Raw genomic sequence first — 57,671 nt, 5'->3', positions numbered from 1 at the left:
TGCCATTAGAAAATGTTTTTATAGATAGTTGACCAGTTCCTTCCCAGTAAAATTGGTCACTTTTTGCATGTAAATCGAAACTGGTAGAATCATTTTTTATCATATTACAATCTTCATAATAGATTACTTATTTTTCTATGGTAATATTATACATACTGATGGTGAAAATGCAAAACTATGGTTGAATTGGTTTTATTCTAGCTCCAAATAAGGCATAAAATGTATTTTTGGTGTTATGATAGAGCTTCAGAGTTATAGTGCTAAAGATTTAAAAAAATAGGGTTTTCTACTGAAGAATATATAATGATAGCTGAGAAAGACAATAATGGGGATACCATACATAAAAGTTATGTTATAAATACAAGATTATATGTATTACCGTAAGATATAAATATAAAAGGGACGAAATTTATAGACAATATACCATAAGAAAATTCATGCTTTTGGATTCGCTGTAATCGTCCTGCTTTATTGAATGATTTCGATCGGATGATAAGAATAAGAAATCAAGATTATAAAGTAAGGTTATTTCTAATAGGTATAGAATATTTGTTCCTTTTAAATATTATTCTTTGCCTATATGAATTGCTCCATCAATACTTTAACCATCCCAGTACGATTATATTGTTTTTGAATGGTGTAATACGATGTATCAATATCCACTACTTCACCATTAATAAAGGTAATAGTGGATTGTTGTTCTTTATTTTCTACCTGTTTAATTGCATGAAAAAATATCCAAATACAATCAAATGATGTAGCGGACTGTGTTGGGAAAGAATAGATTTCTTTGGTTGGTGTTATAGGAACGGGGGTTTTCTGTTTAAACTTTAAATGATGTTGGACAGATGCTATACGACCGTGATAGCTAGATCCGTAGTGTAAGCAATTTTCTTTAATAATATCAATTGGTTTTTCTTCTCTAGTGACGGTTTGGTTATATTCAAGTATGGAAGATTCATAAACTAGATCATACATGGGGAAAATGGCCATTGTGTCTGGCGTAATTCGATAATTATTCCTCATCTACTTCACCAGTTCTTCTTTTATATGCTAAAAGTTCTCTTTCGTAATTTTCAAAAAGGGTATCCAGGGAACAATTTAATGCTTTCGCAATTTTTCCTATCGTAATGAATGAGGTTTGAGGGTATTTACCACGTTCAATTTTACCATAATGCCGTTCATCAATTCCGGCGATTCTACCTACATATTCTTGGGTCCATTTCGGATCCTCTGCTTTTAAATTCTCTCGAAATTGTCTGATACAATACCCAAGTATTTTACCTTCAATACTATCTTGATTTGCCACTGTTTAACCCCTCAACATCCCTTTTCATTTATTATCATGGAAATGATTTTTGGTTAACACGTCGAGTGGCACGTATTGAGGGTGTGATTTTTCTATTTTTCAAGAAAATCCTCGAAAGCTAAATAAAATGATTTTTTTACCTAAGATAGGAGAATTCAACAAAAACACGAAGATAAGCACCTAGCATAATTTCTTGTATTTGTCACACTCTCTTTAAATTACAGTTGGTCAAAGTAACTACAACAGTTATTTGAGTTTTTCCCCATTTTAAATATTTAGTAGATTCTTGTTAATTAGTGACAATGTATAAGAGATTCTTGTGTTTCTCGTGAGATTTTGGCAACTTCCGATATTCCATGTGTTTGGTGGGGGTGGTTACTTACCTTCTCGATGGAGCTGTTTTGGGGGTTTTTAAATCCGAGTTCTTTAAATATTGCGCTTAATATTACAATTCGTTATAAAACAAGCGCAGGATTAAAAGTATTTTTCAATCCTGCGCTTGTTGTTTTCTTTTTAAATATCCATATTCTTAAGTTCTCTTAGCAGAAAGTAAGTTTAAGTAATTACTTGAGTTGAAAAATAAAAACTATAAAATTATTTTTTATGCTTTGAGACGGGTGATTCTCTTTTTAACATTATCTCTATAAAATTTCCTAGTGATTGTACTTCTTCTTCCGTTAATTGCTTAACATTTTCTATTAAACGTTGTGTTTCTGCAGATAATTCTTTTTCCACTCCGAAAAATTCGCTTAAAGAAGTATCCAGTACCTCACAAATCGCTGCTAGTTTATCTATTGATGGGGTAGTTCTCCCATTTTCAATATCACTTAAGTAAGGTTGCGAAATAAACGCCTTTTTAGCAACTTCAGTTAGTTTCATCCCTTTTGCTAGACGTATATTTTTTATTCTTTTTCCAATATCCATATTACATCACCTAAAACTATTATAAATTGTTTAATTGTCTAAAAGTTTAAATTCTCAAAATAAAAAATCGTAAATAACTATAAATTATTTTAAAATTATAGTTATATATGATATAATAATTGCAGTTTATAGCTTTAAAAGATATTAGAAATTTTCCGTATCGAAAGAAGGTCTTAGATTAATTACATAAAAGAAATTTATATAATATTTGATGAAAACAATCAAGAAGAGTAAAACAAAGGCTATATCAAAAAACATAGAAGTTAAAGTATTCTATTAGATAATACCTTGGTTTAGTAAGGTAATCATTTAGAGGAAGTGAGATTTTGTATGCTCAATAATCGAAAAGAAATTTCGATAGCATAATTAAAGTATGACTTTCGTCTACATAAATCACTAAAACTGTTTGAAAGATGTTGATTTTTAGTGTTTTGCAGGTGGATGTGTTAGGCGATGGCATTTAATAAATGGCAATTATAATTAATATAGATCGATTCGAAGGTGAAGAAGAAATTTTGATTGGGATGAAGATTGAGTTTAATATGGAGAGCAAAACACACGTCAACAAGATTATGATGACCTACTGACTCTTTTTGTTGCCTCTTGAAAGTAAGCTTTAAGAAACTCCTCGAAATCTATCTCCTATATTCTTCCCTGAAAACTTACTTAAGAAGGATTATCGACATTACGTTATTGATTAAGGGGGATTTTAGCATGGGTAATAGTGAAGCAAATATTGACTCATTGTTAGAACGAATTGAAGTAATGCGTGACGAGTTAGTAGCTATAGGATTGCGAGATGGTTTAACTGCACCTACCACTTTAGAATACAGTAAATTATTAGATGAATATATAAAAATCTATCAAAGGGTAATGAAAGACAGACGAATCAAGAGGAAGTGGTAACCTTTGGCTGTAACTAATGCTTCTTCATTCATATCTTCGCTACTGATTCATTTATTTTTAAAAAAAGTCTCCATTTTATTTTTTACCCTACCGCTTAATATTATAATTCATCATATCCTCCTGCGCTTTTTAGTTTCATTAAATTTCTCATATTTGTTGCTGAAAATTTCTATTTAACCCTGATTCCGACCTTGTAATTAAACAAAATCAATTTACATATTCAAAAAATTAATTATTTTATTAAATATTTAAATAAATTATTTGACTTTTTTAAATTTATCATCATATAATAAATGTAAAGGAGGTGGAAAATGATGGGTAGAACAGTCATTACAACCTGTCCAGTCTGTGGGGAGGGGTTAAATGTAACGAAACTAACGTGTGGGCATTGCCATACAACTATGGAAAACACATTTGAGTTTCCAAAGTTACTTTCTTTAAAAAAAGAACAAATGGAGTTTATCGAGACGTTTATTTTATGTCGTGGAAGCATTAAAGAAGTGGAAAAAGTCCTCAATATTTCTTACCCAACCGTACGAAATAAGCTGGAAGAAATTATTGCTGAATTGGGTGACCCTTACCAGATGAAACAGGCAAAAGAAGATGAGAAGAAGGATGTTATTGACAGGTTAAGCAATGGTGAACTAAGTGCAGAGGAAGCCATTAAGCTATTAAAGAAAAAATAAAAAAACCTTCACTCAAAAAAGTGAAGGCAAGAAAAAATATTGATACGTTTATTTTAACAAAAAGAAAAATGCCTTGTCGAGAGATAAAAAAATTTGATAGCAACGAAAGGTGACATCCTTCTTTCAGATGAATTTTTGAGACCAAAACTAAAAATTAAATAAGGAGTGGACAAATTGGAAAACGAAATTATGAAAGTGTTAGAACTAGTCCAAGAAGGTAAGTTGAGTAATAGCGAGGCAACAGAAATTATATCAACGTTAAAGGAAGAAGCAGCATCATCTGTAGTAGATAACGACAGTTATATGTCTAAAAGCTTGAAAGTCATCGTGGATGCTGAGGGTGACAAAGTAAATGTTAATTTGCCATTAAAATTAGTAAAGTCATTACACGGTGCGATTGAAAACATCCCTGCTGTCCAAGAGCATTTAAACGGGGTCGATATCAATTTAATCCTCGATGCCATCTCCAATAATGTCGAGGGACCTATTGTTGATATTGACAGTGCAAAAGGCGAAAAAGTAAAAATAGTTATTGAGTAAAGCCATGAGAATAAAGGTCGTAACAAACGAGTTGAAGGTCCCAATACGTATCTTATTCCCAACTAGCCTTTTGAGGATATTCGTCTCAAAACGCGTTTTGAAAACGTTCCTAAAGCGTGTAAATAATGCAGAAGAGATTATTGATCAGCTGGATGATAGAACGATAAAAAAAGTATTAAAAACCTTCAAAGAATTTAAAGGAACAGAGCTTGTTTATATAAAAGCGAAAGATGGAACAGAAGTAAAAATTACCCTATAGAACTTGAAGAAAGCATAACAACAATGGATTACTTGTACAATGGTCACTCATATTGGGTAATTATTAAATGCAAGTCCTTATCACCAAAGTTGTTAGTAAGGGGCTTCTCAAGAATCTAAATACTTTAATACACGTTCATTAAGATGGTCATGAATGAATAGCTGGTTCATGACCATCGCCTATTGTAAAAGATGGCCACTTTCCCATTTATTTTCAAGTTCTTTCGTTCGTAAACACAAGATTTTTGAAGAGCGTTCTCGTTTGGGAATGCTCTTTTTTTCGTTACTTTTCTAAAGCTAAGAGTGTATACTTTCTGCCGCATTTGTTGCGTATGGTACTTCCATAATCAAACCGTTGTTCCACATGGGAGAAGTTCTATTTCCAAACATCCATCGCACCTAGGCATGGTTATTGAAAGCTATCAAATACACTATGACAAGCCATAATACCATACAAATCTAAGTAATGTACGCTCTACTCCTTCCTTGTTATTTGGGTGATATGGTATTCAGCTTTCTCCATCTCCTGTTTTCTATTTATGGATACTTAATCGTAAAGAAATTCCTCTTTATATCCCTCCATAAAATAAAAAAACCATATATGGAGCCCGTACAACTAAGCGTATAATAGGAATCAAACAAATTTCCGCTAAAGCGGAAAAAGATTAACTTAATAAATTGTAAGTGCTTACTTATACTAAAGACAGAAAGGAGCAAATGAAAATGACGCTACTAAGTAAAAGAGAGGTAGAGATTCTTCATTTGTTACAAAACAGTAAGGAGGTTCAGACGGGAAAAAGTCTCTCATTGCTGTTGGAGGTTACAACCAGAACGATTAGAAATGATATCAAAAGGTTGAATGAAGCCATGACAAAACATGGTGCAGAAATTGTATCACACAAAGGAAAGGGATATGAACTAAATGTAAAGCAGGAAGGAATTTTTCAACAATTCTGTTCATCCCACCTTCATGTCATGCAACATTCAACAGCGTTAAATAGTAAAAATGCGGAAGAAGAAGGTGGTATAGAGGAACAAATTATTAGGAAGATTTTAATGAATTGTTTGACAGATACATGTGTTTATCAAGAAGAGTTAGCAGAAGAATTGTTTATCAGCACTTCTACTTTGAAAAGTTATATTCCATTAGTAAAAGCAAAAATAGCGTCATATGGACTTGGGCTTGTAACAGACAGATTTAATGGAATTAGAGTGAAAGGAAAGGAGGATAAAATAAGATATTGCATTTCCCAGTATTTATTTAATCATCAAAGTATCGGAGTGTATAATGATCTATTTCCAGATAATGAAATTAAACGATTAAAAGATATTACGTTGCAAGTATTATTAAGAAATCAATTGAAATTAACAGATGTAGCGCTAGAAAATTTCATTATTCATATCGAAATAACGATAAGACGCTATTTAAAAAATAGATTGTCAGATTGTCACATGAATATTACGGAGAATTTAAAAACTACTAAGGAATACAAAGTAGCCAAGGAGATCATTCGTGAGATTAATGCCAAGTTACAGATCAATATTGAACCAGAGATCTTTTATATCACACAACACCTACTTGCAAGTAGCAGGCTGTATAGAAAAGATATGGAATATAAAGAATACCAGAAAATTAAAGTCATGGTAGAACTAGTGTTGGAGGAAATCAAAGAGAAAACATCCATTTCCTTTGATGAAGATCAGAAGTTAAAGGAAGGATTAATCATTCACCTTAGTGTCGCTCTAAAAAGAATGGAATACCAAATGAATAGTAGAAATGAGGAGCTTCACAGTATCAAAAATAATTATCCTTTAGCATTTCAACTTGCAGCCATCGCCAGTAGCAAACTTAATGAACTAACAAATTTACGTATACATGAAAATGAAATAGGGCTTTTGGCTATCCACTTTGGTGTGGCTTTAGAGAAGAAGGGGTTAAATAATCAAGACGTAAAAAAGATTTTGATAGTTTGCGGTTCAGGACTAGCAACAGCCTCATTAATCAGAGAAAAAATATTAAGTTATTATGGTAACCAAGTTAATGTGGTAGAAACGGTAAGCTTAATAGACTTTAATCAACATTTACTTGAACAGGTAGATATTGTAGTTTCAACAGTTCCGATTGAAGTAGAATCCGATAAAATTTTCACTGTTAGTCCTATCCTAAGCAAGCATGACTTATCGTTGATAAAACAAAAAATCATGGAAGATAGTGTTGAATTAAGCGATATGAATTTTAGCAATATATTTCATCGAGATCTATTCGTGAAAAATATAGATTTACAGTCGAAAGAAGAGGTTCTAGATTTTATCACGAATCTTATGTATTCGAAGCAGTATATCGATAAGTATACAAAGGACTCTATATATGAGAGGGAAAGGATGGCATCGACAGAACTTAGTAACTTACTTGCTATTCCGCATCCACTAGATAATAACATGCAAAGTATAGGTATTGCAGTTTGTATTTTGAAAAAGCCGATAATGTGGGATAAAGAGAAGGTTCAGGTAGTTATTGTTTTAAGTGTTCCAAAGAATAAACAAAAAACGTGGGAGATTATCTTTAAACAGCTTTACAGCTTTTTGATCGAAGAGTTTGGTATTGCGAAATTAATATCCACTTATAATTATGATGATTTCATAAGAAATTTAAGTAAGTACAAGGAGAAAAATTTATGACTGAAACTTATTTTACCAAGGATAATGTACAGTTTAATGTGGAGGTAAAAGATTGGGAGGATGCGATATACAAAAGTGTTGCATTATTAAGAAAGAATGGATATGTGACGGAAGATTATGCAACAGAAGTAATTAACAATGTAAAGGAATATGGTCCATATATCGTTATTTCTCCAGGTATTGCTATCCCACATACCAGGCCAGAAAATGGGGCATTAAAAGTTGGGATGAGCTTAGTAACGTTAAAAACGCCAGTATATTTTCAAGGAACGACGGCACCTGTCAAAATTATGATTAGCTTTTCAGCAACTGACAATGAACAGCATTTAGAAATAATTAAATTGATTGTGAAAATTATAGAAAAGGGTTTAATAGATAAGCTTTCCTCTATTACTTCACTGACGGATTTAAATAATTTGATAGGGGAGGATGTCTTATGAGAAAGGTCGCTCTTATTACAAGTGGCGGAGATGGAGCTGGTATTAACTCGGCAATTGATATGCTTATAAACAATAAACATATCCATTTATATGGTTTTCATGGAGGATACAATGGGATCACAACAAATACTCCTATTCATTTAACACCAAAGTATGGGGAAAATAAAGTGCTTGGCGGGATCCACTATATTCAAACAGGTAGAAGTGATCTGCCTTATACGCAAGAAGGTAGAGACAAATTGCGTCTAACGATGCAATCAGAAGGTTTTGACTGTTTAATCGTATGTGGTGGCAATGGGTCACAAAAGGCAGCACAATTACTTCATGAAGAAGGTCTTCCTACTATATTTGTACCGATGACTGTTGATAATGATGTAAATGGTAGTGAATACAGCGTTGGTTTTGATACTGCGTTAAATAAACTAATCGATCATTTATACGGATTACATGATACGGCTGCAAATATGCCTGGAAGGATATTTATGGTTGAAGTTTTAGGAGGCCAATCTGGCAATTTAGCATTAGAAAGTGTTATTGCTGGTGCTGCCGATTTAGCCATAGTTCCAGAATACATTACAGATCAGGAGAAGATTACTAAGGTTGTCCAAGAAAAATTAAAGCAAAAGCAATCATTAATTATCGTTTGCTCAGAAGCTGCCTATGAGGATAAAAAATATCAATCTGGTAGTCAAGGTGTATCTTTTGAAATTGCAAGAACCATTGAAGAAGGTACTGGAATAAGAGTAAGAAAGTCTATAGCAGGTTACTATATCAGAGCAGGTAGACCATCATTCAAAGATGCATCAATTGCCGCAAAAATAGGTGCGAAAGTTGCTCAATGCGTACTTGATGATAATTTTGGTGTGATGGTAGGGGTAAACAACGGTCAAATACAAGTATCATCATTTCAACAAATAAGGAAGCAGTCTAATAGCCTTCATCCTCAAACAGTTGAAATAGCTAAACAATATAACAAGATAATCTATTAAAGGAGGTGAGCACATGTTACAAATATTAGTCGTATGTGGAGCAGGCTTAGGTAGTAGTTTTGCTTGTCAAATGAGCGTCGAGAGTGTCCTTCAAGATTTAGGGGTACAGGCATCTGTAGATCATTCAGATATTGCATCTGCAGCAGGAACAAGAGCAGACATTATTATTTCAGGTAAAAACTTTGAATCACAGTTTAGAAGATATGATTTGCCAGCAGACCTGATTTTCTTAGATCGTTTAGTGGATAAAAATGAAATTGAAGAAAAATTAGTTCCTGTTTTAAAGGCAAAAGGGGCGCTATAAATAAAGGGGGTTATCATAATGGCAGTCATTGACTTTATTATCAATAGTATTTTGACACAGGCTTCGATAACCATAGCATTAATTGCGTTTGCAGGACTATTATTGCAACGAAAGCCTTTCGGTGAAGTAATGTCCGGTAGTTTTAAGACAATGCTAGGGTTTCTAGTTCTATCTGCGGGTTCATCAATCATTGTCGGTTCATTACTATATTTTGGTGATATATTCTCTGAAGGTTTTGGGATGGAGGGTATTGTACCATCTATTGAGGCAATTAATGGGCAAGCGATGAATGATCTAGGATTAGCTAATCAAATCGCGTTAACATTCCTGGCCATATTTGTTTTCAACATCATTTTAGCTAGATTCACCAAATGGAAATATATATTCTTAACAGGTCAAGCGCTATTATGGATGGCTACGATGACAACTGTGTTTGGTAGTGCTGCAGGCTTCTCTGGAATATGGCTAATTCTTATTGGTGGTTTAGTAGGTGGTATTTTTGCTGTGGCAATGCCTGCCATAGCACAGCCGATTGTAAAGAAAATAACCGGAACAAATGATATAGCATTAGGTCATTTTTGTACAGTTGGCTATATGTTTGCAGCGGGTGTATCAAAAGTGGTGGGTAAAAATTCAGGCTCAACAGAAAATATTAAGTTTCCAAAAGGGTTAGGGTTCTTATCTGATACGTACCTTTCTGTAGCCATTGTTATGGTCCCGTTATATGTTATTACAGCGATTTTTGCCGGAGCTGACTTTGGCTCATCGTTATCAGGAGATGTGAATTATATCGTCTATGCTTTCTTACAAGCTGTTCAATTTGTTGTTGGTGTTTACGTATTACTTTCAGGTGTTCGTTTGTTATTAGCAGAAATCGTGCCAGCCTTTAGAGGTATTGCCCTAAAGCTTGTACCAGATGCGAAGCCAGCATTAGATTGTCCTGTATTGTTTCCATATGCACCTAATGCTGTAACAGCAGGTTTTATCACAACAACAATAGGGACTGTAATTGCGATGTTTGTTCTTCCATGGTTTGGATTGGCAATGATTTTACCTGGTATGCTTACTAATTTCTTTGCAGGGGGAACAGCAGGTATTTTTATGAATGCTGTTGGTGGAAAGCGAGGAGTATTAATCGGTGGTATCGCTCATGGGTTTTTCATTACCTTACTTCCAGCACTGTTAGTACCTCATTTTAATAGTCTTGGATTTGTTAATACAACAGCGACTGATGTTGATACAGTAGCAGCTGGTCTGATATTTGAATGGTTGATCCATCCAATCATGAATTTATTTGCATAAAGGAGAGGTACTATGCCATTTTTTAAAAAGAAGAAGCGAGATAACGATCCAAAAACAGAACAGCAACAGCAAGTAAAAAAGGAACATCTTTCAGAACAAATAGAAGAGTATTTAATAAAGCTTGAGAATGGCGAAAATGAAGATCAAATTCATCTGTTAAATATGTTAGGTAGTTTATATTTTGAAATAGAAGACTATGATAACGCAATTAAGTATTACGAGAAAAGTATTGATCAGAACAAGGCTTTAGGAAAAGCTTTTACCGATTTAATTAAGCTATACAACATAAAAAGAAAACAAGCTTCGAAAGAGGGAGATCGTGAAAAAGTGCAAGAATACTTACAAAAATCTGATGACCTTATGAAACTGACAAAGGACACCATAAGGGGAAATATGTAGAGAGGGGTTTGATCATGTTAAAAAGCTTGGATCAATTATTTGAGGAAAATGAAGGAAAACGAGCAATAGGCTCTTTTAATGTTCACTGTTTGGAAATGCTGCCCGCTATGTTAGAAGGTGCAAAAGAGCTCAATGTACCGATTATTATTCAAACGTCACCTGGTACAGCTGAATATATAGGGCTTGATTTATTAGTCTCCAGTATTGAAACTTTATCTAATCGATTAGAGATAGATGTATGTCTCCACATGGATCATTGTAAGTCAATTGACTTTCTTAAAGAAGCAATAGATGCGGGATACACTTCTGTTATGTATGATGGTTCCAGTTTAGATATTGATGAGAATATAAAAAATACAAAAATAGTAACAGAATATGCTAGATCTAGAAACGTATCTGTAGAAGGTGAAGTTGGAACAATTGGTGGAGCGGAAGATGGAATAGTGGTATCGGAAGAAGAGGCAATCTACACACATCCTGAAGATGCATATAAATTTGTAAGAGAAACAGGTGTAGATGCAATAGCTGTAGCGATTGGGACAACACATGGTCAGTACAAGTCGAAAGCAAAGATTAATTTTGAGTTATTATCAGAGCTTTCTACTAATATGAAAAACGTAGGACTAGTCTTGCACGGGGGTACGGGCGTATCTGACGAAGACATGAGAAAATGTGTTGCAAAAGGAATGAAAAAAATAAACGTTGGAACAGAATTAAACAAATCCTATATTGAAGAAGTTAATCAGACATTCTCTTCAGCAACTCCGTTAACATCTTTAAGAAAGCTTCTATTACCTGCCAATAATAGAATAAAAGACATCGTGATAGAGAAATCAAAACTGTTCCAACTAATGTAAACTAAGCATACCATAAAATTCAAATTATTTACAAAAGGAAAGCAATCCATGCTGAATGAAAAAGGGTTGCTTTTTCTTTTTATACATAACCAAAGGTTACCCTTCTTTATGCTTTGCCTACCTGATTCCAATGCCTCTTCTTGAAAACTGACAATTTCTCCGTTTTTTGCACTACAAATATATCAAAATAAGGGAAAGAGAAGTCACTTGATTCAGATTGCGATAAGAAGTGCGAAAGAGCAAAAATCTGTCAGTGTTTTAGGGTATAAAGATCATTATCCTAAAACAAGCTAGTTGATGAATATTCAAAAACTTTTTCGGAGTAACTACCACAATACCTTTAATTTATACAATAAAATCTATAACTTACCTAGTTTTTACGTCAGAGGATATTTGCTAGAATTTAATTAACAGAAGAGAAAGCGCTATCTATAAAACAACACGTTATGAATTTGGAGGTATCAGAATGGGACAAACAAATAAATTGGCACATCGAATGGCGAGTAAAACGATTAAACTCGTTGATGCACAAGGGAATCCTGTTACAGGGAAGGAAGTGGAGCTGAAACAAACCAATCACCAATTTTTATTTGGTTGTGGGATTTTTGATGCTATCGATGTAGCAAATAAAAATGTACCAGCAGACAGGCTCGCATTTCAAGAAGAAAAACTAGAAAAATTTTTAGATCTATTTAACGCTGGTACATTACCTTTCTATTGGGGAAGGTTCGAACCTGAAAAAGGTAAACCACAAACAAAAGAATTACAGGCAGCAGCTCAGTGGTTAAAAGAGAGAAATGTAACGGTGAAGGGCCATCCGCTTTGTTGGCATACCGTGACAGCTCCGTGGCTTCTCGACATGAGCAATGAAGAAATTTTGCAAGCACAGTTTGCTAGGATTGAACGAGAGGTAACAGATTTCAAAGGGCTTATCGATATGTGGGACGTCATTAATGAAGTGGTCATTATGCCGATTTTTGACAAGTATGATAATGGTATTACGAGGATAAGTAAAGATCTTGGTCGTGTTGGTATTATAAAAGAAATGTTTGCGAAGACACGCGAATTTAATCCTGATGCAACATTATTATTAAATGACTTCAATACATCGATAAACTATGAAATATTAATTGATGGCTGCTTAAACGCAGGTATCCAAATTGATGCGATTGGTATTCAGTCCCATCAACATCAAGGATATTGGGGACGGGAAAAATTAGAAGAAGTATTAGAGCGATTCTCTCAATTTGGTCTTCCTATTCACTTTACAGAAAATACATTAACTTCTGGACATCTGATGCCACCTGAAATAGAGGATTTGAATGATTATCAGATTCCAGAATGGCCCTCTACACCAGAATTCGAAGAACGTCAGGCAAAAGAAGTGGAAGAAATGTATTCAATTTTGTTTGAACACCCTCTTGTAGAAGCGATTACGACATGGTCCTTCAGTGATGATGGTGCATGGCTTGGGGCTCCAGCAGGATTTGTTAGGAAGGATAACAGTTCGAAGCCATCTTATGAGGTATTAAAGAAATTAATTAAAGGTGATTGGTATACCAATAAACAATCTAAAACAGATGACAACGGTATCGTATCATTGGAAGGATTCCTTGGAGATTATGACCTTTTATGTGATGGTAAAAAGGTAAGCTTTACATTAGATAAGAGTGAAGGAACAATAAAGTTGGTAGTGTAAATCGGGGGCAGATTTCTTGTCCCTTTTTTTGTGTAAAGAAACACAGAAATCTAGTGAAAATAAGAAAAGCTGCAATTCTATATTCAATACGTTTCTAGAATTTGCCGTTAAATAATTATTTCTCCTTAATGTTTAAAGGTTATCATTCCACGCATCGAAGCTCTTCATGTTTAGTGCAGGCTCAAAACGGAAAAAGATTAATATAGCTTTATAATTCAAGGAGGAATTTTAGTGAAGTCGTTAGAGCAAGCACTTAAACATAAAGTAGGTCTTGGAACCGCACCATTAGGGAATATGTTCAGGGATGTTCCCGAAGAGGAAGCACAGGAGGCAATACAAACCGCCTGGGATCAAGGAATTCGTTATTTTGATACTGCACCTTTTTATGGAGCAGGCTTAGCGGAAATTCGTTTAGGCGAGGTGTTATCGAAGTATGATCGAGATGATTATTTAATAGGAACGAAAGTTGGACGTTATATCACTGATGAACAAGAAGACAAAGACGGCATATTCGAGGCTGGCCGTCAAAATAAAGTCATTACAGACTATACAGAGGAAGCCACTATGAAATCAATTGAACAAAGTTTAGATCGATTAAAAACGGATCGCTTGGATATGGTATTTGTTCATGATGTTTCGCCTGATTTTCATGGAGATGAATGGATTACAAAATTTGATGAGGCTAGAAATGGAGCCTTCCGTGTCTTAAGTCGCCTTCGTGAAGAAGGAGTGATTAAATCATGGGGACTTGGTGTAAATACAACCGAACCTATCGAACTAGTGATGGAATTGGAGGAGGCACAGCCTGATGTATGCTTATCTGCTACCCAATACACTCTTTTACAGCATGAGCATGCCTTACAGCGTATGATGCCGAAAGCAGTGGACAAAGGTATAGATATCATTGTGGGAGGCCCATTTAATTCTGGTGTGTTGCTTGGAGGAGATCATTTTAATTATGAAAAAGCGGATGAACATATATTGAATAAAGTAAAACAACTTGAAGAAATAGCGGAAAACCATAACGTAAGCTTGAAAGCGGCAGCCTTACAATTTTCAACTGCACATCCAGCTGTGAAAGCTGTCATCCCAGGATCTACTCGCCCAGAACATATTGCAGAAGATGTAGAGATGATTAAAAAGGATATACCACAATCCTTCTGGACTGAATTAGTGGACAAAGGATTTATTTCGCCGCATGCACCATTGCCGACAAAATGATTACAGGTAAAATAAAAAGATAGTCATTGCTCTTTTTTTAAAGAACTAAATTGTATCTGATTCTAATAGTTAGGAGCACCTTCTTTCTTCGGAGACTAACCCTATATCGATAGAGATGAGGAAGGTAATGGGAGAAAATTATAAAAGTTGGAGGATACCCTTGTTTGATAAGGGTATCTTTTTTTTGCACTAAAGGAAATCATTAAAGAGTGGTCTGAGAAGTAAATGAGTAGTCCTTCATACGTAGAACATAGCGATAAAAATGAACATAGATAATCGGTACAATTATTGATTGAACTCTATTAAATACATAAATTCACTGATACATATCAAAATAAGTACTATCTAGATGGACGACTTATTTTGAGCATTGTCAATTCACGCCCTTAGCCCCAGATCATTTCTCGAGATATTGATTAAAAATGGCAGCTATAATTATTTTTTTATGATTAAAAGTGAAAAAATATGAAAAAATATGTTGATTTTTGAAAAATAGCGTGCTAGAATTCTTTTTGAAAGCATTATCAGTTTTATTAATGGGGGATGGGACAAATGAAACTAGCATCAAGGTTAAACTCGATACTCCCTTCAGTAAATGGCGATATATTGGAGGCGTTAGAGAAATTAGCTAATGTAGAAGGTATCACGAGTGTCGATTTGAATTATCCAGAACATTTCGAGCAGTATAGTGTGACAGAAATTGAAAAAAAGTTAAAAGAATTGAATTTAGAAGTTAATGGACTAGCATTAAGATTTCGAAATCATTTTATCAATGGAGAGTTAGGGAATAATGATAGCTCCATTGCAGACGATGCGAAAACATTATGCTTTGAGGCTGCCGACGCATGTAGAGCATTAAATGGTGAAGTCATTACTGTATGGTTGGGATTTGATGGCTTTGATTATCCGTTTCAAATCAATTATGAAAAAACTTGGAACCAAGTGCGGGAATATTTGCAACAATTAGCAGATTATGCACCTAATCTAAAGATAAGTATCGAGTATAAGCCATATCAAGAAAGATCTTTTGCATTAATTGACAGTATTGGCACAACAATGCTAATGGTCAATGAAGTGGATCGTGATAATATTGGGGTAACAGTCGATTATTGTCACATGCTAATGAAAAGAGAGAACCCAGCATATGGGTTAAACATTGCCCAAGCTCGAGGGAAATTATTTGGTGTTCATCTTAATGATGGATACGGTACACACGATGATGGTCTTATGTTAGGTACCGTTTCATTGATGCAGACACTCGAGTTTCTCTATTATCTAAAGAAAGAAAATTATCAACAAGTGATTTATTTTGATACATTTCCAATTAGAGAAGAGCCCATTGCAGAAATTACACAAAATGTGAAAATGATCAAACAGTTAGATCGATTGTTGGACAATCTAGGACTGGAATACATTGAAGATGTGATTACTCAAAATAGTGCAATTGATGCCAATGAGTTATTTTTAAAATGTCTAAAAGGTGAAAAAATTGAGAATTTAAGAGTTTAACTCTTAAAATTCTCCACCTGAATGAAAGCGATTTAATAACTTTAAAAAATAGGAGGCTATATTATGGTTAAAATGAAGAGAAGTCTATTGGTATTATTTTTATTATTTATGTCGTTAGTAATGGTAGCTTGTAGTAGTGCTAGCAATGCAGATAACAGTGGGACGGAGGAAGAAGCTGGTGAAAACACTGGTTTTAACCCAGATGAAGCTGACGGGCAAACAGTTGATGAAGTTCGTGCTGACTTAGGTTCTGTTCCCTTATCCTCAGAAACTATTAAAATAGGAGCAGTAGCAAAAGCGTTTGAAAATGAGTATTGGCGAACATTAAAAGAAGGCATGGAACTAGGTGTAAATAATTTTAATGAAGCAGGCTTTGATTTAACGATTGATGTCAAATCACCTCAAGGGGAAGCTGATGAAGAAGGGCAATTAGCTGTTGTAAGGGATATGATTAATAAAGATTATACAGCCTTGTTATTATCACCAATCTCTGATAGTAACCTTGTCCCAGGTGTAGAGGATGCACTAGAAGCTGATATTCCAGTGCTTAATGTCAATGATGGGATCATTAAAGAAGCACCGTATTTTATCGGGCCGAAAGCAATCGAAAATGGAGCAAAAGCGGCAGAATGGATCGCGGATCAAATTGAAGCTGAAGGTAAAGTAGCCATTGTTGTAGGTATGCCGAAGGCTTTTGCTGCACGACAACGTACACTTGGCTTTGAGACGTGGATTGCAGATAATGCCCCTGATATGGAAATAGTAGAAAAACAAAATGCGGATTGGGATCGCTCAAAGGCTAAGGATGTCGCAGAAACATGGATTAAAAAGCATGATGATTTAAAAGCAATCTTTGCTAACAACGACACGATGGCTCTTGGCGTACAGGAAGCTGTTAACGCTTCAGGAAAAGATATTCTCGTTGTAGGGGTAGATGGTATCGGTGAGGCATACGATTCAATTCGAGCGGGTGAGCTTGATGCGACAATCGATTCTTTCCCATTATATAAAGGCCAAATCGCAGTTGAAATGGCTTTAAGAAATCTAGGTGGACAAGAGTTGCCTCGAGTGATTTGGACACCGCAGGCATTAATTGATTCCACTAATGTTGATAAGCCAGCAGAAGAAATTATTGGTTGGTCTGAAGCAGAAGTGGAACAATAATAAATCTCTCATATAGAAGAAACGTTGGTTTTGAATGATTACTATAGTCGAATCGTGTAATGGGTTCGACTATAGTGTGTGAAAAGGGGGAAATCCGAAATGATAGAACATAATGAGCCAATTATCCAATTTCAGAATATTACGAAAGCTTTCCCAGGTGTAAAAGCGCTAGAAGAAGTTAGTTTTGAAATAAAAAAGGGAGAAATTCACGCCCTCTTAGGGGAGAACGGTGCAGGGAAATCTACTTTATTAAATATTCTACATGGTGTATACACAGAATATGACGGAAGTATAAGGTTAAATGGTGATATTGCCCAGTTCAAGAATGCGAATGATGCGATTGAACAAGGGATTTCGAAGGTGCACCAAGAGGTAAGTATTATACCAGAGATAACTGTAGGTCAAAATATTGTGCTTGGTTATGAGCCAAAGAAAGGCTTCCTAATTGATTATAAGAAATTGCATCAAAAGGCGAACAAAATACTTTCACGCCTAAATTGCAGCTTCAAAAGTGAAGATATGGCCAACACATTAAGTACTGGTGAGATGCAAATGGTCGCAATAGCAAAGGCTTTATATCACAATGCGGAAGTTATTTCTTTTGATGAACCTACCGCATCTTTATCGACAAAGGAAACAAAAGCGCTATTTAACATTATTAATGAATTAAAAAATAATGGGATGACCATTATCTATGTCAGCCATCGATTAGAAGAAATCTTTGAAATATGTGATCGTGCTTCAATTTTGAGAGACGGTAATTTTATTGATTCCTTCTCTGTAAGTGATGTCACAAAAGAAGAATTGATTAAGAGAATGGTAGGAAGAGATGTATCGTCTTTTGCTATACGAAATAAAAAAGGTTTGGTCAAAGAAGATGCGGAGACGGTGTTAGAAGTAGAAAATTTAACTTTGGCAAACGTCTTTGAGGATATATCTTTTCATTTGAAGAAAGGTGAAATTCTTGGATTTGCTGGATTAGTAGGGTCCAAGCGAACAGATGTGTTACGAACGGTATTTGGAGCAGAGAAGAAGACAAGCGGCACGATCAAATTAAGCGGTAAGGAAGTGAATATTACATTACCAGAGAAGGCCGTTCAATTAGGGATTGGATTAATACCAGAAAATCGAAAAACACAAGGGTTTGTTAAATATTTCGATAATGCTAATAATATTGGTTTATCTAAATTGGAGAAGTTTACTAAGTTTGGACTGCTTCAACATAACAAGAAGACGAAAAACTGTGAACATTATGTAAATGAAATAAATTTACGTCCAGTTGATCCTCATTATATGACGGTTCATTTAAGTGGTGGAAATCAACAGAAGGTCGTTATTTCCAAATGGTTATCATCTGACGCAGAAATTTTAATCCTTGATGAACCGACAAAGGGTGTAGATGTTGGAGCAAAAGCAGAGATTTATAGAGTGTTAGAGGAATTACTTGAAAAAGGGAAATCCATCATTATCATCTCATCAGAGCTACCAGAGGTATTAGGATTGTCAGATCGAATCATTGTGATGAGAGAAGGAAAGAAAGTAAAAGAATTGGAAAACAATCAACTTACAGAGGAAGATATACTTCAATATGCGATGGGGGTAAACAATCATGAAAGCAAAATTAGCTAGCCGTGAACTATATTTGATCTTTGCGATCTTATTAATGGTCGTTATTTTTTCCATTATTGAACCGATTTACTTAAGTACAGGCAATTTACTTGATATTGTAGATCAAACGGTAATAAACGGCTTACTCGCATTAGGGATCACCTATGCGATTATCACAGGCGGAATTGATTTATCAGTTGGTTCAACCTTTGCAATTGTCATTGTCATCGTCGGTGATTTGTTAGTTAGAGGAGTAAATCCAGTTGTTGCACTAATAGTAGGTATCGGACTTGGATTAGTTTTAGGCATCATCAATGGTGTATTGATCACGAAAATGAATTTACAACCCTTTATTGTGACTTTAGGTACGATGAGTGCATATAGAGGGATTGCTTATGTGTATACAGGTGGTTGGCCAGTGTTGGATATTCCTAATAGTTTTAGAAACATGTTATCAGGAGATATCATCAGTGGAGTGTCAATCTCGATCGTTGTTTTATTAGCTTTTACAGTTTTTGGACATATCGTTTTAAAATATACGAGATTCGGAACATATGTTTATTCCATTGGTGGAAATGAGGAAGCAACGAAGCTTTCAGGTGTAAATGTCGATAGAACGAAAATTTGGGCATATGCCTTATGTGGGGTAGGAGCAGCCCTTGCTGGTATGGTATTATTAGCACGCCTAGGATCAGGTGAGCCTGCAGCAGGTCAAACTTATGAACTGAATGCGATCGCTGCTGCGGCAATTGGTGGTGCAAGCTTAGCTGGTGGTAAAGGAAATATGATTAGTACTCTTTTAGGTGCATTACTATTATCTACTTTAAAAGTTGGGCTTGTCGTTGTCGGTGTCGATACATTCTGGCAATATATTGCGACAGGGGCTATTATAGTAATAGCAGCATATTTTGAGAACATCCAAGATAAATTGAAACAAATCAAAGTGACTAAGAACAACAACAAGGCTAAGGTGGCGAGCTAAAAATGACACATAAAACGGTAGTAATTGGCAGTATCAATTATGATATAATTATAAAACAAGATCGATTACCTAAAATTGGAGAAACAATCACCGCAAACAGTGTGTCAATGTGTGGTGGTGGGAAAGGTGCCAATCAAGCGGTTCAATGTGCCAAATTAGGATTAGACACTTATATGGTTGGAAAAGTAGGGAATGATCATTTTGGTGAAGAGCTACTCACTGAATTAAAGAAATATCATGTTCAGACAGACTTTATGAAGAGAGCGGATACGAATACAGGATTAGGATTTGTTAACTCTTTCCCAGATGGAAGGCTCTTATCTACTATTGCGAAAGGTGCCAATTACGAGCTTAAGATCGATGATATTAAAAATGCTTTGCCATTAATCAAAGAAGCAGCAATGATGGTGATCCAATTAGAAATCCCGATAGATGTTGCAGAATACGCCATCCAGGTAGGTAGAGAACATGGGTGTTATATCATCTTAAATGCTGCCCCGAGTGTCCCTATTTCTGCTAAAGCTTTGAAACTCGTAGATTGCTTAGTTGTAAATGAAGCAGAAGCAAGCTATTATGCACAAACGGTAATCGAAACAGCCGATGATGCGTTGGCTGCTAGTGATCTTTTGCTAAAAAAGGTTCGTCATATTGTTTGCATTACATTAGGTGAAAAAGGTAGTGTTCTATTTGATGGGAAGAAAAAGCAACATTTCCCTGCTGAAAAAGTAAACGTATTGGAAACCACAGGCGCGGGTGACTCCTATATTGGTGGATTAGCTTATAGTGTGTTAAACAAATTCACGATCAAGGAAACAGGAGAGTTTGCATCTAAAGTAAGTTCAAAAACTGTAACAAAAATAGGTGCTCACGAGGCAATGCCTTTATTAGAAGAAGTAATCAATCACTAGTTAGTAGCGAGGTTATAAAATGATCCCATATATACGACAAAAGAAAATCATCGAAGCATTAGAAGAGAAGGAAATCATCTATATCGAGGAATTTTTGGAAACTTTTAATGACATTTCTGAGTCGACGCTTAGACGTGATCTGAAGGTTCTTGAGGAAGAAGGACAAATAATTTTACTTCGAGGTGGCGGAGTAAAGCTTAAAATTAATGCACTAGAATTACCAGTAGGTACGAAAAAATTTCTATATAAAAACGAAAAAGAGAAAATTGCTCGACTTGCTGCTTCCTTTGTCAAAAATGAAGAGGTTGTCTATATTGACTCTGGCACAACCTGTTTAAGTATCCCTAAATACATTAAAGCTAAAGATATAAAAATTGTGACATCAAACATCCAAGTATTAAATGAATTGGATAATCCGAATATTTCCGATTGTATCATCGTAGGCGGTGAAGTTAACAAGGATTTGGATTCGATCAACGGCCCTTTAACAGATACTATTTTAAAGAACTTATTTTTTGATAAAGCATTTGTCGGAACCACGGGTTTTGGTTTAAGAGAGGGAATTAATACCCCAGACTTCAGAGAAGCAAGCAAGAAAACAATCATCAATAGCAATTCAAAAAAATGTTATATTCTAGCAGATAGCTCAAAGTATAAGAAAAGTTCACTATGTAAAGCATTTGAATTGAATCAGTGTTCATTAATTACAGATAAGAAGATTGAAGAGTTGGATGGTAGAGTAGAATATTATGTAGCTGAGTAGTTTGATAGGTTGTGGTGAAGGAACAATGGCGTTGCTCTTGTTTTGGGTAGGGCTGTTGTTTTTTTTACTATTTTAGTTCTTTTATTTCTGTTTTCCGCCATATTGAACTCCTATGTGGCTAAATCTTTCATGTCTATCAATTGAACCGGTAGTCCGAATAATACTAGTATTGGGCGTTCTTTTGAAGAGAGAGTAAACTGTTGTATAAAACGGTAGGGGGATTAAATTGATAAAAAGCAAATCCATGTTTTATTTATCACTCGTTTTTTTATTCGTTTCTATCCTACTACATTTTCCTTTCCCACATTCCTATCCATTCGGGGAAGTAATTTTTATGACATGGAATATCCCTGTTAGATTCGCAAATGGGTTTCATACTGTAGGAATTATTGCTTTAGCTTTCCTAATTATAGGTCTATTTTTGTTGGTGAAATCATTAAAGAAATATCATGGCAGGATCGGATTCCTTGTCTTGTTTATGTTTATTTTTGCTCCGGCGTTTATAGTTAGTTCATTTCAAAAGAGCTTTGCCACAGGCATATATGCCATTTCCTACTCGAATGAAGAAAGCGAGTGTAGTTTTGAAATGAAAAGTGAGGAAACTTTACATGGAGAATGTGAGCTATCCTTTATAAACTATAGCAATCATGATGTTCCATTTACGGTTGAATTTAATGAAGATGATGATCCACCAATGGTATCACTTATGAATAACAACGCCCCTTATAAGCTAACGCTTGGTGCGAAAGAAGCCAAGCGAATTAGAATGGAAACGGATATTGATGTATCAGATATCCAAAACCATATCGAAGGTGGTGAGGCGTGGGGCGTAGGTATTATTATAAAATCAAAAGGTGATCAAAGAAATTTATGAATAAAGACATACCATATTGCACCTACCCCAAATGGTTGAATCAATTCATATGCGAAATATACTCAAATGCTGTGGTCCCATAAACACTCTTAAAATGTTTATTTAAATGGGCTAAATCAACAAAGCCACATTCCGCAACAGCTGTATAAATATCACGATGTTCTTCGATTAATGCCTTGGCGCGCTCCACCTTGCAGTTAAGAAAATATTGGTAAGGAGAAGTGCCAGTATGGGATTTGAACAATCTAATAAACTGGAATTTCGATAGATCAAGCTCTTTACATATCTCATCAAGCTTTAGCACATTTCCAATGTTAGCATGAAGCATCTCCTTCGCCTTACTTATCAGCACGTTATCTTTTTTCGAATCTGCAACAAGGTTATTTCTTATCATAAGACTATCTGTTAGGGATAAGAACCATTCACTACATAACGCCTCATCTTTTTCATTTAAAATCGCATGAGATAGACACAATATTTTTTGTTGTAGATTCACATCATATACAACAGGTGTGGAAAAATGAATCAAATCCTTCTTCTCCATTGCTTCAAAGAGCAGTTCGGGATCAATGTATAGCATAACGTAATCCAGTCCTGTTTCATCATGGGCCATTCCGTCATGTGCCTGTTCTGGATTAAATAGCATTACCCCATTTTGATAGGACAATTGCAAACTACCGTCCATGTTGAAGTGTTGGATACCACGTAATGTAACCCCCATCGCATATTCCTTATGAGAGTGTTTTTTATAGGAAAATTCAGAAATGCTCGCTGACAATGCAGTAATACCAGCAGCTTTTTTATAGATAAATTTGTCCAAAACGATCACCTCTACATCCAGATCATAACAGCAGAATAAGCTAAGAATAATGCCATCACTACATTCACTAATTTACTATGTTTCTGTAAAAACGTCCTGAAGATAGAACCGAAAAGCAGCCATGTTATAAATGCCAAAAATCCAATAACTGTGATCACGATAACGCCAATTGTCAGCGCAGATGGTGCCTTTGTGTACGGTAAAATAAAGCTAGGGATGACTGTCATACAAAACAGTAGCACCTTCGGATTTAAAAATTGCATGAGGAAGCCTGATAGAAAGGTGCCCGTATCGTGTACCTTTCGGTTGGAAGCATCTGATTGATAGATTTGGTAGGCAAGATAGAGCATGTAGAGCGTTCCAATGGCCTGCATGAAAAATAAAATCTTAGGGATGACCGTAACAAGTAATGTATTCAGCATCGCTGAGATAGCGAGTAGTAAACCAAAGGCAATCGTAGCCCCATAAGTATATCTTAGAGCTTTTTTCGTCCCTGATTGGTGAACGGTCGATAATATCACAATATTAGTTGGCCCAGGGGTAAAAGTAACAATAAAACAATAGGTTAAAAAAGACATAATACTCATAAGGATAACTCCCTTCCATGTTTCTTCTGTCATTTTACAGCTAATCATGGAAGGGGTTATAGTATATTATTGCAGAGTTAAACCTCAATAGCTAATTCGGCTTCTGAATATAACACTGCTCTTCCAGCAATTTTTACTCGAGTATCCTCAAATTTACAATATAGCGTTCCACCTCTATCTGATATTTGTCTTGCCACCAATTCCTTTTTCCCTAGTCTCTTCGCCCAAAGCGGAATTAAGCTACAATGTAAAGAACCTGTTACAGGATCTTCCTTTACCTTTAGCTTAGGAAAAAAACCTCGAGAAACAAAATCATATTCTCTCCCTTTCGCTGTTACACAAACACCCAATCCATCTGGTAATGCTTCTAATTTGACAAAGTCAGGACTTATGTTTCTCACTTCTTCCTCGGAATCTAATACGAAAATAAGATCTCTATTTAAGAATGCTTCTTTTGGCACGATTCCCAAGGCATTGATCATTTCTTCAGAAACCTCAATCTCTTCGGAAGGAACAGCAGGAAAATCTAATTCATATAAATCATCTTGTTGATTGACAATTAACTTACCACTAATTGTGCGAAACTTGACTTGATTGGATTTCTTTTCATGATTATTTAATAAGATAAATGCTGTTGCTAATGTAGCATGACCACAAAGATTAATTTCACCTCCAGGTGTAAACCATCTCAGTCCATAATGTGTTCCTTCCTTTACGGCAAATGCTGTTTCTGAGAGGTTGTTCTCTATCGCTATTTTCTGCATGAGCTCTTCTGAAATCCAATCCCTCATGATACAGATGCCTGCTGGATTTCCTTCAAATACCTTTTCTGCAAAAGCATCTACTACGAAATATTTCATTTTATTACCTCCGGTGTATACTATTTTTAATCTTTTGCGTTATTTTACATCGATATAACCCTCAACTCAAGGAGTATAATACTTAAAGGAGATAAACTCATGCACATTGAAATACAGCTTAATAGTGTGGTGTCCAGCCGTGGTAAAAGTAAAGGATGTTTCGCTACTTTTGTAGAACGTAAAACCAGTACATAGCCTAATCGAATCTTTGACTCTATGGAAGAAGCCATAGAGTCAGAGATTCGCCTGTTACAACGCCATTGAGCAAGATACAAACATTCGAATATACTTTGCAGAACCTTTTTCTTCATAGCCAGGTGGCAGTATGAGAACTCGAATGGACTGTTTAAGAGAATTTTTCCTAAAAAAACCAGTTTGGCCAATTGATTATTTCAGTGATAAAAGTCATAAGTTGTTCCATTCCCTTCCCTTCCATGTCCTGCCCCCAATAGATAAAATAAGACATATCTCAACACATAGGATGAAGAGTATGACAGAACTAGAAGAAGGCTCTATACCCAAAGAAAACAATCGATATTAATCAACTAAACGAATTATCCTCGCCTTTTTTCAATAACTATGAAGCTTTTGCTAAAGAAGTGCTAGCTTTGGAAGAAGTGGGTATTTTGACGATTGTGAAAAGCGTACAAACTACTTCATATATGCTTCCACGAACTCATAACATCTATCCTTTGTAACGTTTGCAAGAACCGTTACATACTCTAATTGTTCCATTGTACCACCTTCATATTGTAGTGACGCTTCTTTCGCCGTTTCATCTCTATGTGCTATCCAATCACGTTGTTCTTCTCGCAATTTGCTCATCTCTTCAGCAGATAGCTGGTCTTCTAATACACCATAAATCTCATTTAATAAATCGTCCCATTCCTTGTATTGGTTATGTGCAACATCTTTTAAGGCATAGGTAGAACTGTCTACAGCTTCCATCTTTTCTGTTCTTTCATTTGTATTATGTAATTTATTTAGATATGTTTCTTTTAGATTGGTAGTCGAATTAGTAACAGATGAATTTTGTTCTTCTTTTGATTGATTCGACGTCTTTCCATTTTCCAACTCGTTATGCTCATTCTCTTCGTCCGGTATTGTTTCTGGTAAATCTTTCTTAATAGAATCATTGTTAGCTTCGTCTGCATGGTTGTGGAGTGAATGGTTGTTCACAGCACTTTCCGATTGGGCAGATGAACCTTCGCAAGCCGCTAACATTATTATTACTAAAAAAATGAAGATAGATATGCTCTTCTTTTTGTCCATAAAAAATTCCTCCATGATGTAGATAGATTATGAGGGGTGCAAAAGTCACGAGTTCTACTACTTCATGTTAACATAATTATCCTGTTGTGTTGAATGCAGAATGATGTAATTTCTTTTGGAATGATTTGAGCATAGTGCATTCTATGCCCACTTAAAAAAATGGTAGCAGGTTTTGGATTCATGCTTTCCTGATGAGTAGAAAGGTTTATGAGACAATCTATCTTTTCTTCTATTTACTTCAGGCATATTCTCCCTCACTAATCAATATATTTAAAGTAGGTGTTATCCAAATGGATCAACACCTATTTTGAGCATTCTTGAAAGTAAAAATGGGGAGGAATAAGTATGAAATATGAAACACCAAACCAACCGGGTTCCGTCGTGAATTTTAAGGAAAGATATGACAACTATATTGGCGGTGAGTGGACGCCGCCTGTAAAAGGTCAATATTTTGAAAACATGACACCAGTTACCGGTGAAGTGTTTTGTGAAATAGCTCGTTCTACTGCTGACGATGTAGAGCTTGCACTAGATGCTGCCCATAAGGCTGCACCATCATGGGGGAAAACAGCTCCAGCAGAGCGAGCGAATATGTTAAATCAAATAGCTGATCGCATAGAAGAAAATCTAGAAATGCTAGCTGTTGCAGAGTCATGGGATAATGGAAAAGCGGTTCGAGAAACGTTAGCTGCAGACTTACCATTAGCTGTCGACCATTTCCGTTATTTTGCTGGAACTATTCGAGCACAAGAAGGCACGATTAGTCAACTTGATGAGGATACTGTCGCCTATCATTTCCATGAACCACTTGGCGTCGTAGGACAAATCATTCCTTGGAACTTTCCGATATTAATGGCAACGTGGAAGCTTGCCCCAGCACTAGCAGCAGGTAATGCCGTTGTCATCAAGCCTGCAGAACAAACCCCAGCATCCATCCATGTCTTACTTGAACTGATTCAAGATATACTTCCACCTGGTGTAGTCAACGTCGTAAATGGATTCGGCTTAGAAGCAGGTAAACCGTTAGCTTCGAGCAGCCGTATTGCAAAAATTGCCTTTACGGGTGAAACAACAACAGGGCGACTCATTATGCAGTATGCATCTGAGAACATTATTCCCGTCACGTTAGAGCTCGGAGGAAAATCCCCCAATATTTTCTTTAAAGATGTGATGGCACAGGACGATGCTTTTTTAGATAAAGCGATTGAAGGTATGGTGATGTTTGCATTAAACCAAGGGGAAGTTTGTACATGTCCGTCACGTGCTTTGATCCACGAAGATATTTATGAGGCGTTTATCGAGCGAGCTGTAGAGCGTGTCAATGCGATAAAAACGGGTCATCCATTAGATACAGAGACAATGATGGGTGCGCAAGTATCTACCGAACAAATGGAGAAGATCACGTCTTACTTAGATATCGGTAAGCAAGAAGGAGCAAAGGTGCTTATTGGTGGTGAACGAAACCAATTAGATGGCGAGCTTTCAAATGGTTATTATGTCAAGCCAACTATTTTCACAGGGCATAATAAGATGAGAATTTTCCAAGAGGAAATATTTGGCCCTGTGCTTGCTGTGACAACGTTTAAAGATGAAGAAGAAGCGTTGGCTGTTGCCAATGACACATTATATGGCTTAGGCGCAGGTGTTTGGACACGTGATTTTCATAAGGCATATCGACTCGGTCGAGGGATTCAGGCAGGGCGTGTCTGGACGAATACGTATCATGATTATCCTGCTCATGCTGCTTTTGGTGGTTATAAAAAATCAGGAATTGGAAGAGAAAATCATCACATGATGTTATCTCATTATCAACAAACAAAGAACTTGCTCGTAAGCTATAGTACCGAGCCAAAAGGATTTTTCTAATCCTTTAGAAAGGAGGCGGGTGCATGACACAACAAGCAAAGGTCTTGGCAACCGATGAGGCAGTGGCGTTAATGGATCTGTTAAAAGAGAAGCATGGTCCTTTAATGTTCCATCAGTCTGGTGGTTGCTGTGACGGAAGCTCGCCAATGTGCTATCCAAGAGGAGAATTTCGCGTTGGGGATGCTGATATTTTATTAGGTTATATAAATGACAGCCCTTTTTATATGTCGAAGGATCAATATGAATATTGGAAGCATACCCAACTGATTATTGATGTAGTAGAAGGCCGAGGAGGGATGTTTTCTTTGGAAAATCCAGAAGGGAAGCGATTTTTAATTCGGTCGCGAGTATTTGAGTAACATAATAAGGTTTAGATTAGTAAATAAAATATATGATAAAAAAACGAAGCTCAAATTGGGCTTCGTTTTTGCTAATTAGAATTTGATTAACTTAAAAAAGCAGTTTTCTAGAAACGAGCCAAATTAACTTTTTAATTGCGTAGTAGACTATTACTGCGTGATAAAGGTCTACATTTTTAAGTGGCTTGTGAAATAATGAACTTAAATTAACGAGGCGGGTTAGCGGAAAAAGAAAAGGTAAAAGGATAAAATATTAGGAGAGATACAGTTGAGTAAGAAAGCATTTCATAAATATAACCTAATTTTTTTGCTCTTGTTATTTTCATTTAATACATTACCCTTATTTGGGAATGGAATGAGTGAAGGTGAAATACATTCTTATATGTGCTTTGCAACCGGGGTTTCGTATGTCAGTCATCTGGGGTATCTTGTATTTCCTTCTATTTTTACGCCCCAACAAGGCATGGCGAATTTCTTGGTTCCTTATTATGGTAATATTTTTATTTTTCAGGAAATAGGTCTTGGCTCAAAGGTTGGTCTAATGGTAACAAATGGGCCAGATTGCTGAAGAAGAAAAGCAGGATGTTTTATGATAATGGAAAATGTGCTTCCTGTTGAAATAGCTTATGTATTTTTCAATCATATCAACAAATTTGATTTAATTGACGTACATAGCAAGTGAAATGTCGTTCTTTGCTAGTTACAAAGCGACATTAAGTTGGTAAACTAATAACTGTCCCGCTAACAAGGCTGGACACAATCAAGGGGAGATTTATTAATGACGTCTTATACTCGTATTAAATTCCCGGCAGGATTTTGGACAGGATTACGCCAAGTAGGAGTCGCCCCCCATGAAGTGGTTCGAAAAGCAGGGCTTCCACTCACTATTATTAATGAAACAGTTGTCAACGCCAGCCAATATTTCTCAATTTGGCAGGCTTATGCCGATCTCATAGATGACACTGCCAAGGGGATTATCAAGCTTGCGATCGGCTTTGAAACTGTTCATTACCCACCGACCGTACTAGTAGCTTATCACGCTCGTGACTACCGTGACGCACTAACGCGAATGGCTAGGTACAAGCAAATGTGTCCCCCTGAAAACTTACTTATCACCGAGGAAGATGAGCATTGTACAATCGAACTAAAATGGTTATATACTGATCAACCTGGTCCATCGATGCTGATTGGTATCACGTTAGCATTTCTTCTGGAGCTAGGGCGCAGGGGGACAGGTCAACTTTTGACGGCAAAGTCCGTCGAATTTTCACATTCAATGGGCGACGTAGAGCTACTTGAGAATTACTTCGGCTGTCATATCCAGATCGGTGGAAATTGTAACAAATTAACGCTCCATAGAAGTGACTTGGACAGTCCCTTTGTCTCGTACAACAAAGAATTGCTGGAGATTTTGGCTCCTGTATTGGACCAACCTTTGGATGAGCAAGAGCGCAGCAACTCAATCACTGAGATGGTTAAGTGGGTCTTGGAACGTAGCCTGACAGGAGGGCGTCCCGCCATTCAGACTGTCGCAGGCGAGTTGGGGATGAGCAATCGTACATTACAGCGCCGTCTTACTGACGAAGGGACAAGCTTCAAGCATCTTTTAACACAAGTCCGACATGAGCGGGCACGGGAGTACTTAGCAGACCCCTCGCTCGATATAAGCGAGGTGGCCTTCCTAATTGGATATGAAGACCAAAACTCGTTCTACCGGGCTTTTCGCCTTTGGGAAGATGATACTCCTTCAAACTGGCGTACTGAACAATTAAGAAAAACTCAATAAATTGACATGTTTAAAACTGCAATATATATCTTCAAGTAAATTAAAAGGAGAAATGTATGATGGATATGGGATTAAACAATAAAACAGCTTTAGTTACAGGATCAACGAAAGGTATTGGTAAAGCTATTGCCATTGAACTTGCCAAAGAAGGTGTTAATGTACTAATCAATGGACGAAATGATGAAGAGGTAGAACGAATTGTAAATGAAATTAAATCAGATTTCCCGACTACCTATCCTCAAAATGCAACGGCCGATATTGTGGATATTCAACAAAGAGAATCTTTATTTAAAAAACACCCTAATATTGATATTTTAGTTAACAATATGGGTATTTATGAAATCATGCAATATGAGGACGTTGACGATGAAGTATGGGAAAAATACTTTCGCACTAATGTTCTTGCCGCAAATGGATTATCTAAATTTTATTTACCTAAAATGTTGAACAATAATTTTGGAAGAATTATTTTTATTGCGAGTGAGGAAGCAGTTATGCCTTCAGGACAGATGCCTCAGTATTGTATGACAAAATCAATGCTATTATCGTTGTCAAAAAGCTTATCTAAATTAACAACAGGAAAAGAAGTCACAGTCAATACGGTCATGCCAGGACCAACACTCTCTGAAAACGTGCATCAAATAATTGAGGGTATATACCCTAATGAAGATATGACTTTTTCAGAAAAAGAGAAAGAATTTATGATTACAAACCTGCCTCAATCTGAAATACAGAGATTTATCAGGCCAACTGAAATAGGCAGGCTAATTACATTTATGTGTAGTCCTTATGCATCCGCATTTAAAGGGTCTCCAATCCGCATGGATGGCGGACTGGTACCGACTATTTTTTAGCACTCTTCCTATATGGTAGAGAACTCCGAATAACAGCCTCTCCTATAGTACCTTCTTTTTCATAGTTATAAGCTGTATCTAAAAATTATTTTAATCCTTCAGATGATGAAAATTTTTGAAAATTCTTGAATGGAATAAGTTGCAACGGAAAACATAAAAAAGTACTGGTAGACAAAGAATTTTCTGGAGATATAGCATGCATGGAAAACAACGATAGAAGGAGCTGGAAGAAGTTGAAGATAAAAGCAGCTGTTACACACAACCAGGAAGAAGACTTCATCATTGAGGAAGTGGAGTTATCCGAACCGAAGGCAAACGAAGTGTTAGTGAAAATTGTTGCTACCGGTGTCTGTCACACAGACGCGGTTGCTCGTGACGGTGGAATGACTCCCTATCCTGCTGTACTAGGACACGAAGGAGCGGGAATAGTGGAGAAAACAGGTAGTGGAGTGAAAACTGTACAGCAAGGGGATCATGTTGTTTTATCGTTTGCCCACTGTGGTCATTGTGAAAATTGTCTTACAGGACATCCGACGGTATGTACGGATTTTAATACACTGAATTTTGGTGGAAAAATGGAGGATCAGACACACCGTTTACATAAGGAAGGAAACGACCTTTCTACCTTTTTCGGACAGTCCTCTTTTGGTACCTATGCTGTTGCGAATGAACGAAACATAGTGAAAGTGGACAAGGATGTGGATCTCTCCTTATTAGGACCTTTAGGTTGTGGGATTCAAACAGGTAGCGGCACAATATTAAACCACCTAAAGCCGGAGTTCGGAACCTCTATTGTTATTTACGGTGCAGGGGCCGTAGGCTTGAGTGCAATAATGGCGGCAAAAATAACGAGCTGCAAACATATTATTGCTGTTGACCTTCATGACAGCCGGTTAAAGATTGCGAGAGAACTGGGGGCTACACACGCTATTAATGGAAGAGATGGAGATGTAGTGGACCAAATCAAGGAGATAACAAATGGAGGAGCCCATTACGGTGTGGAAACAACAGGTGTACCGTCAGTTGTCCGCCAAGGTCTTCAAGCACTTCGACCTCTTGGGAAGCTTGCAATCGTAGGAGCAACTCCGGAAGTGAACATTGATGTTCATGAAGAAATTATGGCCGAAGGAAAAACAATGGTCGGGGTTGTGGAAGGTGATTCGGTACCTCAGGTGTTTATACCGAAGCTGTTGGAATACTATAAGGAAGGATTATTCCCGTTTGATAAATTAGTGAAATTTTACGAGTTCGATGATATCAACCAGGCATTCGAAGATTCAAAAAGGGGTATGGCGATTAAGCCTATATTAAAAATTAGCTGATCATATGTTGTTTAATCAGGTAACAAGCATTCACTTTATAAGTGAATGCTTGTTTCAGCTGAAGTGCCTGATCGTAAAAAAAATCGCGCTTACCTCTATTATAAATCATAGATATAAGTTCAGGACTTCCATTATTGGGTCACCTATCTTTTCAAGTACTATCAAAACATAGATTAACCAAATCACCAAAACAGATATATATATACTATATCGCTGTACAGTGTCAGCCATAGCTAAGTGAGATTAGAGCCCCGTTTTTTAATTGGTCTATCACCTGCTTTTGTAAATCTGTGTACAAAGGTAATTTATCCTCGTCATCCCTTTCTCATCTGAGCCAAAGTTTACCATTTATAGTCCAAACACAAGGATAAGAGAAGGTTTGCCAATCGATTAACTCCCCTCCAATAGCTAACCAATTTTCTTAATAACACAATAAATGCAGTTCTATAATTATTAGATAATTAGAACTATTAGTAGTTAGCTTATCTAACTAAATAAACCAACAAACCTAGTAAAAAAGTAATGTTTTAATTGTTAAAACCTCATATTTTGTTAATTATTAGAGGTTTTTGTCGATATAAGTCATGTGGACTTATATTAGGAGGTGAAGCCGAATTGGTTAGTTTAGCTACTAATCTAGTAAAAATGATAAAGCAATTAGGATGTGATCAGGCGTTTGGTGTTCCAGGAAAACCAGTTACCCCATTAATTCTAGAAATGGAAAAGCAAGGTATTAACTTTGTGCTCTCACGACATGAATGTGGCGCTGGTTACATGGCGACTGGCTATGCATTACAAAACCAATCACTTGGTGTTGCAATCGGGACGTCTGGTCCAGGTGGAACGAACTTACTGACTGCAGCTGGTCAGGCGAAGGCATTTAATGCACCAGTATTATTTATTACCGGTCATCCACCATTGGGAGACAGTGGTAAAGCGCTTGGACAAGATTCCAGTATATTTGGAACCAATCTTGTGGAGTTATTCAAACCACTGACGCTTTTTAGTGCTAGAGTAGATGATGCTTCACTATTATCGAGTTATTTGCAGCATGCTTTGCAAAAGGCCTTAACAGGTAAGATGGGTCCAGTCCACTTATCTATCCCACTTGATATTTTAACGCAAGAGATGCCAAGCATTGACATGCCAAACTGGGATATAGTCGATAACACTATTTCAGCTAATTTAGGCCAAGTGAAAGAAGTGTTGGAATCGGCACAGAGGCCTGTAATCTTAGTTGGGAAAGGCGTACATCGGGCAAGAGCCTATCAGGAGCTTCAACAGTTTGCAGAAAATTGGCAGATACCTGTAATGACCACACCAGGTGGCAAAGGAACCTTTCCAACCCAGCATCCGCTATCTCTCGGTAGCTTCGGTTTAGGGGGTACTGCAGCAGCAGAGGCGTATGTGAAAGAAGGGACTGACGTAATGGTCGTGATTGGGACCCGGTTGTCCGATATGTCGACGGCTGGTCTAACGCCTGATCTATACCCTAAGCACATTATTCAATTTGATCAAGATGAGACCTTTGTTGGAAAAACCGTTTTGCTTGATACAACGCTGATCAAAGGTGACGCCAAGCAAAATTTATCTCAGCTCGTTACTTACTATGCACCTGAGCGTCCTGTAGACAAACTTGACCTATCCACTTACTGGGTAGAGGAAAAGAAAGACAGACAATTAGTAGCCAATAGCGATCCAGAAGGCGGCCGAATTTCAACAGCAACGGCTATGTTAAAGCTAAGAGATTACTTGCCAAATGATACAATTGTCTTTGGAGATGATGGTAGCCATACCTTTTATGGTATTAAGTATTTTGATACAAGGGTACCAGGTACTTTTTATTTTGATGACGTCTTTGGAGCAATGGGACATGGACTTGGATTGGCCATCGGTGCTTCCTTAGTCAATCAAGATCAGCCAATAGTATGTTTTGTTGGCGATGGTTGTTTAATGATGCATGGAATGGAGCTGTCAGCTGCTGTTGACCAACAGGCGAATATTACCTTTGTCGTGTTTAACAATGGCATGCTTGACATGGTCGACAAGGGGATGAAAAATGGCCTTGGTCAGTCAGCAGGAACGAGATACAGTTACGGGATTAATGCGACACAATTTGGTGAGTCGCTAGGTATTAACAGTACTAGATGTCAAACGATTAATGAAATGGAGACAGCAGTGAAGCAAGCAATGGATACAGCTGGTCCATCTGTAGTTGAGCTTCTAACATGGAAAGAAGAGGTACCACCTACATTGAAAAGAGGTTAATTATTTTTATATTGGAGTGATCGAAGTGGAGGATAAGCAAGCGTTTGGTTGGAAGAAGATAGAAGAATTAGCAGGTCAGCAAGGTATTGATGCCATGAAGGCAGTAGAATCTTTTTCTCCTCGCTTAGCTAAGCTTGCATTGGAGTTTGGCTATGCAGATGTCTACGCTGATGACAGCTTAGATTTAAAGCAAAGGGCACTTGTGACACTCTCTTCATTAATTACGCAAGGCGATGTTGGAAGAGGCTTGCATTATCATTTTCGAGCGGCACTAAATGTTGGAGTGGAAAAAGCACAAATCTTAGAAGTCATTAATCACTGTAGTGCATATGCAGGCTTTCCAAAAGCGATTCATGCATTACATATATTTAAAGAAGTATTAGATCAATACGAAACAAAATAATTAGGAGGCATTCCCCATGAGTAAATACGAAACAAAAGAATACAAAGATGTGTTTTATTTCAAGTATAAAGAAATGGCGGCTACAGTTGAGGAAGCAAAGCAACAGGCTGATTTCGTTCGGTCACAATTGCAAAAGCCACATATCACGAAATTTTTAAATGATAATAGCTTAATTGACACGGTTGCGAAACCGGAGGTAAATGAAGTCTGGGGGCAATTGATGGCAGATGTAGCTAAATATGTGGAGAAGAACGCAAATATTGCGCCAAATGTGACACTAAAAATGCAACTTAACCGCCTATCCCGTTCATCTGGAACCAAAGACAGTGTAAAGGCATTTACCAGTCTTGAGGAAGCATTGAAGTTCCTAGATGTCGAAGAAATGGAAATATAATAAGGTAGATGAATGATGAAAAAAAGTTTAATGTCAATTCCCAAAAATAAAAGTAACCTATATTTTATCGTCTATTCATTAATAATTGCTTTGCTATCCATGCTAACAATGGTTCTAATGCTGGATCTCTTATCTTTTACTAGTACAAGTGTTTATTTTGTCATTAGTGTAATCGTGCTTATCGCCTTGACTATTGGATTGGCTCTTTTGTTCATTAGGTTTCAACCTGCCGCTGCTAAGGACGTGCAAGTAGCAGATGAGACGGTAACAAAACAATCAAGTCTTGATCAAGAAACAAAAGAGCTTTCGGCCCAAACAGCGGCTACGGCAGGACAATTAATGTCCACAACAAAAGAATCCAGCGATGCAGTAGCGGAAATCTCGTCTACGATGCAAGAAATGGCTGCTGGAGCTGATACGCAAGCTAATGAAATTCATGAAGTGAATGAAACTTCCGGTCAAATCTTCTTTAGCTTACAGGAAATTGTGGAGAGCATTAATTTTGTTTCTGAAACATCTAAGCAGGCGATCAGCCAATCGAAAAATGGTGATTTGGCAGTTGCTAAGATTATGAAACAAATGGAACTCATTGGTGATCAAGTAAAACAATCGATTGATGTAGTTCATCAGCTTGATCAAAAAACAAATCAGGTCGGCGAAATTTTATCTTTGATAACAGATATTTCTAGTCAGACGAACCTGTTAGCATTAAATGCTGCCATTGAAGCTGCCCGTGCAGGAGAGCATGGAAAAGGATTTTCTGTTGTTGCAGATGAGGTTAGAAAATTGGCTGAACAAACGAATGATGCAACAAGTAAAACACAGGGCTTGATTCAAGAAATCCAAGCAGGTACAGCAGAAGTGACGAAGGTAATCTCAGAAGGCGGACAGTCGATTAAAGATGGCGCAGCCTTAAATGAAGATGTTAAGGAAGTCTTCCAAGATATCGCATCGAATATTGATGAGGTGGACGAATTCATTCAAGATTTAAACACAGCAATTAGTGATGTGACGACCAATATGGAACATGTGACTCAATCTATTGAGAAAGTGTCAGAAGAGGTAAGTAGTTCAACTGCCAATATCGAGAATATTGTTGCGGTTATCGAACAGTTAAATGCTTCTATGCAAGAAGTATCAGGCTCCGCACATATGCTTTCTGATATTGCCAATAATTTAAATGATAAAGTGAAGTAATAGAGAACTAAAGAATAACATGTGATGATAAAATTCTTTGCTCTAGAATTTTCTCAAAGGGATGATGTGTATAGGATATCATCCCTTTGTTTGGCTATTTTTTTCACAATTTGAAGAACTGATAAATAGATATTAATTTCATAGCACATTTAGTTTTTCTTTGATAAGGGTACCGCTCACCTATATACTAACAGTGGTACCCTTATTAGCTTTTGAAATTTATCCAAAAGCTGGAATACAGTCCGTTACAATGACTATCATCGTATAATGCATATACTCCGAAGCTATCAATCCCTACATATAGCAGCAGGACATCTAGAGAATCTGTCCTTAGTACCGTACATAAGTCACTCCATACATAAGTCAGCTCATTTACGTCACCATGTTTTTTCTAAAAAAGTATTGCACCTACAGTTACGTGAGGTATTATAATTGGATGTAAGAACTGGAGAGGGAAGATTATCATGACAAATCAAACTTACTTGATTGGGGAATTTTCTAAGCGAACTGGTATATCGATTAGAACCCTTCATTATTATGATGAAATTGGTCTGCTTCAGCCTGAAAAGCATTCAAGTTCTGGTCATCGTATGTATAAGGATGAAGATATTATTACATTGCAGAAAATTGTTAGCCTAAAATTCCTTGGCTATAGTTTGGAGAAAATAAGTGAACTGTTACATCAATCAAGCTTTACAGTAAGCTTAAATAGCACACTAAATCTCCACATGCAAAAGTTAGAAGAAGAAAAAGCCCATATTGAAAGGTCATTAGCTGCCATAAGAAGGACGATCACTATTCTGGAGGATGAAAGAGAAGTAGATAGTTCTGTATTATTGACATTAATTAGCAATATGCAGACAGAACAGCACCAGAAAGAATGGTTGAGGAAATACCAATTAGCGGAAGTGGCAGAGATCTTTGACCAAAGATCTGAGGAAGAAAAAATAGCGATTGATAAAGAGTATATCAAAGTAGCAAAAGGGTTAAAAAAGTTATATGGAAAAGCTGTTGAGGACAAAGAAGTACAGAAACTAGTTAAATCTTACATGGAAGCAGTCTTAACATTTATAGGAGAAGACGTTCTGGCAGAATTGGGAAAAATGAATGTAGAAATAGAAAACTTAAGTGAACTAGAGGAGTTGGTTACAACCCCATTTACCAAAGAAGAGGAAGAATGGTTAATACAAGCAATGGATTATTACTTTGAGAAAATGAGCTATTATGAGCCAGATAATGAAAATGAGTAGGAGCTATAAAAATATGAAAAATAATCAAGGATTAAAACCTTTTCTATTACTGATACAATCAACCAATATTCCTAAACTAGCATTAACTTTCGGGTTAATAGGAAGTATTATTACAACGCTGATTGGATTGACAATACCGATTCTGACTGGTGAACTGGTTGATGGCTTTTCATTTGAATCGTTAAGTACAGGAATTATTATTGCCATTGCAGCTGTGTTTATTTTACAGGCAGTTACTGATGGTGTATCTACCTATTTACTGGCATATGTCGGGCAGAAGATTGTCGCAAGGCTACGTGAGAGTATGTGGGGAAAGCTGATCCGTCTTCCGATTCGTTACTTTGATAAACAGGCAAGTGGGGAATCCGTTAGCCGGGTTGTGAACGATACCGGAATCGTAAAAGATTTAATTACCCAGCATTTTCCTCAATTTATTAGTGGGATTATTTCTATTATTGGAGCCATCACTATTTTACTTATTATGGATTGGAAAATGACGTTGATTATGCTGGTATCTGTACCTGTTACAATGGCAGTAATGATTCCATTAGGGTCTAAAATGGCGAAAGTATCTCGAGGACTACAGGATGAAACAGCAACATTCACAGGATCGATTCAACAGACAATCAGTGAAATTCGTTTAATGAAAGCATCTACTGCTGAATCCGTGGAGAAACAAAAGGGAGAAGCAGGTATTACTCGTTTATTTCAATTTGGATTAAAGGAAGCACGTATTTTTGCATTGATTGGCCCCATTATGTATACAGTGATGATGATGGTTATCGTTATAATTATTGGTTATGGGGGAATTCGCGTTGCGGAAGGATCGATGTCTACAGGTTCACTAGTAGCGTTTTTACTATATCTATTTCAAATTATCTTCCCAATTACTTCTTTTGCGATGTTCTTCACCCAATTACAGAAGGCTAAAGGAGCAACAGAAAGAATTATTGATATTCTTCATTTATCTGATGAGAGCGGACAGGATGGAATCGAGATGGATATATCCAATCAACCAATCATTGTTTCCGATGTTTCGTTTACCTACGAGGAAGGAGAAACAGTCCTACAAAATGTATCCTTTAACGCAAATCCTGGGGAAATGATTGCTTTTGCAGGTCCGAGTGGTGGTGGGAAGTCAACGATATTCGCCTTGATCGAAAGGTATTATCTGCCGGACTCTGGTGAAATTTTAGTTGGAGATACACCTATTCACCAACTATCTTTATCGTCATGGCGCAGTCAAATCGGTTATGTATCTCAAGAAAGTGCGATTATGGCAGGGACTATTCGTGAGAATTTAACCTATGGCATGCCTGAAGCTGAGCGTATTCAAGATGAACAGTTATGGGAAGTTGCGAAAATGGCCTATGCAGACGGATTTATCAAAGAATTTAATCAAGGTTTAGATACCGAAGTCGGGGAAAGAGGAATTAAACTTTCTGGAGGTCAAAGGCAGCGGATTAATATAGCAAGAGCATTTTTGCGAAATCCTAAAATTTTAATGATGGATGAAGCAACAGCCAGTTTAGACAGTCAGTCAGAGGGAATTGTTCAAGCAGCGTTGACAAGGTTAATGGAAGGGCGAACCGCTTTTGTTATTGCCCATCGACTATCAACCATTGTGAATGCTGACAAGATTATTTTTATCGAAAATGGTAAAGTAACCGGAACTGGTACCCACCAGGAACTAGTAGATCAACATGCTTTATATAGAGAGTTTGCAGAACAGCAATTAACATAAGATTTTGCAACAGCTTAAATCAAAAAAGTCGTAGTTCCATTAACTGCGACTTTTTATGTTACATCCATCTATAAATATGATTTTATCACTGCCTCAAAGTCTTTATTTATTACATCGTTAAACGCTACATTAATCAACACTCGGTCTCCATTCTTTAAACCGAGAACCGGATAATAACTGGCGACAGGGCTTTTGCGAGTTTTCACTTTTTCATACGTAATATGTTCAATGTCTTCTTTTTTAACAATCTTTTTTTCTCTCAAATTTAACACAATGGCATGCGTATATATCGAGATGCTTTCATGACGCTTGAATAAAAGTAGATATAAGCCAATCAGTAAGAAAATAACGCCAATGATAATAAGCATTGCTTTAGCATAAATAAAATTCGCCCCAACAAAAGCAAGAATACCTAAAATTGCAAATACAATCCCGTTCTTTCTACTGTCTGTTTTAGACTTATACAGAAGATCACCATATTCATTCACGATTACCACTCCTTTCCTTCGACTTTTATAGGCGTATTATAATACTATCACGGTTGGGTGCTACAAGCTATAAACCCTGAGATATTTAGGACTTTTTTACAGGGTCTAAACAATTAGCGCTTGTAAATAGCAGCTCTGCACCAATTATTATATTTAATGACAAAAGTAACTATGCATGAAAAATGGATATGGAATAATGGAAGTAACAATAAATGAAAGGGTGAGCATAGTGACGATTGCTTCTATGCAAGGCGTAGTGAAACGGTATGGTTCTGACGTAGTACTTGACTATATTGATCTTGATATTTATGAAGGGGAAATTGTCGGTTTACTTGGTCCTAACGGGGCAGGGAAAACGACGTTGATTCAAACATTAACAGGAATGATCCCTTTTGAAAGAGGGAGTCTAGAACTTTTTGGACAGTCTAAAAATCCATTCTCCCATCAAAATAAGGAAAGAATTGGTCTTGTTACCCAGGAGATTACGGTATTTGAAGAGTTGACAGTAAAGGAAAATTTACAATTCTTTGCTGGAGTCTATGGATTAAAAGGCAATGAGAAGAAAAAAAGAGTAGAAGAAGCACTCGAATTTGTCGGATTAGGAGATAAAGGGGGTAAGTTCCCTACCAAGTTTTCTGGAGGAATGAAACGGCGGTTAAATATTGCTTGTGCGCTGACACATCAGCCAAAGCTCCTCATTATGGATGAACCAACTGTTGGTATTGATCCACAGTCAAGAAATTATATTTTAGAAGCAGTAAAAAAATTAAGAGAGAATGGTACAACGATTTTATATACAACCCACTATATGGAGGAGGTTCAGACGATTGCTTCCAGGGTAGTGATCATGGATCAAGGTCAAATCATTAAAGAAGGTACGGTTGAGGAGTTAATTCAAACGGTCCAGCATGAAGAAAAGATCAAGATCGATGTGACCGATCCAGGGAAGATTCCTGTGAATGACCTAAAAGATATTGCTGGAGTAAAAAATGTGATGGTATCTGGAAGTCAAATCACTATTATTTCAGCGTTTAATGCGGGTAATTTAGATCGAATTATCTCCGTTGTGAAGGAGCATGCAGGGGTGCTTGGAATCCATGCTGATAAACCAGATTTGGAAGATGTCTTTTTAACGCTAACAGGAAAGCAGTTAAGGGATGAGGGGGAAGGATCATGAGAGTTCTTTCAACTGTTAAATTTACAGCATTAAGAATGCTAAGGAATTATATCGTTTTATTACTACTCCTTGTCGTCCCGATTATTTTGATTACGGTATTTTCTTTTATTCTAGAAGGTGCTGTTACAGAAGCAGGAGTACCGTATACAAATGAAAATGCCATGACATTAGTGCTTGTATTTCAGCTATTTGGTGGTGCGATTGTCATGTCTTATATTTATAATGACTTCTTTACAGCAACTAAATTTCGACTATATTCGATACCCTTTAATAGCATAATGTATGCTTTCTCCATCATGATGTGTGGAACTATTTTTTCACTATTTCTAGGAGTTATGTTAATGGCATATACGCAATTTGTTTTAGGGGTTGTTTGGGAGCATTGGATATGGACGATCTATGTTCTTTTCTTAATGGCCATTTTGTCTGTTATTGTCTGTCTAATCTTCACCTTCTCTGTAAAAAACTTTAAAATAGCGGAACGATTAAGTGAAGTATATGGTGTGGGCTTTATTGTATTAGCGGGATTATTTTTTCCTATGCCTGAGAATGCATTTTTTGATTTTTTCGGATCCTATGGTAATCCGCTAACGTTATCATTAGGGGCTATAGATGAAATGAACCGATCTAATCCAGGAGAGGCTTGGTTTTTAGCGAATATTCTCTTAGTTGCGATTGTTATCTTATTTATCGTTATGCTTATGCTAGGTAGGAGGAGGATTTCATGACGATTTTTCAGTTTGCATTGAAAAGAAGTCTTCGTGATAAAACGAATATTATATTACTCACGCTTTTTCCAATAGCTTGTATTTTTTTACCTGAAGGGGATGTTTGGCCCTTCCTTCCATATGGCTATCAATATTTTGGTATTCTGATTTTATTCATTGGTATACGTTTGGCAACGATTATTCTCGAGGATCGTGTAAAAGGAGTAGTGAAACGCTTAGCAGTGACGCCTATTACCCATTTTCACTATTTAAGCCAAAATCTATTAGCCTATGTCATTATTTTGAGTGTGCAATGCATGATTGTCGTGTTTGGAGGCGTCCTTTTTGGCCAAGAGCTATATCAGCCACTCTGGTTGTTACTTTTATATATATCCTTTAGTTTTGCTTCGCTTGCTATTGCCTTGGCATGGATTTCGATTTATCGTAGGAAAGAGATATCCTTTCTTGTTTATATGTCACTCATCTTCTTAATAGTCTTACTTGGTGGATTAATGATACCAATAGAAATATTCCCTGATCTATTAAAAAGTATTGCCGTTATTTTTCCGACTTTCTGGCTAACAGAAGGGCTAGATTGGATTGTTTTTGGAGAAGATATCCTCGATTTCCTACTAATTATTGGTGTACTATGGTTGTATACAGTGATTTTTCTCATAATTGGCAGCATAAGAAAAATCTATTAATAAGGCGAGGGGATCAGGATGAAGATATTCAAAGAACCAAAGCTATATGTGAATAGTTGGCGCTTTCTAAATATAGGCTTCCTGCTGCATTTATGGATTATTTCCGATACAACAGTGCATTCTTTCATCCTGATTCTCCTTTTACTGATCATGACAAGTTTACGGTGGCGCTTTACCTTTCCGGCTTGGTCCGTATTACTGGATACGATGATATGCCTCTTGTTTTTCCAGAGTACGGTTATTAGTTTCTATGGATTAGCATTGCCTATTTTTGAACTTTCGTTAAAGAAAAGATGGTTATTATCTCTTTTATTCTTTACGGGGGTATTCTTTCCGTCCTCCCCTGGGAACTTGTTGTTTTGGTTTTATTTGCAGGCATTATTTTTTGGTGTCTTCTCATCTATTACATTAAAAAATCAAGAGATAGATAGATTAGAAGCAGATGAGCTGCGCCGGGAGAGGTATGAGCTAGAAAGAATAAAGAATGGTTTATTAGAAGCTAATCAATCGATTTATCAAGAAGCAGAAATCATGGAAAGGTATCGGATATCAAGAGAACTACACGATCATTTAGGCCATGATTTAACGGGTGCATCACTAGCTATACAGGCTTATGAGTTGGTGGAGGACCCTCAAGAAGCACAGCAACTGATGCAAGAAGTTAGAAACCGTTTAGAGCGTAGTACGAAAACCTTAAGGGATACCGTCCATAATATGACCCCCATTACATGGATTGGTGTGGAAAATTTAGAGAATATTGTGCAAAACTATCAACAGGTCGCAGTCAATTTTCAAAAATCGGGCAATATGCAACTCGTTCTAGCCCATATCTGGAAGCTATTAGAGGCTTGTTTAAAGGAAACGCTAACGAATGTATCCCGACACAGTAATGCGACAAAAGTGAAGGTAGATTTACAGGTGACAGAAACGATTGTGCGTCTCTCCATTCAGGATAATGGTACCATTAGTAAATCGAGTCATACAGGAAGTGGATTAAGGAGCCTACAAATGCGATCCCGTGCTATGGGAGGGAGCTTATCTATTAGTCGAGAGAATGGTTTTCTAGTTGTTTGTGTTATTCCATTAGATAAAGAGAGGGTAAACAAATGAAGGTTCTAATTGTTGATGATGATCCACTTGTTTGTCAAAGTTTACAGTTACTCTTAGGAAAAGAAAAGGATTTGACAGTTGTTCATATCGCTGCAAATGGGCAAGAAGCGATTGAATGTTGTCAAAAAGAACAACCAGATGTAATTTTAATGGATATCCAAATGCCCTTGATGGATGGCATTGAGAGCACAAGGAAAATAAAAAAACAATGGCCATCGATACAAATTATGATGTTAACTACATTTCGCGATGAGAAAAATATTAGACTCGCATTAAAGGCTGGAGCAGAGGGCTATTTATTAAAGTCTGCTTCCATTGAAAGCATGGCTGATCAAATCAAGGCGTTAAAACCAGGTTCGACGATCTTAGCTAATGATGTCTTAAAAACCATCATGGAACCTGATACAAAGGCATTGGAAGGTTTAACAGAAAGAGAAACAGATATTGCTGAACTAGTTGCTCAAGGCCTTTCGAATAAAGAAATAGCTGAACAACTTTTCCTTAGTGTAGGTACTGTGCGAAATATGCTCTCGGTCATTTTAGATAAATTAGAAATTCGAGATAGAACACAATTGGCGATTTATTACTGGCAAAGGAAGCAACAATGAAAAGACTGTTTCATGATTCACGAAATGAGGTGATCCAATGAAACAGTCTCTTCCTTTCATTACTTACCTTAATCGGGCTTGAGAATACTTAATGCCCTGAAGGAATAAAACCGGAATGATCCGTTTGATAGCCAATAATATCCGGTCGAGGGATCTCCTCCCATCTTTCGGGATTAACTTCATATACTTCCTTGGATGCTAATCCATAGAGCAGGCTTTGGATGCCTAGTGCATTCTGTCGAATATTATGACCTCGTGCACGTTGCCCCAGATTTCCATCACTCGTATTTCCAGACGTTTCAAAGAAAATAGATGGGTGACTATGATTCTCTTCGTTTAAGTTGTTATAGTTAAGCCCAAGCATCATAGCGGAGCTCACACCACCGTGAATATCAATTTCGGTAAAGCCATTACTACTGTTACCTGTCGTATATCGATCAATATTCGTATATCCATAATCTTTTATAGCATCATACACATATACTTGCATTTGTCGTGTAAGATCTTCATATAAGCCATCTTTAATGTTAGGTAGAGTTGGCCCATCAGGAGCTAATGAAATACCAAGCGACATCGTTATCGCTTCACCTGTTTCCGAATTGGTTTTTAACCCTTGATGGTGAATATCAATTCCGAAGTCTGGTTTTACATCTGCCCAGTAGCTGTACCAAGCTTTAGATTCAACTGCTTGAAATCCTCCTTCTACCCAATCTCGATTTAAATCAACTCTGTCACCGCTCTCCTTTAATAAAGTATGCCGAATATTCATTTCACTTCCATCAGGATTATACATAGGGATGAAATATAGAGTAAGTTCTTCTAACACTTTGCGGTATTCCGGTTTTTGGTTGCTAACATACATTTTAAGTAACTGCAAAGAAGCTTCCGTTCCATATGGCTCATTTCCGTGGATTCTCCCTTGTATCCACACTTTTTCTGGGCCATTTCCCATTTTGGCGACATATAAGTCGCGATTTTGCTCACTTTTGCTATATTCATAGCCTAAATCAGCTAACGTAAAAACTTCTAATTCACCTTTACTTCTTTTTTCCAGGGCTTTCAGTTCCTTGATCATCTCATCATACGTGATAATACTAGAAATATTCGTATTCCCTTCAGTAGATGGATATTTCCCCTTGACAAATACAGGAGAAGGAAAGATACTTAATAACAAACAGATACTCACTAATAAAATAAATAATTTACGCAAAAAAATTACCTCCCTTAAATATGGTTAAACGATAAGAATTGTTGAAATTAATCTAGCAATCAACCATTCTATTGGGAATAAGTATAATCCAATACATCAAAGTAAAATATCCCCAGATTGTCCTAATTTCATAGTTGACTAATAGGAAGTAACCGTTAAACAGGTATATGTCCCTGTGAAATTCTGGATCTACATTTTTCAGAAAGTTCAGATAATTAATTCTACCTATGAAAAAATGAAAAATGGTGAGAGAGAATAAGCTCTTTTACCAATTTTATAAAAGTAACATCGTGAAAAATGAATGAAACGACCTAATAACGTTTCGCGCGCTTTAAGCAGGAAGGGCATAGTTGGAAAAGAGAACAGGCAAACGATGAAAGGTAAAATAAATAAGAGCTTATCCCATGAGCCTATTGCTGTTGACAAATAAACCCTAACCATATTTCGCTACTTTTAATCATCGATATCCAGTCAGTCTTCTTTTAACAGAACAGTACTATTTGTTTATTTTTGTCAGGTTATCTAACGGTTTTATTTCCTCATTTATCTCAATCATGTAAATTAAACAAATAGATGTTTGTCTATCCATCTCCATCAAGATACCATCAACAAGCATAAGAACTTCTACATATTATGTGTCATTAACTCCCTAGATCCACTTAACAGCATTTTCGCACTATGGTGCAGTTCATCTATTGTTTATATTGCTTTTTGATTTCCCATTTTCAAGACTATGTCAATTTTCTAACTTTACAAGTAGTAAGGAGGCCTTCATGAATAAACCGGTTTTAGAAGTCAACGGATTACAAACCCATTTTTTTACTGATAATGGAGAAATTCCTGCGGTTGACAACGTGAGCTTTGCCATCCATAAAGGAGAAGTACTAGGCATTGTTGGAGAATCAGGATGTGGAAAAAGCGCTACTTCCCTTTCCGTTATGGGATTGGTGCCCAACCCTCCCGGCAAAATAGTCGGTGGTGAGATATTATTTAGACAGTTGGATTCTCTTGAAGAAGAAAATCTAGTAACCGTTAGTAAGAAGCGGATGAGACAAATAAGGGGAAATCAAATTGCTATGATATTCCAGGAGCCAATGACTTCCCTAGATCCACTTTTTACTATTGGTGATCAAATAATGGAAGCAATAAGAAATCACCAAAAAGTAACAAAAAAACAAGCAAGAGCAAAAGCAATCGAGATGTTAAAGCTTGTTGGTATTCCAAGAGCTGATCAAATTGTTGATGAGTTCCCACATCAGTTATCAGGAGGGATGCGACAGCGGGTGATGATCGCGATTTCGATGGTCTGTGATCCAGAAGTGCTGATTGCTGATGAACCGACGACCGCGTTAGATGTAACGATCCAAGCACAAATTTTAGAACTGATGAAAAAGCTCAATAAAGATAAAGGTACTGCGATTATGCTTATTACTCATGACCTCGGTGTGGTAGCAGAAATGTGTGACCGCGTCGTTGTTATGTACGCGGGGAAGGTGGTGGAAGAAGGAGATGTTCGCACCATCCTTCAATCACCGAAGCATCCATATACGCAAGGACTTATTCGTTCGTTACCAAAAATCAGCCAGCGGGAACAACGTTTATACTCCATACCTGGTCAAGTCCCGAAGCCAGGTTCTATTGAATTGGGATGCCGCTTTTCAGATCGTTGTCCACTGGTGTTTAAGCGATGTCGCCAGATAGACCCAGAGCTATTACAAATAAATGAGGGACACTCCTGTCGTTGCCTTCTCTATGAAAAGGAAGGAGAGGTTGCACATGTCTAATACACCTCTACTACAAGTAAAAGGCTTAAAGAAATATTTTGACATTACTGGTGGAGTGCTTGCGAGAAAAACAGGAGAAGTAAAAGCTGTCGATGGTGTTTCCTTCGATGTCTACGAAAAAGAAGTATTAGGCATCGTCGGGGAATCTGGTTGTGGAAAATCTACTACCGGTAAATCCTTACTCCGTTTAATAGATCCTACAGACGGACAAATCATTTTTGAAGATAAAGATATTACGAATTTGAAAGACAACGAAATGCGACAAGTGCGTAGGGATCTGCAAATTATTTTTCAGGATCCATATGCTTCGTTAAACCCACGCCATAAGATTGAAAAGATACTCAGTGAACCACTTATTGTGCATGGCATTGGTACAAAGAAAGAACGGAAACAGAAGGTAAGAGAAATACTAGAAGTTGTAGGCTTACCTGCTGAAGCCGCTTCTAGGTATCCGCATCAATTTAGTGGTGGACAGAGGCAGCGAATTGGTATTGCTCGGGCACTTATTCTGAATCCTAAGCTTATTATATGTGATGAGCCTGTTTCTGCCCTTGATGTTTCCGTTCAAGCACAGATCTTAAATTTAATGGAAGATTTACAGGAGCAATACGGCTTAACCTACATATTTATTGCGCACGATTTAAGCGTGGTCAAACATATTAGTCATCGTGTAGGAGTTATGTACCTTGGTCGAATGGTCGAATTAGCGAATAATGAATCATTATATGATGATCCGCTCCACCCTTATACGAGATCTTTATTATCCGCTGTTCCGGATCCAGATCCAGATTTTAAAAGAGAGAGAATTATTTTAGAAGGGGATGTACCAAGCCCTTCTAATCCACCATCAGGATGCGCCTTTCATACTCGCTGTCCGGAATGCATGGACATATGTAAACAAGTTAGACCAGAATTTCGGGAAATAAGGGATCAGCATTTTGTAGCATGTCATTTATACAACGAAAATACTGTCGATCAATAGCTGGCAGAACCCAAGTTGTTATATATAGAAAAATGAAATAGGAGGAAGACAAATGAAAAAAAGGGCTATTTGGATGTTATTACTTTCTTTGGTGCTTGTTATGTTGTTAGCAGCATGTAACGGGGATGACGCCGCTTCTACTAATGAGGAAGCCGACAATGATGTGAATGAAGTAGAAGATGATGGAAATGAGACAGCAGCTGATGAAGAATCTGGAGCAGAAGGCGGCACACTTATATTTGCTCGTGGCGGTGACTCACAAAGTCTTGACTTTGCAAGTACCCAAGATGGAGAAGCCTCGCGTGTTACCTTACAAATTTATGAATCATTGCTGAAATTTAGCGAAAATTCCTTTGAAGTGGAAGCTAGCCTTGCAGAAGATTGGGAAGTTTCCGATGATGATCGCACGTATACTTTCTATTTACGTGAAGGTGTGAAATTCCACGATGGAACAGATTTTAATGCAGAAGCAGTTAAGATCAACTTCGATCGCTGGTCTGACCCAGAAAGTGAATTCGCTTTTACGGACGATGATTATGTCTATAGCGTCTATGGAAACCAATTTGGAGGCTTCAAAGGTGATGAAGGACACATCATTGAAGAAATCAATGTGATCAACGATTATGAAATCGAATTCGTGTTAAAAGAGCCGTTTGGTGCATTTTTACAGAACATGGCAATGAGTTATTTTGCGATTACCTCACCTGCTGCTCTAGAAGAGTTTGGTCCTGATATAGACGAGAACCCTGTAGGTACAGGTCCTTTCCAATTTGTAAGTTGGGAGAGAGATGACAGGATTACGTTAGAAAAATTTGAGGATTATTGGATGGAAGGTTATCCGAAGCTTGACCAGGTTATTTTCCAAGTTATCCCTGATAATTCGGCTCGTCTAACTGCTTTACGATCAGGTGAAATTGACATTATGGACGGTCTTAATCCAGACGATTATGAAGCCATCCAAAATGAACCTGGACTACAAGTATTTGAACGCGAGACAAATAACGTCGGTTATCTTGGTTTCAACGTGGAAAAGGAGCCTTTTGGCGATCCATTGGTTCGTAAGGCAATGCACCATGCCGTAGATAAAGAAGAATTAATTACGCTTTTATTTGCTGGATTAGCGGAGCCAGCGAAAAATCCACTTCCACCAGCCTATCTCGGATACAATGACGACATTGAACCATATGAGTATGACCCTGAGTTGGCTAAAGAATTACTTGCAGAAGCAGGATATGAAGATGGTTTTGAGTTTGAATTATGGGCAATGCCGGTAGCACGTCCATATATGCCAGATGCAGAACGTGCCGCGGAAGTATTACAGGCGAAATTTGCGGACATCGGATTGACTGCAAGTATTGTTACCATGGAGTGGGCAACTTATTTAGATGAAGTGACCTTGGGATCTCAAGACGTTTATATGCTTGGATGGTCTGGTACAAATGGGGATTCTGATTATTTCCTAGGAAATTTATTAAGTACGGCTGGTATTCCTGAAAATAACTCCACTTTCTACTCTAATCCAGACGTTGATGCGTTGTTAGAAGAGGCAAGAACGACAGTTGATGAAGGAGAGCGCGATGCTCTTTATCAAGAAGCACTAGAATTAATTCATGAAGATACACCAATGATTCCTTTGGTCCACTCTGTTCCAGTTTTAGCTGGTAGTGACCGAGTGAATAACTATGTTCCGCACCTTTCAACAAGTGAGCCTTTAACTTTTGTCGAATTGACAGATTAATAGTAATACCTAATGGGGCAGTGTTGGAGAGATTTGATAGCAATCATTTCTCTCCTGCTTACATTATTCCTTTTTTTTGAATGAAAATGTGATGCTTATCACCAAAGTCTTACCGTATAGCTTTGTTTTTTCTCTTTATCAATTAACTAAATGAATATGAGTCCTAAAAGAATCCTTACATATGTTTAACGGAAGTTAGAGGTGAACGCTATGCTTGCTTATACCATGCGAAGATTGCTTATGCTTATTCCGGTTTTACTAGGGATGTCGATTGTTACCTTCTCCATTATTTATCTCATACCTGGAAACCCGGCAAGAGTCATTTTGGGAGATCAAGCAACAGCAACTGCTTTGGCAAATTTAGAAGAACAATTAGGATTGAATGAACCTTTTTATGTTCAATATTTTAGTTATCTCCTGGATATTCTCAAAGGAGATCTGGGCACATCACTTCGAACAAATAATTCCATTTCATCGGAATTGTGGCCTCATTTAGCTGCAACAATGGAACTGACTGTTTTTGCTATGGTATTCGCAGTAGTAATAGGAGTAAATGCAGGAATAATTAGTGCGTGGAAACAAAATTCTTGGTTCGATTATTTATCGATGATTATTGCACTAATAGGAGTATCGATGCCGATCTTTTGGCTAGGCTTGATGCAACAATGGGTTTTTTCGCAAGAATTGGGTTGGTTACCTGCCTTTGGAAGAGGAGATCCACGCGATCCGGTGGAAACAACCACCTATTTCTATTTAATCGATACATTGATTAGTGGTAGGCCTGATCAATGGTGGACATCCTTTAAACACCTAGTACTGCCTGGTATCGCCTTAGGTACCATTCCGATGGCAATTATTGCTCGGATGACGAGGTCCAGTATGCTTGAAGTCTTACGGTCCGATTATATCCGAACGATACAAGCAAAAGGCTCTGGAACGTTATCTGTTATTTATCGGCATGGATTCAAAAATGCAGTTATTCCCGTACTTACAGTTGTTGGTCTACAAACAGGCACATTGCTTGGCGGAGCGATATTAACGGAAACAATTTTCAGCTGGCCTGGAATCGGTAGATATGTGTATGAGGCCATTAGCACGCGTGATTATCCCGTAATTCAGTCAGGTATTCTGGTAATTGCTTTTCTATTTGTCATGATTAATTTAATTGTCGATTTACTCTACAGCTATATTGATCCTCGGATTAAATACTAAGTAAAGGGGGATACGATGGTGGAACCAGCAACAGAATTAAATAAAAAAGCTCCGATACCAGAGCCGGAAAAACGGGAATCTCAAACTGACAGTATAGAGGCCGTTTCTCCATGGAAAGATGCTTACAGACAGTTGAAAAAAAATAAATTAGCCGTGGTAGGAACCTTTATTATCTTATTTTTTTTAATAGTAGCTATTACTGCACCGCTACTGACACCGTATGAATCTGATGCTATTAATGTTGGCGATCGTCTTTCTGGTCCTTCTGCCGATCATTGGTTTGGAACAGATGACTTAGGTCGTGATATTTTTACTCGTATTGTCTTTGGTGCTAGAATCTCATTAATGGTTGGATTTTTTGCTGTAACTGGAGCAGTCATTTTTGGTACTTTCCTCGGTATCATTGCGGGTTATTTTGGTAGAAGAATTGATATGTTGATCTCCCGTATTTTTGATATTTTACTAGCCTTCCCAAGTATTTTATTAGCGATTGCTATCGTTGCGATACTGGGGCCATCTCTACAGAATGCCCTAATTGCAATCGCCATTATTAATATTCCGATATTTGGGCGTCTTGTCCGGTCAAAGGTAATTTCGATCAGACAAGAGGAGTATATCATGGCAGCAAAAGCCCAAGGAATGAAAAATGGTCGAATTCTTTTTCACCATGTCCTTCCTAACAGTATTGCGCCAATCATCGTCCAAGCAACACTCAGTTTTGGTACTGCGATTCTAGAGGCTGCTGCACTAGGGTTTCTCGGTTTAGGTGCACAGGCTCCTACTCCTGAATGGGGAAAGATGCTGTCTGATTCTAGGCAGTATATCCAAAGCGCTCCATGGACTGTGCTTTTTCCGGGGGTTTCGATCATTCTAGTGGTGTTAGGTTTTAACATGATTGGGGATGGATTAAGAGATGCCCTCGATCCAAAGATGAAGAGCTAACAGGGCATTTTGCAGGCCAATCGAATAGCCATCATTAATGACTAGTAATGAGTCGTTAATGTAATTAGAGCAGTGGGCATGTAATAAAGACGCGTAAGAGAGTAGTTTACAAAGAGTATGGGGCAGTTAAAGTCTGCCCCCTATCACCTTCGAATAAAGAGGTTTAAATAGAAAGGACGGATTCTTTTCTATTTTCTAGTTTACGGTATACAAGCGCAATCAGCAATGCCGGTAATGAACAAGCAACCATACCGATAAAAGCATATCTTGGTTCTATTTCATATAGATAGCCACCGAAAATGGTAAACACGGCAGTACTCCAGCTAAGTGCGAAAGCAGAATACATACCTTGTGCCTTCGGTATCTGTGCATGTGGCATGTTATTGATTAAGTATTTCATAAAGGCATAATGCCCCATTGCGAATGAACATGCATGTAAGGTTTGCGCAATACTAAAAACAATCACGTTTGGAAAGGTGAATACTAATATCCAACGAATAGTGGATCCTAAGGCAGCAATTGCTAGCAATGATCCAACTGAATACTTATTAAAGTGTTTATCCGCAATCGCGAAAAAGATTATTTCGGCAATAACGGCAATATTGATAATGACACCGATTAGATATACAGGTGTGTGAATATCCTGTAAGAAGATGTAGCCATAATTATAGTAAGTTGCATGTGCAGCCTGTAATAAAATAACAATAATCAGTACTAAGCCAAAGTGTTTGATCCGGAACAAGGATAACAGCCTTACCTTTTTTGTTTGGCCTGTCTTTGGTTTGACTGACAAAATAGCTGGTGCTTGCATAAGGCCCAGATACAAAAAGCCAATAATGCCAAGTAAAAGTGCCCAAAAGATAATTTCCTCACCAAAAATACCAGTGAAAATGGTTAAAATCATACCGATCGAGACAAATCCAATCGATCCCCATTGTCTGCTTTTTCCGTAGTGCTGTAATTGTTTATTTTGTACAAGGATACTAGCGACACTATCCAATGCAGGCATTAAAGTTGGGTAGAAAATGTGTAAAAGGATTGTCACGACTAGTAAACTATTAAAAGAGTTAGCTGGAATATAACAAAGTAGAGCAATTATTGTACCGATTCCTGTAATATTTAATAGTGTCTTACTGCTGACCTTTTCTGAAAAATAAGGAAAGGCAAATAATGTGGACAAGCCTCTTGCAATTAAACCACAGCTCATGATTAAACTAGCCTGTGAGACTGTGATTCCTTTTGTATAAATCATCCACCCTGACCAATAAGGTAGAAATATCCCCCATGTCAGATAAAAACTAAAAAACTGGTTACTCATCCATCTTTGTGTATTCATTGATATCCCCCTCAGCATTTGCATGGTATCATGGAAATAGAATTAAATAATATGAGATATCTCCTATTTTGAGGTGGAATATGGAAATTTACAAAGGTGAAAAAAAGCGGTTGTTTTTGGAACATAACTCAATAGGGCATCTATTTTCAATTCCAGTTGAAGAATTTACGGAAGTTCGCGAATACCAGCGAGATGAATGGATTATTCAAGAGGGTTTTAGACCGGAGTTTTTGTTTTATGTAATAGAAGGAAAAGCCAAAATATATGTAACACATCAAAATGGGAAAGTTTCGTTAATAAATTTTATCAATGCCAAGGATTACATCGGAGAAATGGAATTATTAAATGATGTGTATTATACAAAGGGCATTCAAGCATCAACCAAAATGATTTGCCTTGCGCTTCCCTTCCATAGATATCGTACACAACTATTGAATGATGTAAAGTTTCTAGGTGAATTAACAAAATTTTTAAGTGTAAAATCTACGCTTATGGCAACAAAGTATTCACAAAGTCTCGCTTTCCCTCTTGAGAACAGGCTAGCAGATTTTATTTTACAAACTGCTGATAAAGGGATTTATAAGGAGAAACACGTTACAGTATGTGATTATTTAGGTGTCTCCTATCGGCACTTATTGCATGTCCTTACACAATTTTGTGAGAAAAATTACTTGCAAAAGGTGGGCAGGAACTATCAAATTAAGCAGTATGATTCCTTATGTGAGTTGGCGGGAGTGTTGAAGATTAAATAACTACTTATCACACATACATTGCAGATAACCTACTTGCATAGTTGTTTTTAATGGGATTATAACATGATCACACAGCTTGTGTGCATGTCCTCTAAGACGATCTTAAGGTAGTAGAAATCTCTTGCAAATTGAGACTCAATAGCAAGAAAGTCCTCTAGTCATATCACAACTAGAGGACTCTCCTCCTAAATTAATTATTCGGTGAATAAAATGTTCCTTCTACCTCGAAGATGTCATCTTGATTTAAACGATCGACTTCCACAATTGTACGTGGCGGGTATGGACCGTCTCCCCATAACTCCTCTTGTACTTCATTTACAAGTGGACGGTAACGGAACATATCAGTAACATAAACGACAATACGAGCAGCATCTTTAAGACTTGCTCCTTCTGATTCTGCGATAAGCTCCATGTTTTTAAAAGCTTGTCGAATTCGTTCTTTTGGATCGTCAATTAGCGTATTTGTTTCAGGGTCAATTCCACGCATTCCAGCTACAAAAACTTTGTCACCAGCATAAGTTCCAAGATTCCATGTTCCTGTTGGTTCAATAGCCCCTTCAGGAGAAAGAGTTTTCACACCTTTAGATGTAGTATCTTTTTTCTTGTTAGGCTTAGACTTTTCCTCTGGCGCATAGAAGGTACCTTCTACTTCGACAATATCATCCTGGTTGAGACGGTCAACCTCGATAATCGTACGTGGTGGGTAAGGGCCATCTCCCCATAATTCCTCCTGTACCTCATTTACAATTGGGCGATAGCGGTACATATCCGTTACATACACGACAAGGCGAGTTGCATCCTGTAGACTTGCTCCTTCTGATTCGGCAATAAGTTCCATATTTTTGAATGCTTGTCGCACCCTTTCTTTAGGGTCTTCCACTATTTCATTGGTATCAGGATCAATACCACGCATGCCAGCAATATATACGAAATCTCCTACACGAGTACCAAGATCCCAAGTTCCTGTTGGGTTGATCGCTCCTTCAGGAGAAAGAGTTTTCACTCCATTGGGAGACTCCTTCGATTTCATAATAGACACAGGGGTTAAAGCAAACAAAAGGACTACAAATAATAAAAATGTCACTATACTATAACGTTGTATCCTGCTTTTCTTGTTCATTTCTTACTCCTCCTTTTTAAAATTGAATTATGGACTGAGGATTTTCCTCAGACTCAAAAAAAGACTTATATAATAGGTCTTTTTTCTTATTTATGTATAACAAAATCGAATTATATCATAAACTTTTTTCTTTTTAAAATGTTATGTTTCATTGGTATATATGTTCCGTCAATAGCTTGAACATAAACTTTTCTCTTTACAAATTGTCATAAATTAATTAGTATTAACTAGTGCAATTTATCTATTAAATACTATGTAATGTGATTTTCTCAAGTTCAGTGTATTCATACAACTTAGGAGGAGAAACATATGGAGCACCCTGAGAGCTATAATAAGCCCAATATAAAAAAGAGCAAGCAAGGCTTCCGTTTAAAAGGTAAGTTTAAAGTAGCAACAACCATTAAAAATCGATTAATTTTTTCCTTTTTGGTAATTTTACTATTACCGACTACCATCTTAGGTTATTTTTCCTATCAAAAGGCAAATGAAGAAATCACGAATCAAATCGTTGATAGTACGAATAATTCAGTTGCCTTTATAGATAGTCAGTTAAATCAACTCATTGAGACTAGTATAGAGGATTTGAATTATCTCTCCAACACGCTTAAAGATAATATGGTAGATGGTATGGATAGTCCAGAAATTAGAAGTATTATGGACCCGATTAAAGCTGTTAAGAAAGAATATGATCATGTTCAATATGTGACAGGTGATGGTCAGTTATTAAATTCTCCACAGCAGGAATTTAGTGATGATTTTGATGTTCGGGAGCGTGCTTGGTATCAAGATGCTTTAGCAAACCCTGGAACAGCACTAGTAAACAGTCCTATCATTAGTCAAGACGGAAAAATAATTGTTGTTCCGTCCAAGGCTGCTGAGGATGGAATTGGCGTAGTCAGTATTGTATTAAGCCTCTCTAACCTTGCAGAGCAAGTAAATGACATACAAATAGGGCAAAATGGATATGTTTTGATTTTAGATGAGGATGGAAAGTATCTAACTCATCCAACAAAAGAAATTGGAACGGAAAGTGACGAACCATTTGTCAATCAAGTTATTAATGAGCAATCTGGAAATCTTACCTTTGAATCTAATGGCATATCTGAAATGGCTATATTCACAACCAATGAACAAACTGGATGGAAAATAGTTGGTATCATTGATAGAGATGAAATAGCTAAAGCGAGCCAAGGCATCTATGTGACAACAGTTGTACTGATCATTATTTCGTTAGTAGTTGGAATGATTATAGTATTTGGAATTATTCGTTCTATTCATATTCCTCTAAGCAGATTAATGAAAGCAACGAAGAAGGTAGCAGATGGGGATCTACGAGAAGAAGTGGCAATTTCCTCACAGGATGAATTAGGGCAATTGTCCGATTCAGTCAATCAAATGACGAAAAACTTGCGTAACTTGATTGGCCAAGTACAGCAAAATTCTGAAGAAGTATCATCGGCATCAGAGGAATTATCTGCGAGTGCTGAGCAAACACAGCAAACTGCTGAGCATATTTCTACAGCGATACAAGAAATTGCTGCTGGAGCAGAGATACAAGTAAACAATGCAACAGACTTTGCTGAGGCAACAACAGAAATTTCTGGCAGAATGGAACAAGCAGCGAATAACGTTAATCAGGTTACACAATTAACCAATAACACTAGTGAGAAGGCAATTGATGGAAATGCAGTTGTAGCTAAGACTGTTGCGCAAATGAATTTGATTCAAAACACTGTTCAACATACGTCAGAAGTAGTGAACTCATTAGGTGAAAAAACAAGTGAGATTAGCAATATTGTTACGCTCATCACAGATATAGCTGGTCAAACAAACTTGTTAGCACTGAATGCAGCTATTGAAGCGGCACGTGCTGGTAAAGATGGGGAAGGATTTGCCGTTGTTGCAGATGAAGTAAGAAAATTAGCTGAACAATCAGGTGAAGCAGCAGGAAAAATAAAGAGCATTATTCAAGAAGTGCAGTCAGAGGCGGATAATGCGGTACAATCTATTGAGGAAGGAACCTCTGTCGTTAACGAAGGGCTTGAAATGGTTCAGTTAACAGGGGAGACCTTTAAGGATATTACGGAATCAATAGAGCAGATCGCTACTAAAGCATTAGAAGTTTCTAACATTGTGAAACATGTGAATGGTAGTTCACAGAATATGGCTAAAATGGTAGAGGGAGTGTCAGAGGTTGCACAACAAGCTGCCGGAAATACACAAAATGTAGCTGCCTCCACAGAACAACAAAATGCTTCTATGGAAGAAGTTTCGGGCTCTGCTGAGACATTAAGCAAGATGGCACAAGAACTTAAAAATGTGATAGGAAAATTTAAATATTAAAGGGTAAAGAACGTTGATGACCGATATCAACGTTCTTTTATTATGGCTCTAAAATATATGTTGGGGTACTGATAATTTTCTGATAACTTTTTAGGCATAAAAAAACACGCAATCTCCTAATTTTGTTAGACTTTGTTTAGACCAAAAAACAAACC

The 57,671-nt window shown here is 37.1% G+C and carries 55 protein-coding genes and 3 pseudogenes (1 of these 58 running past the window's edge); 45 read left to right on the top strand and 13 right to left on the bottom strand.

Features of this window, described 5'->3' with window-relative positions; translation table 11 throughout:
* The 4 genes and pseudogenes from ACTNEP_RS19065 to ACTNEP_RS19050 form a co-directional block, all read right to left on the bottom strand.
* Nucleotides 1-103 (bottom strand): annotated as a pseudogene (locus tag ACTNEP_RS19065) (helix-turn-helix domain-containing protein); it reaches 687 nt to the left of the window's first position.
* A 473-nt stretch (nucleotides 104-576) separates the two neighbouring features.
* Entirely contained in the window at nucleotides 577-1,026 is a 450-nt protein-coding gene (locus tag ACTNEP_RS19060; protein WP_441163548.1) for a competence protein ComK, read from the bottom strand.
* Nucleotides 1,016-1,309 (bottom strand): helix-turn-helix transcriptional regulator, encoded by a 294-nt coding sequence (locus tag ACTNEP_RS19055; RefSeq protein WP_441163547.1) that lies wholly within the window; start codon nucleotides 1,307-1,309, stop codon nucleotides 1,016-1,018. Before ACTNEP_RS19055 ends, ACTNEP_RS19060 begins: the two co-directional genes overlap by 11 nt.
* 594 nt (nucleotides 1,310-1,903) lie before the next feature.
* On the bottom strand, nucleotides 1,904-2,233 hold the full coding sequence (locus ACTNEP_RS19050) for a helix-turn-helix domain-containing protein (protein WP_441163546.1): 330 nt from the start codon (nucleotides 2,231-2,233) through the stop codon (nucleotides 1,904-1,906).
* Nucleotides 2,234-2,947: 714 nt separating this feature from the next.
* Between ACTNEP_RS19050 and ACTNEP_RS19045 the strand changes: the two genes are divergently transcribed.
* The 4 genes from ACTNEP_RS19045 to ACTNEP_RS19030 all read left to right on the top strand — a co-directional run bounded on the left by ACTNEP_RS19045 (nucleotide 2,948) and on the right by ACTNEP_RS19030 (nucleotide 4,624).
* The gene (locus ACTNEP_RS19045; RefSeq protein ID WP_441163545.1) at nucleotides 2,948-3,139 is read left to right on the top strand and encodes a Spo0E family sporulation regulatory protein-aspartic acid phosphatase; all 192 of its coding nucleotides are present in this window, start codon (nucleotides 2,948-2,950) and stop codon (nucleotides 3,137-3,139) included.
* 311 nt (nucleotides 3,140-3,450) lie between these two features.
* Nucleotides 3,451-3,825 (top strand): DUF2089 domain-containing protein, encoded by a 375-nt coding sequence (locus ACTNEP_RS19040; RefSeq protein WP_441163544.1) that lies wholly within the window; start codon nucleotides 3,451-3,453, stop codon nucleotides 3,823-3,825.
* 174 nt (nucleotides 3,826-3,999) lie between these two features.
* Nucleotides 4,000-4,365 carry an SHOCT-like domain-containing protein gene (locus tag ACTNEP_RS19035; protein WP_441163543.1) on the top strand — a complete coding sequence of 122 codons (366 nt, stop codon included), beginning with the start codon at nucleotides 4,000-4,002 and terminating at the stop codon, nucleotides 4,363-4,365.
* 4 nt (nucleotides 4,366-4,369) lie between these two features.
* Nucleotides 4,370-4,624: a hypothetical protein gene (locus ACTNEP_RS19030; protein WP_441163542.1), complete on the top strand. Its 255-nt coding sequence runs from the start codon at nucleotides 4,370-4,372 to the stop codon at nucleotides 4,622-4,624.
* Between the two features lie 107 nt (nucleotides 4,625-4,731).
* Here ACTNEP_RS19030 and ACTNEP_RS19025 read toward each other — a convergent pair.
* Nucleotides 4,732-5,071 (bottom strand): annotated as a pseudogene (locus tag ACTNEP_RS19025) (transposase); the annotation flags it as partial.
* A gap of 275 nt (nucleotides 5,072-5,346) precedes the next feature.
* On the opposite strand from ACTNEP_RS19025, the gene ACTNEP_RS19020 reads away from it, so the two are divergent.
* From ACTNEP_RS19020 to ACTNEP_RS18945, 16 genes are all read left to right on the top strand, one after another.
* Nucleotides 5,347-7,302, top strand: a complete 1,956-nt coding sequence (locus ACTNEP_RS19020) for a BglG family transcription antiterminator (protein ID WP_441163541.1) — start codon at nucleotides 5,347-5,349, stop codon at nucleotides 7,300-7,302.
* Nucleotides 7,299-7,742: a PTS sugar transporter subunit IIA gene (locus ACTNEP_RS19015; RefSeq protein ID WP_441163540.1), complete on the top strand. Its 444-nt coding sequence runs from the start codon at nucleotides 7,299-7,301 to the stop codon at nucleotides 7,740-7,742. Before ACTNEP_RS19020 ends, ACTNEP_RS19015 begins: the two co-directional genes overlap by 4 nt.
* The gene (locus tag ACTNEP_RS19010; protein WP_441163539.1) at nucleotides 7,739-8,731 is read left to right on the top strand and encodes a 6-phosphofructokinase; all 993 of its coding nucleotides are present in this window, start codon (nucleotides 7,739-7,741) and stop codon (nucleotides 8,729-8,731) included. The genes ACTNEP_RS19015 and ACTNEP_RS19010 overlap by 4 nt, the downstream gene beginning before the upstream one ends.
* A gap of 13 nt (nucleotides 8,732-8,744) precedes the next feature.
* Nucleotides 8,745-9,035, top strand: a complete 291-nt coding sequence (locus tag ACTNEP_RS19005; protein WP_441163538.1) for a PTS sugar transporter subunit IIB — start codon at nucleotides 8,745-8,747, stop codon at nucleotides 9,033-9,035.
* A gap of 18 nt (nucleotides 9,036-9,053) precedes the next feature.
* Nucleotides 9,054-10,337 carry a PTS sugar transporter subunit IIC gene (locus ACTNEP_RS19000; protein ID WP_441163537.1) on the top strand — a complete coding sequence of 428 codons (1,284 nt, stop codon included), beginning with the start codon at nucleotides 9,054-9,056 and terminating at the stop codon, nucleotides 10,335-10,337.
* 12 nt (nucleotides 10,338-10,349) lie between these two features.
* A complete protein-coding gene (locus tag ACTNEP_RS18995) occupies nucleotides 10,350-10,736 on the top strand; it encodes a tetratricopeptide repeat protein (RefSeq protein ID WP_441163536.1) in 387 nt (128 codons plus the stop codon).
* 14 nt (nucleotides 10,737-10,750) lie between these two features.
* The gene (locus tag ACTNEP_RS18990) at nucleotides 10,751-11,593 is read left to right on the top strand and encodes a class II fructose-bisphosphate aldolase (RefSeq protein ID WP_441163535.1); all 843 of its coding nucleotides are present in this window, start codon (nucleotides 10,751-10,753) and stop codon (nucleotides 11,591-11,593) included.
* 466 nt (nucleotides 11,594-12,059) lie between these two features.
* Nucleotides 12,060-13,292 (top strand): endo-1,4-beta-xylanase, encoded by a 1,233-nt coding sequence (locus ACTNEP_RS18985; RefSeq protein WP_441163534.1) that lies wholly within the window; start codon nucleotides 12,060-12,062, stop codon nucleotides 13,290-13,292.
* A 231-nt stretch (nucleotides 13,293-13,523) separates the two neighbouring features.
* Entirely contained in the window at nucleotides 13,524-14,513 is a 990-nt protein-coding gene (locus ACTNEP_RS18980; protein ID WP_441163533.1) for an aldo/keto reductase, read from the top strand.
* A 552-nt stretch (nucleotides 14,514-15,065) separates the two neighbouring features.
* The gene (locus ACTNEP_RS18975; RefSeq protein WP_441163532.1) at nucleotides 15,066-16,022 is read left to right on the top strand and encodes a sugar phosphate isomerase/epimerase family protein; all 957 of its coding nucleotides are present in this window, start codon (nucleotides 15,066-15,068) and stop codon (nucleotides 16,020-16,022) included.
* A 63-nt stretch (nucleotides 16,023-16,085) separates the two neighbouring features.
* Nucleotides 16,086-17,186: a substrate-binding domain-containing protein gene (locus ACTNEP_RS18970; protein ID WP_441163531.1), complete on the top strand. Its 1,101-nt coding sequence runs from the start codon at nucleotides 16,086-16,088 to the stop codon at nucleotides 17,184-17,186.
* Between the two features lie 99 nt (nucleotides 17,187-17,285).
* Nucleotides 17,286-18,815: a sugar ABC transporter ATP-binding protein gene (locus ACTNEP_RS18965; protein WP_441163530.1), complete on the top strand. Its 1,530-nt coding sequence runs from the start codon at nucleotides 17,286-17,288 to the stop codon at nucleotides 18,813-18,815.
* On the top strand, nucleotides 18,796-19,776 hold the full coding sequence (locus ACTNEP_RS18960; RefSeq protein WP_441163529.1) for an ABC transporter permease: 981 nt from the start codon (nucleotides 18,796-18,798) through the stop codon (nucleotides 19,774-19,776). Before ACTNEP_RS18965 ends, ACTNEP_RS18960 begins: the two co-directional genes overlap by 20 nt.
* Before the next feature lie 2 nt (nucleotides 19,777-19,778).
* Nucleotides 19,779-20,684: a ribokinase gene (locus ACTNEP_RS18955; RefSeq protein ID WP_441163528.1), complete on the top strand. Its 906-nt coding sequence runs from the start codon at nucleotides 19,779-19,781 to the stop codon at nucleotides 20,682-20,684.
* A gap of 19 nt (nucleotides 20,685-20,703) precedes the next feature.
* The gene (locus ACTNEP_RS18950; protein ID WP_441163527.1) at nucleotides 20,704-21,447 is read left to right on the top strand and encodes a DeoR/GlpR family DNA-binding transcription regulator; all 744 of its coding nucleotides are present in this window, start codon (nucleotides 20,704-20,706) and stop codon (nucleotides 21,445-21,447) included.
* Nucleotides 21,448-21,781: 334 nt separating this feature from the next.
* Entirely contained in the window at nucleotides 21,782-22,321 is a 540-nt protein-coding gene (locus ACTNEP_RS18945; protein ID WP_441163526.1) for a hypothetical protein, read from the top strand.
* Nucleotides 22,322-22,361: 40 nt separating this feature from the next.
* Here ACTNEP_RS18945 and ACTNEP_RS18940 read toward each other — a convergent pair whose 3' ends face one another.
* The 3 genes from ACTNEP_RS18940 to ACTNEP_RS18930 all read right to left on the bottom strand — a co-directional run bounded on the left by ACTNEP_RS18940 (nucleotide 22,362) and on the right by ACTNEP_RS18930 (nucleotide 24,588).
* On the bottom strand, nucleotides 22,362-23,141 hold the full coding sequence (locus ACTNEP_RS18940; RefSeq protein ID WP_441163525.1) for a helix-turn-helix domain-containing protein: 780 nt from the start codon (nucleotides 23,139-23,141) through the stop codon (nucleotides 22,362-22,364).
* 11 nt (nucleotides 23,142-23,152) lie between these two features.
* Nucleotides 23,153-23,728: a LysE family translocator gene (locus ACTNEP_RS18935; RefSeq protein WP_441163524.1), complete on the bottom strand. Its 576-nt coding sequence runs from the start codon at nucleotides 23,726-23,728 to the stop codon at nucleotides 23,153-23,155.
* 77 nt (nucleotides 23,729-23,805) lie between these two features.
* Nucleotides 23,806-24,588, bottom strand: coding sequence for a PhzF family phenazine biosynthesis protein (locus ACTNEP_RS18930; protein WP_441163523.1), 783 nt, complete (start codon nucleotides 24,586-24,588; stop codon nucleotides 23,806-23,808).
* A 114-nt stretch (nucleotides 24,589-24,702) separates the two neighbouring features.
* Here ACTNEP_RS18930 and ACTNEP_RS18925 point away from each other — a divergent pair.
* Nucleotides 24,703-24,969, top strand: a pseudogene (locus ACTNEP_RS18925) (IS30 family transposase); the annotation flags it as partial.
* 270 nt (nucleotides 24,970-25,239) lie between these two features.
* Here the strand turns inward: ACTNEP_RS18925 and ACTNEP_RS18920 are convergent.
* Nucleotides 25,240-25,860 carry a lysozyme inhibitor LprI family protein gene (locus ACTNEP_RS18920; RefSeq protein WP_441163522.1) on the bottom strand — a complete coding sequence of 207 codons (621 nt, stop codon included), beginning with the start codon at nucleotides 25,858-25,860 and terminating at the stop codon, nucleotides 25,240-25,242.
* 345 nt (nucleotides 25,861-26,205) lie between these two features.
* On the opposite strand from ACTNEP_RS18920, the gene adh reads away from it, so the two are divergent.
* From adh to ACTNEP_RS18860, 12 genes are all read left to right on the top strand, one after another.
* A complete protein-coding gene (gene adh / locus ACTNEP_RS18915) occupies nucleotides 26,206-27,726 on the top strand; it encodes an aldehyde dehydrogenase (protein ID WP_441163521.1) in 1,521 nt (506 codons plus the stop codon).
* A 23-nt stretch (nucleotides 27,727-27,749) separates the two neighbouring features.
* Nucleotides 27,750-28,085, top strand: coding sequence for a DUF779 domain-containing protein (locus ACTNEP_RS18910; protein ID WP_441163520.1), 336 nt, complete (start codon nucleotides 27,750-27,752; stop codon nucleotides 28,083-28,085).
* Between the two features lie 268 nt (nucleotides 28,086-28,353).
* Nucleotides 28,354-28,653: a hypothetical protein gene (locus ACTNEP_RS18905; protein WP_441163519.1), complete on the top strand. Its 300-nt coding sequence runs from the start codon at nucleotides 28,354-28,356 to the stop codon at nucleotides 28,651-28,653.
* A 210-nt stretch (nucleotides 28,654-28,863) separates the two neighbouring features.
* Nucleotides 28,864-29,871, top strand: coding sequence for a helix-turn-helix domain-containing protein (locus ACTNEP_RS18900; protein WP_441163518.1), 1,008 nt, complete (start codon nucleotides 28,864-28,866; stop codon nucleotides 29,869-29,871).
* Nucleotides 29,872-29,930: 59 nt separating this feature from the next.
* Nucleotides 29,931-30,725 (top strand): SDR family NAD(P)-dependent oxidoreductase, encoded by a 795-nt coding sequence (locus ACTNEP_RS18895; RefSeq protein WP_441163517.1) that lies wholly within the window; start codon nucleotides 29,931-29,933, stop codon nucleotides 30,723-30,725.
* Between the two features lie 233 nt (nucleotides 30,726-30,958).
* The gene (locus tag ACTNEP_RS18890; protein WP_441163516.1) at nucleotides 30,959-32,047 is read left to right on the top strand and encodes an NAD(P)-dependent alcohol dehydrogenase; all 1,089 of its coding nucleotides are present in this window, start codon (nucleotides 30,959-30,961) and stop codon (nucleotides 32,045-32,047) included.
* Nucleotides 32,048-32,662: 615 nt separating this feature from the next.
* Nucleotides 32,663-34,315 carry a thiamine pyrophosphate-binding protein gene (locus ACTNEP_RS18885; protein WP_441163515.1) on the top strand — a complete coding sequence of 551 codons (1,653 nt, stop codon included), beginning with the start codon at nucleotides 32,663-32,665 and terminating at the stop codon, nucleotides 34,313-34,315.
* A 25-nt stretch (nucleotides 34,316-34,340) separates the two neighbouring features.
* A complete protein-coding gene (locus ACTNEP_RS18880; RefSeq protein ID WP_441163514.1) occupies nucleotides 34,341-34,718 on the top strand; it encodes a carboxymuconolactone decarboxylase family protein in 378 nt (125 codons plus the stop codon).
* A gap of 16 nt (nucleotides 34,719-34,734) precedes the next feature.
* Nucleotides 34,735-35,112, top strand: a complete 378-nt coding sequence (locus tag ACTNEP_RS18875; RefSeq protein WP_441163513.1) for a hypothetical protein — start codon at nucleotides 34,735-34,737, stop codon at nucleotides 35,110-35,112.
* Between the two features lie 15 nt (nucleotides 35,113-35,127).
* Nucleotides 35,128-36,309, top strand: a complete 1,182-nt coding sequence (locus tag ACTNEP_RS18870; protein WP_441163512.1) for a methyl-accepting chemotaxis protein — start codon at nucleotides 35,128-35,130, stop codon at nucleotides 36,307-36,309.
* A 464-nt stretch (nucleotides 36,310-36,773) separates the two neighbouring features.
* Nucleotides 36,774-37,559 carry a MerR family transcriptional regulator gene (locus ACTNEP_RS18865; RefSeq protein WP_441163511.1) on the top strand — a complete coding sequence of 262 codons (786 nt, stop codon included), beginning with the start codon at nucleotides 36,774-36,776 and terminating at the stop codon, nucleotides 37,557-37,559.
* Nucleotides 37,560-37,572: 13 nt separating this feature from the next.
* The gene (locus ACTNEP_RS18860; RefSeq protein WP_441163510.1) at nucleotides 37,573-39,303 is read left to right on the top strand and encodes an ABC transporter ATP-binding protein; all 1,731 of its coding nucleotides are present in this window, start codon (nucleotides 37,573-37,575) and stop codon (nucleotides 39,301-39,303) included.
* A 68-nt stretch (nucleotides 39,304-39,371) separates the two neighbouring features.
* Here ACTNEP_RS18860 and ACTNEP_RS18855 read toward each other — a convergent pair whose 3' ends face one another.
* A complete protein-coding gene (locus ACTNEP_RS18855) occupies nucleotides 39,372-39,791 on the bottom strand; it encodes a hypothetical protein (RefSeq protein ID WP_441163509.1) in 420 nt (139 codons plus the stop codon).
* 196 nt (nucleotides 39,792-39,987) lie between these two features.
* Here ACTNEP_RS18855 and ACTNEP_RS18850 point away from each other — a divergent pair, with 196 nt between their 5' ends.
* The 5 genes from ACTNEP_RS18850 to ACTNEP_RS18830 are packed head-to-tail and all read left to right on the top strand — an operon-like array spanning nucleotide 39,988 to nucleotide 44,097.
* Complete coding sequence (locus tag ACTNEP_RS18850) at nucleotides 39,988-40,968, top strand: ABC transporter ATP-binding protein (protein ID WP_441163508.1); 981 nt, start codon at nucleotides 39,988-39,990, stop codon at nucleotides 40,966-40,968.
* On the top strand, nucleotides 40,965-41,696 hold the full coding sequence (locus ACTNEP_RS18845) for an ABC transporter permease (protein WP_441163507.1): 732 nt from the start codon (nucleotides 40,965-40,967) through the stop codon (nucleotides 41,694-41,696). The genes ACTNEP_RS18850 and ACTNEP_RS18845 overlap by 4 nt, the downstream gene beginning before the upstream one ends.
* The gene (locus tag ACTNEP_RS18840; protein ID WP_441163506.1) at nucleotides 41,693-42,379 is read left to right on the top strand and encodes an ABC transporter permease; all 687 of its coding nucleotides are present in this window, start codon (nucleotides 41,693-41,695) and stop codon (nucleotides 42,377-42,379) included. The genes ACTNEP_RS18845 and ACTNEP_RS18840 overlap by 4 nt, the downstream gene beginning before the upstream one ends.
* An 18-nt stretch (nucleotides 42,380-42,397) precedes the next feature.
* A complete protein-coding gene (locus ACTNEP_RS18835) occupies nucleotides 42,398-43,489 on the top strand; it encodes a sensor histidine kinase (protein WP_441163505.1) in 1,092 nt (363 codons plus the stop codon).
* Nucleotides 43,486-44,097, top strand: a complete 612-nt coding sequence (locus ACTNEP_RS18830; RefSeq protein WP_441163504.1) for a response regulator — start codon at nucleotides 43,486-43,488, stop codon at nucleotides 44,095-44,097. Before ACTNEP_RS18835 ends, ACTNEP_RS18830 begins: the two co-directional genes overlap by 4 nt.
* A gap of 88 nt (nucleotides 44,098-44,185) precedes the next feature.
* Here ACTNEP_RS18830 and ACTNEP_RS18825 read toward each other — a convergent pair whose 3' ends face one another.
* On the bottom strand, nucleotides 44,186-45,307 hold the full coding sequence (locus ACTNEP_RS18825) for a M14 family zinc carboxypeptidase (RefSeq protein WP_441163503.1): 1,122 nt from the start codon (nucleotides 45,305-45,307) through the stop codon (nucleotides 44,186-44,188).
* Between the two features lie 773 nt (nucleotides 45,308-46,080).
* Here ACTNEP_RS18825 and ACTNEP_RS18820 point away from each other — a divergent pair.
* The 5 genes from ACTNEP_RS18820 to ACTNEP_RS18800 all read left to right on the top strand — a co-directional run bounded on the left by ACTNEP_RS18820 (nucleotide 46,081) and on the right by ACTNEP_RS18800 (nucleotide 51,965).
* Nucleotides 46,081-47,091, top strand: a complete 1,011-nt coding sequence (locus tag ACTNEP_RS18820; RefSeq protein ID WP_441163502.1) for an ABC transporter ATP-binding protein — start codon at nucleotides 46,081-46,083, stop codon at nucleotides 47,089-47,091.
* Nucleotides 47,084-48,073, top strand: a complete 990-nt coding sequence (locus ACTNEP_RS18815; RefSeq protein WP_441163501.1) for an ABC transporter ATP-binding protein — start codon at nucleotides 47,084-47,086, stop codon at nucleotides 48,071-48,073. Before ACTNEP_RS18820 ends, ACTNEP_RS18815 begins: the two co-directional genes overlap by 8 nt.
* A gap of 52 nt (nucleotides 48,074-48,125) precedes the next feature.
* Nucleotides 48,126-49,811, top strand: a complete 1,686-nt coding sequence (locus ACTNEP_RS18810) for an ABC transporter substrate-binding protein (protein ID WP_441163500.1) — start codon at nucleotides 48,126-48,128, stop codon at nucleotides 49,809-49,811.
* Between the two features lie 210 nt (nucleotides 49,812-50,021).
* On the top strand, nucleotides 50,022-51,023 hold the full coding sequence (locus ACTNEP_RS18805; protein ID WP_441163499.1) for an ABC transporter permease: 1,002 nt from the start codon (nucleotides 50,022-50,024) through the stop codon (nucleotides 51,021-51,023).
* A 15-nt stretch (nucleotides 51,024-51,038) separates the two neighbouring features.
* Nucleotides 51,039-51,965, top strand: a complete 927-nt coding sequence (locus ACTNEP_RS18800; protein ID WP_441163498.1) for an ABC transporter permease — start codon at nucleotides 51,039-51,041, stop codon at nucleotides 51,963-51,965.
* Between the two features lie 163 nt (nucleotides 51,966-52,128).
* Here ACTNEP_RS18800 and ACTNEP_RS18795 read toward each other — a convergent pair whose 3' ends face one another.
* Nucleotides 52,129-53,301: an MFS transporter gene (locus ACTNEP_RS18795; RefSeq protein ID WP_441163497.1), complete on the bottom strand. Its 1,173-nt coding sequence runs from the start codon at nucleotides 53,299-53,301 to the stop codon at nucleotides 52,129-52,131.
* Between the two features lie 80 nt (nucleotides 53,302-53,381).
* Here ACTNEP_RS18795 and yeiL point away from each other — a divergent pair, with 80 nt between their 5' ends.
* Nucleotides 53,382-54,053 (top strand): transcriptional regulator YeiL, encoded by a 672-nt coding sequence (gene yeiL / locus ACTNEP_RS18790; protein WP_441163496.1) that lies wholly within the window; start codon nucleotides 53,382-53,384, stop codon nucleotides 54,051-54,053.
* Nucleotides 54,054-54,243: 190 nt separating this feature from the next.
* Here yeiL and ACTNEP_RS18785 read toward each other — a convergent pair whose 3' ends face one another.
* The gene (locus ACTNEP_RS18785; RefSeq protein WP_441163495.1) at nucleotides 54,244-55,173 is read right to left on the bottom strand and encodes a RidA family protein; all 930 of its coding nucleotides are present in this window, start codon (nucleotides 55,171-55,173) and stop codon (nucleotides 54,244-54,246) included.
* Between the two features lie 309 nt (nucleotides 55,174-55,482).
* Here ACTNEP_RS18785 and ACTNEP_RS18780 point away from each other — a divergent pair, with 309 nt between their 5' ends.
* Nucleotides 55,483-57,516: a methyl-accepting chemotaxis protein gene (locus ACTNEP_RS18780; protein WP_441163494.1), complete on the top strand. Its 2,034-nt coding sequence runs from the start codon at nucleotides 55,483-55,485 to the stop codon at nucleotides 57,514-57,516.
* Nucleotides 57,517-57,671: the final 155 nt, after the last annotated feature.

Source organism: Gracilibacillus sp. HCP3S3_G5_2, assembly GCF_052063305.1.
GTDB lineage: Bacteria > Bacillota > Bacilli > Bacillales > Amphibacillaceae > Gracilibacillus.
The sequence above is the reverse complement of the archived record's forward strand: the minus strand, read 5'-3'. Positions and strand labels throughout refer to the sequence as shown.

Coding starts and splice junctions, on each gene's coding strand:
- ACTNEP_RS19060 (WP_441163548.1), bottom strand. CDS start 1,026: ATGAGGAATAATTATCGAATTACGCCAGACACAATGGCCATTTTCCCC.
- ACTNEP_RS19050 (WP_441163546.1), bottom strand. CDS start 2,233: ATGGATATTGGAAAAAGAATAAAAAATATACGTCTAGCAAAAGGGATG.
- ACTNEP_RS19045 (WP_441163545.1), top strand. CDS start 2,948: ATGGGTAATAGTGAAGCAAATATTGACTCATTGTTAGAACGAATTGAA.
- ACTNEP_RS19040 (WP_441163544.1), top strand. CDS start 3,451: ATGATGGGTAGAACAGTCATTACAACCTGTCCAGTCTGTGGGGAGGGG.
- ACTNEP_RS19030 (WP_441163542.1), top strand. CDS start 4,370: ATGAGAATAAAGGTCGTAACAAACGAGTTGAAGGTCCCAATACGTATC.
- ACTNEP_RS19020 (WP_441163541.1), top strand. CDS start 5,347: ATGACGCTACTAAGTAAAAGAGAGGTAGAGATTCTTCATTTGTTACAA.
- ACTNEP_RS19015 (WP_441163540.1), top strand. CDS start 7,299: ATGACTGAAACTTATTTTACCAAGGATAATGTACAGTTTAATGTGGAG.
- ACTNEP_RS19010 (WP_441163539.1), top strand. CDS start 7,739: ATGAGAAAGGTCGCTCTTATTACAAGTGGCGGAGATGGAGCTGGTATT.
- ACTNEP_RS19005 (WP_441163538.1), top strand. CDS start 8,745: ATGTTACAAATATTAGTCGTATGTGGAGCAGGCTTAGGTAGTAGTTTT.
- ACTNEP_RS19000 (WP_441163537.1), top strand. CDS start 9,054: ATGGCAGTCATTGACTTTATTATCAATAGTATTTTGACACAGGCTTCG.
- ACTNEP_RS18995 (WP_441163536.1), top strand. CDS start 10,350: ATGCCATTTTTTAAAAAGAAGAAGCGAGATAACGATCCAAAAACAGAA.
- ACTNEP_RS18990 (WP_441163535.1), top strand. CDS start 10,751: ATGTTAAAAAGCTTGGATCAATTATTTGAGGAAAATGAAGGAAAACGA.
- ACTNEP_RS18985 (WP_441163534.1), top strand. CDS start 12,060: ATGGGACAAACAAATAAATTGGCACATCGAATGGCGAGTAAAACGATT.
- ACTNEP_RS18975 (WP_441163532.1), top strand. CDS start 15,066: ATGAAACTAGCATCAAGGTTAAACTCGATACTCCCTTCAGTAAATGGC.
- ACTNEP_RS18970 (WP_441163531.1), top strand. CDS start 16,086: ATGGTTAAAATGAAGAGAAGTCTATTGGTATTATTTTTATTATTTATG.
- ACTNEP_RS18965 (WP_441163530.1), top strand. CDS start 17,286: ATGATAGAACATAATGAGCCAATTATCCAATTTCAGAATATTACGAAA.
- ACTNEP_RS18960 (WP_441163529.1), top strand. CDS start 18,796: ATGAAAGCAAAATTAGCTAGCCGTGAACTATATTTGATCTTTGCGATC.
- ACTNEP_RS18955 (WP_441163528.1), top strand. CDS start 19,779: ATGACACATAAAACGGTAGTAATTGGCAGTATCAATTATGATATAATT.
- ACTNEP_RS18950 (WP_441163527.1), top strand. CDS start 20,704: ATGATCCCATATATACGACAAAAGAAAATCATCGAAGCATTAGAAGAG.
- ACTNEP_RS18945 (WP_441163526.1), top strand. CDS start 21,782: ATGACATGGAATATCCCTGTTAGATTCGCAAATGGGTTTCATACTGTA.
- ACTNEP_RS18935 (WP_441163524.1), bottom strand. CDS start 23,728: ATGAGTATTATGTCTTTTTTAACCTATTGTTTTATTGTTACTTTTACC.
- ACTNEP_RS18930 (WP_441163523.1), bottom strand. CDS start 24,588: ATGAAATATTTCGTAGTAGATGCTTTTGCAGAAAAGGTATTTGAAGGA.
- ACTNEP_RS18920 (WP_441163522.1), bottom strand. CDS start 25,860: ATGGACAAAAAGAAGAGCATATCTATCTTCATTTTTTTAGTAATAATA.
- adh (WP_441163521.1), top strand. CDS start 26,206: ATGAAATATGAAACACCAAACCAACCGGGTTCCGTCGTGAATTTTAAG.
- ACTNEP_RS18910 (WP_441163520.1), top strand. CDS start 27,750: ATGACACAACAAGCAAAGGTCTTGGCAACCGATGAGGCAGTGGCGTTA.
- ACTNEP_RS18900 (WP_441163518.1), top strand. CDS start 28,864: ATGACGTCTTATACTCGTATTAAATTCCCGGCAGGATTTTGGACAGGA.
- ACTNEP_RS18895 (WP_441163517.1), top strand. CDS start 29,931: ATGGATATGGGATTAAACAATAAAACAGCTTTAGTTACAGGATCAACG.
- ACTNEP_RS18875 (WP_441163513.1), top strand. CDS start 34,735: ATGAGTAAATACGAAACAAAAGAATACAAAGATGTGTTTTATTTCAAG.
- ACTNEP_RS18870 (WP_441163512.1), top strand. CDS start 35,128: ATGAAAAAAAGTTTAATGTCAATTCCCAAAAATAAAAGTAACCTATAT.
- ACTNEP_RS18865 (WP_441163511.1), top strand. CDS start 36,774: ATGACAAATCAAACTTACTTGATTGGGGAATTTTCTAAGCGAACTGGT.
- ACTNEP_RS18860 (WP_441163510.1), top strand. CDS start 37,573: ATGAAAAATAATCAAGGATTAAAACCTTTTCTATTACTGATACAATCA.
- ACTNEP_RS18850 (WP_441163508.1), top strand. CDS start 39,988: ATGGAAGTAACAATAAATGAAAGGGTGAGCATAGTGACGATTGCTTCT.
- ACTNEP_RS18845 (WP_441163507.1), top strand. CDS start 40,965: ATGAGAGTTCTTTCAACTGTTAAATTTACAGCATTAAGAATGCTAAGG.
- ACTNEP_RS18840 (WP_441163506.1), top strand. CDS start 41,693: ATGACGATTTTTCAGTTTGCATTGAAAAGAAGTCTTCGTGATAAAACG.
- ACTNEP_RS18835 (WP_441163505.1), top strand. CDS start 42,398: ATGAAGATATTCAAAGAACCAAAGCTATATGTGAATAGTTGGCGCTTT.
- ACTNEP_RS18830 (WP_441163504.1), top strand. CDS start 43,486: ATGAAGGTTCTAATTGTTGATGATGATCCACTTGTTTGTCAAAGTTTA.
- ACTNEP_RS18820 (WP_441163502.1), top strand. CDS start 46,081: ATGAATAAACCGGTTTTAGAAGTCAACGGATTACAAACCCATTTTTTT.
- ACTNEP_RS18815 (WP_441163501.1), top strand. CDS start 47,084: ATGTCTAATACACCTCTACTACAAGTAAAAGGCTTAAAGAAATATTTT.
- ACTNEP_RS18810 (WP_441163500.1), top strand. CDS start 48,126: ATGAAAAAAAGGGCTATTTGGATGTTATTACTTTCTTTGGTGCTTGTT.
- ACTNEP_RS18805 (WP_441163499.1), top strand. CDS start 50,022: ATGCTTGCTTATACCATGCGAAGATTGCTTATGCTTATTCCGGTTTTA.
- ACTNEP_RS18800 (WP_441163498.1), top strand. CDS start 51,039: ATGGTGGAACCAGCAACAGAATTAAATAAAAAAGCTCCGATACCAGAG.
- ACTNEP_RS18795 (WP_441163497.1), bottom strand. CDS start 53,301: ATGAATACACAAAGATGGATGAGTAACCAGTTTTTTAGTTTTTATCTG.
- yeiL (WP_441163496.1), top strand. CDS start 53,382: ATGGAAATTTACAAAGGTGAAAAAAAGCGGTTGTTTTTGGAACATAAC.
- ACTNEP_RS18785 (WP_441163495.1), bottom strand. CDS start 55,173: ATGAACAAGAAAAGCAGGATACAACGTTATAGTATAGTGACATTTTTA.
- ACTNEP_RS18780 (WP_441163494.1), top strand. CDS start 55,483: ATGGAGCACCCTGAGAGCTATAATAAGCCCAATATAAAAAAGAGCAAG.